Annotated in this window: 71 protein-coding genes and 2 other annotated features (1 of these 73 running past the window's edge); of the genes, 68 read left to right on the top strand and 3 right to left on the bottom strand. The window is 44.0% G+C overall.

Annotated elements, in window-relative coordinates; all coding sequences use genetic code 11:
• From clpC to secE, 15 genes are all read left to right on the top strand, one after another.
• On the top strand, positions 1-2,054 hold the 3' portion of the coding sequence (gene clpC, locus ACQCT8_RS18105) for an ATP-dependent protease ATP-binding subunit ClpC (RefSeq protein ID WP_426873445.1). The gene continues 391 nt to the left of window position 1, outside the view; the window shows 2,054 of its 2,445 coding nt (coding positions 392-2,445); its start codon lies off the left edge, out of view; the stop codon is at positions 2,052-2,054.
• A gap of 103 nt (positions 2,055-2,157) precedes the next feature.
• Positions 2,158-3,534 carry a DNA repair protein RadA gene (radA, locus tag ACQCT8_RS18100; RefSeq protein WP_426873443.1) on the top strand — a complete coding sequence of 459 codons (1,377 nt, stop codon included), beginning with the start codon at positions 2,158-2,160 and terminating at the stop codon, positions 3,532-3,534.
• A gap of 4 nt (positions 3,535-3,538) precedes the next feature.
• Positions 3,539-4,609: a DNA integrity scanning diadenylate cyclase DisA gene (disA, locus tag ACQCT8_RS18095; protein WP_426873441.1), complete on the top strand. Its 1,071-nt coding sequence runs from the start codon at positions 3,539-3,541 to the stop codon at positions 4,607-4,609.
• Between the two features lie 201 nt (positions 4,610-4,810).
• Entirely contained in the window at positions 4,811-5,911 is a 1,101-nt protein-coding gene (locus tag ACQCT8_RS18090; RefSeq protein WP_426873439.1) for a PIN/TRAM domain-containing protein, read from the top strand.
• Between the two features lie 24 nt (positions 5,912-5,935).
• Positions 5,936-6,622, top strand: a complete 687-nt coding sequence (ispD, locus tag ACQCT8_RS18085; protein ID WP_426873437.1) for a 2-C-methyl-D-erythritol 4-phosphate cytidylyltransferase — start codon at positions 5,936-5,938, stop codon at positions 6,620-6,622.
• A 59-nt stretch (positions 6,623-6,681) separates the two neighbouring features.
• Positions 6,682-7,158 carry a 2-C-methyl-D-erythritol 2,4-cyclodiphosphate synthase gene (ispF, locus tag ACQCT8_RS18080; protein WP_426873435.1) on the top strand — a complete coding sequence of 159 codons (477 nt, stop codon included), beginning with the start codon at positions 6,682-6,684 and terminating at the stop codon, positions 7,156-7,158.
• Positions 7,159-7,183: 25 nt separating this feature from the next.
• Positions 7,184-8,641, top strand: coding sequence for a glutamate--tRNA ligase (gltX, locus tag ACQCT8_RS18075; RefSeq protein WP_426873433.1), 1,458 nt, complete (start codon positions 7,184-7,186; stop codon positions 8,639-8,641).
• A 66-nt stretch (positions 8,642-8,707) separates the two neighbouring features.
• Positions 8,708-8,930: a binding site (T-box leader), on the top strand.
• Between the two features lie 105 nt (positions 8,931-9,035).
• Positions 9,036-9,701, top strand: coding sequence for a serine O-acetyltransferase (gene cysE / locus ACQCT8_RS18070; protein WP_426873432.1), 666 nt, complete (start codon positions 9,036-9,038; stop codon positions 9,699-9,701).
• Entirely contained in the window at positions 9,682-11,082 is a 1,401-nt protein-coding gene (gene cysS / locus ACQCT8_RS18065) for a cysteine--tRNA ligase (RefSeq protein WP_426873431.1), read from the top strand. Before cysE ends, cysS begins: the two co-directional genes overlap by 20 nt.
• A gap of 3 nt (positions 11,083-11,085) precedes the next feature.
• Positions 11,086-11,514 carry a Mini-ribonuclease 3 gene (locus tag ACQCT8_RS18060; RefSeq protein ID WP_426873429.1) on the top strand — a complete coding sequence of 143 codons (429 nt, stop codon included), beginning with the start codon at positions 11,086-11,088 and terminating at the stop codon, positions 11,512-11,514.
• Positions 11,511-12,254 (top strand): 23S rRNA (guanosine(2251)-2'-O)-methyltransferase RlmB, encoded by a 744-nt coding sequence (gene rlmB / locus ACQCT8_RS18055; protein WP_278242429.1) that lies wholly within the window; start codon positions 11,511-11,513, stop codon positions 12,252-12,254. Before ACQCT8_RS18060 ends, rlmB begins: the two co-directional genes overlap by 4 nt.
• Before the next feature lie 6 nt (positions 12,255-12,260).
• The gene (locus ACQCT8_RS18050; RefSeq protein WP_426873426.1) at positions 12,261-12,773 is read left to right on the top strand and encodes an NYN domain-containing protein; all 513 of its coding nucleotides are present in this window, start codon (positions 12,261-12,263) and stop codon (positions 12,771-12,773) included.
• 106 nt (positions 12,774-12,879) lie between these two features.
• Complete coding sequence (gene sigH / locus ACQCT8_RS18045) at positions 12,880-13,500, top strand: RNA polymerase sporulation sigma factor SigH (protein WP_278242467.1); 621 nt, start codon at positions 12,880-12,882, stop codon at positions 13,498-13,500.
• A 199-nt stretch (positions 13,501-13,699) separates the two neighbouring features.
• Positions 13,700-13,858, top strand: coding sequence for a 50S ribosomal protein L33 (rpmG, locus tag ACQCT8_RS18040; protein WP_426873424.1), 159 nt, complete (start codon positions 13,700-13,702; stop codon positions 13,856-13,858).
• A 70-nt stretch (positions 13,859-13,928) separates the two neighbouring features.
• Complete coding sequence (gene secE, locus ACQCT8_RS18035) at positions 13,929-14,108, top strand: preprotein translocase subunit SecE (RefSeq protein WP_426873423.1); 180 nt, start codon at positions 13,929-13,931, stop codon at positions 14,106-14,108.
• A gap of 72 nt (positions 14,109-14,180) precedes the next feature.
• On the opposite strand, the gene ACQCT8_RS18030 is transcribed toward secE, so the two are convergent.
• Entirely contained in the window at positions 14,181-14,312 is a 132-nt protein-coding gene (locus ACQCT8_RS18030) for a hypothetical protein (RefSeq protein ID WP_426873421.1), read from the bottom strand.
• Positions 14,313-14,416: 104 nt separating this feature from the next.
• Here ACQCT8_RS18030 and nusG point away from each other — a divergent pair, with 104 nt between their 5' ends.
• From nusG to ACQCT8_RS17770, 52 genes are all read left to right on the top strand, one after another.
• Entirely contained in the window at positions 14,417-14,950 is a 534-nt protein-coding gene (nusG, locus tag ACQCT8_RS18025) for a transcription termination/antitermination protein NusG (RefSeq protein ID WP_278242432.1), read from the top strand.
• Between the two features lie 170 nt (positions 14,951-15,120).
• Positions 15,121-15,546: a 50S ribosomal protein L11 gene (rplK, locus tag ACQCT8_RS18020; RefSeq protein WP_041054642.1), complete on the top strand. Its 426-nt coding sequence runs from the start codon at positions 15,121-15,123 to the stop codon at positions 15,544-15,546.
• A gap of 109 nt (positions 15,547-15,655) precedes the next feature.
• Entirely contained in the window at positions 15,656-16,354 is a 699-nt protein-coding gene (gene rplA, locus ACQCT8_RS18015) for a 50S ribosomal protein L1 (protein ID WP_278242433.1), read from the top strand.
• Positions 16,355-16,416: 62 nt separating this feature from the next.
• Positions 16,417-16,561 (top strand) — a sequence feature (ribosomal protein L10 leader region).
• A gap of 45 nt (positions 16,562-16,606) precedes the next feature.
• Entirely contained in the window at positions 16,607-17,107 is a 501-nt protein-coding gene (rplJ, locus tag ACQCT8_RS18010; protein ID WP_278242434.1) for a 50S ribosomal protein L10, read from the top strand.
• Between the two features lie 73 nt (positions 17,108-17,180).
• On the top strand, positions 17,181-17,543 hold the full coding sequence (gene rplL, locus ACQCT8_RS18005) for a 50S ribosomal protein L7/L12 (RefSeq protein WP_133378474.1): 363 nt from the start codon (positions 17,181-17,183) through the stop codon (positions 17,541-17,543).
• A 105-nt stretch (positions 17,544-17,648) separates the two neighbouring features.
• Entirely contained in the window at positions 17,649-18,260 is a 612-nt protein-coding gene (locus ACQCT8_RS18000) for a class I SAM-dependent methyltransferase (RefSeq protein WP_426873417.1), read from the top strand.
• 221 nt (positions 18,261-18,481) lie between these two features.
• Positions 18,482-22,042: a DNA-directed RNA polymerase subunit beta gene (gene rpoB, locus ACQCT8_RS17995; RefSeq protein WP_426873415.1), complete on the top strand. Its 3,561-nt coding sequence runs from the start codon at positions 18,482-18,484 to the stop codon at positions 22,040-22,042.
• Positions 22,043-22,108: 66 nt separating this feature from the next.
• On the top strand, positions 22,109-25,708 hold the full coding sequence (rpoC, locus tag ACQCT8_RS17990; RefSeq protein WP_426873413.1) for a DNA-directed RNA polymerase subunit beta': 3,600 nt from the start codon (positions 22,109-22,111) through the stop codon (positions 25,706-25,708).
• A 190-nt stretch (positions 25,709-25,898) separates the two neighbouring features.
• Entirely contained in the window at positions 25,899-26,147 is a 249-nt protein-coding gene (locus ACQCT8_RS17985) for a 50S ribosomal protein L7ae-like protein (protein ID WP_426873453.1), read from the top strand.
• Between the two features lie 102 nt (positions 26,148-26,249).
• Positions 26,250-26,672, top strand: a complete 423-nt coding sequence (gene rpsL / locus ACQCT8_RS17980; RefSeq protein ID WP_041054655.1) for a 30S ribosomal protein S12 — start codon at positions 26,250-26,252, stop codon at positions 26,670-26,672.
• Between the two features lie 40 nt (positions 26,673-26,712).
• Positions 26,713-27,183, top strand: coding sequence for a 30S ribosomal protein S7 (gene rpsG, locus ACQCT8_RS17975; protein WP_041054656.1), 471 nt, complete (start codon positions 26,713-26,715; stop codon positions 27,181-27,183).
• 50 nt (positions 27,184-27,233) lie between these two features.
• Positions 27,234-29,312 carry an elongation factor G gene (fusA, locus tag ACQCT8_RS17970; protein WP_278242438.1) on the top strand — a complete coding sequence of 693 codons (2,079 nt, stop codon included), beginning with the start codon at positions 27,234-27,236 and terminating at the stop codon, positions 29,310-29,312.
• 125 nt (positions 29,313-29,437) lie between these two features.
• A complete protein-coding gene (gene tuf / locus ACQCT8_RS17965) occupies positions 29,438-30,628 on the top strand; it encodes an elongation factor Tu (protein WP_278242439.1) in 1,191 nt (396 codons plus the stop codon).
• Positions 30,629-31,236: 608 nt separating this feature from the next.
• On the top strand, positions 31,237-31,545 hold the full coding sequence (gene rpsJ / locus ACQCT8_RS17960; RefSeq protein ID WP_104059792.1) for a 30S ribosomal protein S10: 309 nt from the start codon (positions 31,237-31,239) through the stop codon (positions 31,543-31,545).
• A 42-nt stretch (positions 31,546-31,587) separates the two neighbouring features.
• Positions 31,588-32,217 (top strand): 50S ribosomal protein L3, encoded by a 630-nt coding sequence (gene rplC, locus ACQCT8_RS17955; RefSeq protein WP_278242440.1) that lies wholly within the window; start codon positions 31,588-31,590, stop codon positions 32,215-32,217.
• Positions 32,218-32,246: 29 nt separating this feature from the next.
• A complete protein-coding gene (gene rplD / locus ACQCT8_RS17950) occupies positions 32,247-32,870 on the top strand; it encodes a 50S ribosomal protein L4 (RefSeq protein ID WP_426873408.1) in 624 nt (207 codons plus the stop codon).
• Complete coding sequence (gene rplW / locus ACQCT8_RS17945; RefSeq protein WP_426873406.1) at positions 32,870-33,154, top strand: 50S ribosomal protein L23; 285 nt, start codon at positions 32,870-32,872, stop codon at positions 33,152-33,154. Before rplD ends, rplW begins: the two co-directional genes overlap by 1 nt.
• 33 nt (positions 33,155-33,187) lie before the next feature.
• Positions 33,188-34,018, top strand: coding sequence for a 50S ribosomal protein L2 (gene rplB, locus ACQCT8_RS17940; protein ID WP_278242442.1), 831 nt, complete (start codon positions 33,188-33,190; stop codon positions 34,016-34,018).
• Positions 34,019-34,078: 60 nt separating this feature from the next.
• Complete coding sequence (rpsS, locus tag ACQCT8_RS17935) at positions 34,079-34,357, top strand: 30S ribosomal protein S19 (protein WP_278242443.1); 279 nt, start codon at positions 34,079-34,081, stop codon at positions 34,355-34,357.
• 19 nt (positions 34,358-34,376) lie between these two features.
• On the top strand, positions 34,377-34,718 hold the full coding sequence (gene rplV / locus ACQCT8_RS17930; protein WP_041054677.1) for a 50S ribosomal protein L22: 342 nt from the start codon (positions 34,377-34,379) through the stop codon (positions 34,716-34,718).
• Positions 34,719-34,721: 3 nt separating this feature from the next.
• Positions 34,722-35,384: a 30S ribosomal protein S3 gene (gene rpsC, locus ACQCT8_RS17925; protein WP_278242444.1), complete on the top strand. Its 663-nt coding sequence runs from the start codon at positions 34,722-34,724 to the stop codon at positions 35,382-35,384.
• Between the two features lie 2 nt (positions 35,385-35,386).
• Positions 35,387-35,821: a 50S ribosomal protein L16 gene (gene rplP / locus ACQCT8_RS17920; protein WP_133378460.1), complete on the top strand. Its 435-nt coding sequence runs from the start codon at positions 35,387-35,389 to the stop codon at positions 35,819-35,821.
• On the top strand, positions 35,811-36,011 hold the full coding sequence (gene rpmC, locus ACQCT8_RS17915; RefSeq protein ID WP_041054688.1) for a 50S ribosomal protein L29: 201 nt from the start codon (positions 35,811-35,813) through the stop codon (positions 36,009-36,011). Before rplP ends, rpmC begins: the two co-directional genes overlap by 11 nt.
• Before the next feature lie 22 nt (positions 36,012-36,033).
• Entirely contained in the window at positions 36,034-36,297 is a 264-nt protein-coding gene (gene rpsQ, locus ACQCT8_RS17910) for a 30S ribosomal protein S17 (RefSeq protein WP_278242445.1), read from the top strand.
• A 42-nt stretch (positions 36,298-36,339) separates the two neighbouring features.
• Positions 36,340-36,708, top strand: coding sequence for a 50S ribosomal protein L14 (gene rplN / locus ACQCT8_RS17905; protein WP_041054699.1), 369 nt, complete (start codon positions 36,340-36,342; stop codon positions 36,706-36,708).
• Positions 36,709-36,745: 37 nt separating this feature from the next.
• Positions 36,746-37,057: a 50S ribosomal protein L24 gene (rplX, locus tag ACQCT8_RS17900; protein ID WP_278242446.1), complete on the top strand. Its 312-nt coding sequence runs from the start codon at positions 36,746-36,748 to the stop codon at positions 37,055-37,057.
• A gap of 26 nt (positions 37,058-37,083) precedes the next feature.
• The gene (gene rplE, locus ACQCT8_RS17895; protein ID WP_041054706.1) at positions 37,084-37,623 is read left to right on the top strand and encodes a 50S ribosomal protein L5; all 540 of its coding nucleotides are present in this window, start codon (positions 37,084-37,086) and stop codon (positions 37,621-37,623) included.
• Between the two features lie 24 nt (positions 37,624-37,647).
• Positions 37,648-37,833 carry a 30S ribosomal protein S14 gene (gene rpsN / locus ACQCT8_RS17890; protein WP_010285078.1) on the top strand — a complete coding sequence of 62 codons (186 nt, stop codon included), beginning with the start codon at positions 37,648-37,650 and terminating at the stop codon, positions 37,831-37,833.
• Between the two features lie 30 nt (positions 37,834-37,863).
• Positions 37,864-38,262, top strand: a complete 399-nt coding sequence (gene rpsH / locus ACQCT8_RS17885) for a 30S ribosomal protein S8 (protein WP_041054714.1) — start codon at positions 37,864-37,866, stop codon at positions 38,260-38,262.
• Between the two features lie 31 nt (positions 38,263-38,293).
• The gene (gene rplF / locus ACQCT8_RS17880) at positions 38,294-38,830 is read left to right on the top strand and encodes a 50S ribosomal protein L6 (RefSeq protein WP_426873400.1); all 537 of its coding nucleotides are present in this window, start codon (positions 38,294-38,296) and stop codon (positions 38,828-38,830) included.
• 33 nt (positions 38,831-38,863) lie between these two features.
• A complete protein-coding gene (gene rplR / locus ACQCT8_RS17875) occupies positions 38,864-39,226 on the top strand; it encodes a 50S ribosomal protein L18 (RefSeq protein ID WP_278242449.1) in 363 nt (120 codons plus the stop codon).
• A gap of 23 nt (positions 39,227-39,249) precedes the next feature.
• Positions 39,250-39,750 (top strand): 30S ribosomal protein S5, encoded by a 501-nt coding sequence (rpsE, locus tag ACQCT8_RS17870; RefSeq protein ID WP_104059753.1) that lies wholly within the window; start codon positions 39,250-39,252, stop codon positions 39,748-39,750.
• A gap of 13 nt (positions 39,751-39,763) precedes the next feature.
• Positions 39,764-39,946, top strand: a complete 183-nt coding sequence (gene rpmD, locus ACQCT8_RS17865; protein WP_041054725.1) for a 50S ribosomal protein L30 — start codon at positions 39,764-39,766, stop codon at positions 39,944-39,946.
• Positions 39,947-39,976: 30 nt separating this feature from the next.
• Positions 39,977-40,417 carry a 50S ribosomal protein L15 gene (gene rplO, locus ACQCT8_RS17860; protein WP_278242450.1) on the top strand — a complete coding sequence of 147 codons (441 nt, stop codon included), beginning with the start codon at positions 39,977-39,979 and terminating at the stop codon, positions 40,415-40,417.
• On the top strand, positions 40,417-41,715 hold the full coding sequence (gene secY / locus ACQCT8_RS17855) for a preprotein translocase subunit SecY (protein WP_426873396.1): 1,299 nt from the start codon (positions 40,417-40,419) through the stop codon (positions 41,713-41,715). Before rplO ends, secY begins: the two co-directional genes overlap by 1 nt.
• Positions 41,716-41,770: 55 nt before the next feature.
• Entirely contained in the window at positions 41,771-42,421 is a 651-nt protein-coding gene (locus tag ACQCT8_RS17850; protein WP_426873394.1) for an adenylate kinase, read from the top strand.
• Positions 42,421-43,167, top strand: a complete 747-nt coding sequence (map, locus tag ACQCT8_RS17845) for a type I methionyl aminopeptidase (RefSeq protein WP_426873392.1) — start codon at positions 42,421-42,423, stop codon at positions 43,165-43,167. Before ACQCT8_RS17850 ends, map begins: the two co-directional genes overlap by 1 nt.
• A 16-nt stretch (positions 43,168-43,183) precedes the next feature.
• Positions 43,184-43,477 carry a KOW domain-containing RNA-binding protein gene (locus tag ACQCT8_RS17840; protein ID WP_426873390.1) on the top strand — a complete coding sequence of 98 codons (294 nt, stop codon included), beginning with the start codon at positions 43,184-43,186 and terminating at the stop codon, positions 43,475-43,477.
• Positions 43,478-43,498: 21 nt separating this feature from the next.
• Positions 43,499-43,717: a translation initiation factor IF-1 gene (gene infA / locus ACQCT8_RS17835; protein ID WP_041054740.1), complete on the top strand. Its 219-nt coding sequence runs from the start codon at positions 43,499-43,501 to the stop codon at positions 43,715-43,717.
• Between the two features lie 38 nt (positions 43,718-43,755).
• Positions 43,756-43,869, top strand: a complete 114-nt coding sequence (gene rpmJ, locus ACQCT8_RS17830) for a 50S ribosomal protein L36 (protein ID WP_000868344.1) — start codon at positions 43,756-43,758, stop codon at positions 43,867-43,869.
• Between the two features lie 22 nt (positions 43,870-43,891).
• Positions 43,892-44,257 (top strand): 30S ribosomal protein S13, encoded by a 366-nt coding sequence (gene rpsM / locus ACQCT8_RS17825; RefSeq protein ID WP_278242454.1) that lies wholly within the window; start codon positions 43,892-43,894, stop codon positions 44,255-44,257.
• Between the two features lie 25 nt (positions 44,258-44,282).
• On the top strand, positions 44,283-44,672 hold the full coding sequence (gene rpsK, locus ACQCT8_RS17820; protein ID WP_041054868.1) for a 30S ribosomal protein S11: 390 nt from the start codon (positions 44,283-44,285) through the stop codon (positions 44,670-44,672).
• Positions 44,673-44,843: 171 nt separating this feature from the next.
• Entirely contained in the window at positions 44,844-45,788 is a 945-nt protein-coding gene (locus ACQCT8_RS17815; protein ID WP_278242455.1) for a DNA-directed RNA polymerase subunit alpha, read from the top strand.
• 59 nt (positions 45,789-45,847) lie between these two features.
• Complete coding sequence (rplQ, locus tag ACQCT8_RS17810; RefSeq protein WP_278242456.1) at positions 45,848-46,240, top strand: 50S ribosomal protein L17; 393 nt, start codon at positions 45,848-45,850, stop codon at positions 46,238-46,240.
• A 355-nt stretch (positions 46,241-46,595) separates the two neighbouring features.
• A complete protein-coding gene (locus tag ACQCT8_RS17805) occupies positions 46,596-47,435 on the top strand; it encodes an energy-coupling factor ABC transporter ATP-binding protein (RefSeq protein WP_426873385.1) in 840 nt (279 codons plus the stop codon).
• The gene (locus tag ACQCT8_RS17800) at positions 47,411-48,277 is read left to right on the top strand and encodes an energy-coupling factor ABC transporter ATP-binding protein (RefSeq protein ID WP_426873383.1); all 867 of its coding nucleotides are present in this window, start codon (positions 47,411-47,413) and stop codon (positions 48,275-48,277) included. The genes ACQCT8_RS17805 and ACQCT8_RS17800 overlap by 25 nt, the downstream gene beginning before the upstream one ends.
• Complete coding sequence (locus tag ACQCT8_RS17795; RefSeq protein ID WP_426873381.1) at positions 48,274-49,077, top strand: energy-coupling factor transporter transmembrane component T family protein; 804 nt, start codon at positions 48,274-48,276, stop codon at positions 49,075-49,077. The genes ACQCT8_RS17800 and ACQCT8_RS17795 overlap by 4 nt, the downstream gene beginning before the upstream one ends.
• A 12-nt stretch (positions 49,078-49,089) precedes the next feature.
• Positions 49,090-49,842 carry a tRNA pseudouridine(38-40) synthase TruA gene (gene truA / locus ACQCT8_RS17790; RefSeq protein ID WP_426873379.1) on the top strand — a complete coding sequence of 251 codons (753 nt, stop codon included), beginning with the start codon at positions 49,090-49,092 and terminating at the stop codon, positions 49,840-49,842.
• A gap of 206 nt (positions 49,843-50,048) precedes the next feature.
• Positions 50,049-50,486 (top strand): 50S ribosomal protein L13, encoded by a 438-nt coding sequence (rplM, locus tag ACQCT8_RS17785; RefSeq protein ID WP_278242461.1) that lies wholly within the window; start codon positions 50,049-50,051, stop codon positions 50,484-50,486.
• Between the two features lie 25 nt (positions 50,487-50,511).
• Positions 50,512-50,904 carry a 30S ribosomal protein S9 gene (rpsI, locus tag ACQCT8_RS17780; protein WP_104059767.1) on the top strand — a complete coding sequence of 131 codons (393 nt, stop codon included), beginning with the start codon at positions 50,512-50,514 and terminating at the stop codon, positions 50,902-50,904.
• A gap of 142 nt (positions 50,905-51,046) precedes the next feature.
• Entirely contained in the window at positions 51,047-51,766 is a 720-nt protein-coding gene (cwlD, locus tag ACQCT8_RS17775) for an N-acetylmuramoyl-L-alanine amidase CwlD (RefSeq protein ID WP_426873376.1), read from the top strand.
• 97 nt (positions 51,767-51,863) lie between these two features.
• Positions 51,864-52,916 carry a P-loop NTPase gene (locus ACQCT8_RS17770; protein ID WP_426873374.1) on the top strand — a complete coding sequence of 351 codons (1,053 nt, stop codon included), beginning with the start codon at positions 51,864-51,866 and terminating at the stop codon, positions 52,914-52,916.
• 41 nt (positions 52,917-52,957) lie between these two features.
• Here ACQCT8_RS17770 and gerD read toward each other — a convergent pair whose 3' ends face one another.
• Entirely contained in the window at positions 52,958-53,623 is a 666-nt protein-coding gene (gene gerD / locus ACQCT8_RS17765; RefSeq protein WP_426873372.1) for a spore germination lipoprotein GerD, read from the bottom strand.
• Between the two features lie 152 nt (positions 53,624-53,775).
• Between gerD and ACQCT8_RS17760 the strand changes: the two genes are divergently transcribed.
• On the top strand, positions 53,776-54,444 hold the full coding sequence (locus ACQCT8_RS17760; RefSeq protein ID WP_426873370.1) for a KinB-signaling pathway activation protein: 669 nt from the start codon (positions 53,776-53,778) through the stop codon (positions 54,442-54,444).
• A 48-nt stretch (positions 54,445-54,492) separates the two neighbouring features.
• Here the strand turns inward: ACQCT8_RS17760 and ACQCT8_RS17755 are convergent, their stop codons facing one another.
• Positions 54,493-55,212, bottom strand: coding sequence for a polysaccharide deacetylase family protein (locus ACQCT8_RS17755; protein WP_426873368.1), 720 nt, complete (start codon positions 55,210-55,212; stop codon positions 54,493-54,495).
• Positions 55,213-55,568: the final 356 nt, after the last annotated feature.

Below are 55,568 nucleotides of genomic sequence, written 5' to 3'. Positions count from 1 at the left end.
TAAATAAAGCAAGACAGCAAGTGCTTCAGCTGCTCGGCAGCAATGAAGCAAGCGGTCATCAAGGCAGCTCCAATGCCAATGCGAGTACACCTACACTTGACGGACTTGCACGGGATCTTACCGTTATTGCACGTGAAGGCAGTCTCGATCCGGTAATCGGGAGAAGTAAAGAAATTCAACGCGTAATTGAAGTACTGAGCCGCCGGACTAAAAACAATCCTGTGTTGATTGGAGAACCGGGAGTTGGTAAAACGGCGATCGCAGAAGGGCTTGCCCAGCAGATTGTGCAAAATGAAGTGCCGGAAATTCTGCGCGACAAGCGGGTTATGACGCTTGATATGGGTACGGTAGTTGCAGGAACAAAATACCGCGGAGAATTTGAGGACCGTTTGAAAAAAGTAATGGATGAGATCCGCCAGGCAGGAAATATCATTCTGTTCATTGATGAGCTTCATACGCTGATTGGAGCAGGAGGAGCAGAAGGTGCAATTGATGCTTCAAACATTTTGAAACCATCTCTCGCACGTGGTGAATTGCAATGTATCGGTGCTACAACGCTTGATGAATACCGAAAGTACATTGAAAAAGATGCAGCATTAGAGCGCCGATTCCAGCCCATCCAGGTAGATGAGCCGACTGCTGAAGAATCTGTTCAGATCTTAAAAGGGCTGCGCGACCGTTATGAAGCACATCACCGCGTATCAATTACAGATGCAGCGATTGATGCGGCTGTAAAACTGTCAGACCGTTACATTTCAGATCGTTTTCTCCCTGATAAAGCGATTGACTTAATCGATGAAGCAGGCTCAAAAGTGCGTCTGCGTTCTTATACAACACCTCCTAATTTAAAGGAGCTTGAAGCAAAATTAGAAGGAATCCGCAACGAAAAGGATGCAGCTGTTCAAAGTCAGGAATTTGAAAAGGCCGCTTCTTTACGGGATTCTGAACAAAAGACAAAAGAAAAACTGGATGAAACGAAAAAGATCTGGAAAGAAAAACAGGGTCAGGAAAATACAGAAGTAACGGTTGAAGATATCGCTCATGTAGTATCAACCTGGACTGGAGTACCGGTTTCCCGTCTGGCAGAAACTGAAACCCAAAAGCTGCTGAATCTTGAGGAAACACTCCACAATCGTGTTATTGGCCAGGGAGATGCAGTAACAGCCATTTCCAAAGCCGTTAGACGTGCGAGAGCCGGCTTAAAAGATCCGAAACGCCCAATCGGTTCATTTATTTTCTTAGGACCTACAGGTGTTGGTAAAACGGAACTTGCACGAGCTCTTGCCGAATCCATGTTTGGCGATGAAGACGCCATGATCCGAATCGACATGTCTGAGTATATGGAAAAACATTCTACATCTCGGCTTGTCGGATCTCCTCCAGGGTATGTCGGGTATGAAGAAGGCGGTCAATTAACAGAGAAAGTCCGCCGCAAGCCTTATTCAGTCGTTCTGCTTGATGAGATTGAGAAAGCGCATCCTGACGTATTTAATATTCTGCTCCAAGTGCTTGAGGATGGCCGTTTAACGGATTCCAAAGGACGGACGGTAGATTTTCGCAATGTCGTATTAATTATGACGTCCAATGTTGGAGCAAGTGCATTGAAATTCAATAAAAATGTCGGGTTTAATGTTCAGGACTCCAAACAGGATTATAAAGACATGAAGGGACAGGTGCTTGAAGAATTGAAGCGCGCTTTCCGTCCGGAGTTTTTAAACAGAATCGACGAAATGATTGTGTTCCATTCACTTGAAAAAGACCACCTCAAAGAAATCGTGACGCTGATGGCGAATGAGCTGGTTAAACGCCTAAAAGAGCAGGATATAGAACTCTCCATAACAGAAGCTGCAAAAGAAAAAATTGCAGATGAAGGATTCGATCCTGAATACGGGGCAAGACCGCTGCGCCGTGCGATTCAAAAGCATGTGGAAGACCGTCTATCCGAAGAGCTGTTAAAAGGAAACGTGCTTGCAGGCTACACGGTTGAAATTGATGTAGAAGGCAAAGAGTTCGTTGTAAACCGCAAAGAAGAAGCAGGTTCTACTGCGACTTAACGGCTGATACAGAAGATCTTTAAATCAATCAATTAGTGCACGTGTGTCAGCCTCCAACACGTGCACTATTTTTTTATAAACCTTGCAAGGAGATGGAAATAGAGTGGCAAAAAAGAAAACAAAATTCATGTGCCAGTCATGCGGCTATGAATCTGCAAAATGGATGGGCAAATGCCCAGGCTGTGGAGAATGGAACACGATGGTTGAAGATGTATCCATTACAGGGAAGCAGCCAAGAAAAACTTTTACGCATACACCTGAAGGAAGTTCAGTTAAAGCAACCCCTCTTGTATCAGTTGAATCCATTCAGGAGCCGCGAGTGGAGACAAAAAGCGGAGAATTAAACCGTGTTCTTGGCGGAGGTGTGGTTCCGGGCTCGCTGATTTTAATAGGGGGAGATCCGGGCATTGGGAAGTCCACCTTGCTTTTACAGGTATCCTCTCAGCTTGCAGAAACAAAAAATAAAGTCCTTTATATTTCAGGCGAGGAATCTGTTAAGCAAACGAAACTTCGTTCTGATCGTTTAAACGTTACCTCTGAAAACTTATATGTTTATGCAGAAACAAACTTAGAATCGATCCACCACTCCATCGAACAATTGTCCCCGGATTTTGTAGTCATTGATTCGATTCAAACCGTCTATCATCCTGAAGTCACTTCCGCCCCGGGGAGTGTCACTCAAGTAAGGGAATGTACAGCTGAGCTGATGCGGATTGCCAAAATGAAAAACATCGCCATTTTTATCGTGGGCCATGTGACAAAAGAAGGCTCCATTGCAGGCCCTCGAATTTTAGAGCATATGGTTGATACCGTGCTTTACTTTGAAGGAGAACGCCATCATACGTACCGGATTTTACGGGCTGTGAAAAACCGGTTTGGCTCTACCAACGAGATGGGTATTTTTGAAATGAAGGAATCCGGATTAGAAGAAGTGTTAAATCCTTCGGAAATTTTCCTTGAAGAAAGATCACAGGGAGCAGCGGGCTCCACTGTAGTAGCCTCGATGGAAGGGACGCGTCCGGTGCTGGTTGAAATCCAGGCGCTTGTGACCCCTACAAGTTTTAATAATCCGCGGCGAATGGCCACAGGCGTGGACCAAAGCAGAGTTTCTCTTTTAATGGCTGTTCTTGAAAAAAGAGTGGGACTGCTTTTACAGCAGCAGGATGCCTACTTAAAAGTAGCCGGCGGCGTACGCCTGGATGAACCGGCAATTGATCTGGCAGTTGCGATAAGTATTGCTTCAAGCTTTAAAGATAAGCCTTCGAGTGGAACTGACTGCATTATAGGAGAGGTAGGGCTTACTGGAGAAATACGAAGAGTATCCCGGATCGAACAGCGGGTGCAGGAAGCTGCAAAGCTGGGATTTAAAAGGGTCTTTATTCCAGCCAATAATATTGGAGGATGGAAGTTCCCAGAAGACATACAAGTCGTTGGTGTTTCAGATGTAAATGAAGCGTTGAAGAAAGTATTGGGGGATTAAAAAAATGGAAGAAAAAAGAAAGCAGGAGCGGGCCATTGACATCGTGCAGCTCGTAGCCCCGGGCACTCCGTTCAGAGAAGGGCTCGATAATGTTTTGCGTGCAGGAACGGGTGGTCTGATAGTAGTAGGATACAATGAGAAAATGAAATCGATTGTAGATGGGGGCTTTCAAATCCATTGCCCATTTTCTCCAACATTTTTATATGAACTGGCTAAGATGGACGGAGCCATTATTTTAAATGAAACAGGAAACAAAATTTTAATTGCCAATGCTCAGCTTGCCCCCAGTCCAATGGTTCCCTCTTCAGAAACCGGCATGAGGCACAGAACAGCAGAACGTGTAGCAAGAGAAACGGATGCATTGGTTATCGCTATTTCTCAGAGAAGAAACGTTATAACTTTATACAAGGGGACTTTTCGTTACGCGCTGAAGGAGATCGCCGTCATTTTGGCAAAAGCCAACCAAGCGGTTCAAACATTGGAAAAATACAGGGTGGTGCTCGATCAAAGTATTTCCCATTTAACCCTTTTGGAATTCGAGGAAATGGTGACGTTTGGTGACGTTCTTCAGGTGCTGCACCGTTTTGAGATGGTTCTGCGTATTAAAAATGAACTGCTGGTTTATTTAAACGAATTAGGAACAGAAGGCAGATTAGTCCGTTTGCAGATGAACGAATTAATTGCCGACATGGAAGAAGAAGCTATGATGATTATGCGGGATTATGCGAAGGACAGACATATTAAATCCTTTGAACTCCTCAATCGTTTTCAGGATATGGTCACGTCTGAGGTACTTGAAGACGGCGCACTCCTCAAGCTGCTTGGGTTCAGCGTCTATACACCGGCGGAGGATACGACAGAGCCAAGAGGGTATCGTGTGCTGAGTAAAATTCCCCGCCTGCCCATTATGATCATTGAAAATTTGATAAATGAGTTTTCCCACCTCAACCAAATGGTCAAAGCGTCTGTTCAGATGCTCGACGATGTAGAAGGGATTGGAGAAGTCAGAGCCAAAAAAATCAAAGAGGGGCTGCGGCTGATTAAAGATCAATCGATTGCCGATAATCAGCTGTGAAATAATGGATTGCCAGCTTTGTAGATATATGATATGATATGTCGTTTTGTATAAATTGACTTTCTGATGAACATCGTGCTACGCTTTTTAAAATAAGAAAGCAGATTATCAGGAGAGATGTGCTGAAATATTCATTTTTATTGCTTTTAGTAAGGTTTGAAATAAAGAAATTGGTAAATAATGAAACAAGGAGGTGAAGGAATGTTAAGACGAATCGTACAAGTGTGTTTTTTGATTTTAGGTGGAACTCTGGGCGTGTTTTTAATTCCTGATTTGTTGTTTGGGCCTTTAGGTGTAGATAACGCACTTATTAATAATCCCTATGTTACTGCTATTTTAGGAGCTATTATTTTTTATATTATCTTATTTTGGCTGATTGATCACGTAGTGGAATTCCTTAAGTGGTGCGAGGATCGACTGGTGGAGGCGCCGGTGACAGATCTGCTTTTTGGTACACTCGGACTGATTATCGGCTTGATTGTAGCGTTCCTGCTTGGTGTAGCGATTAATGATATTCAAATTTTGATTGTAAATACAGTAGCGCCTATTTTACTTACCCTGATATTGGGCTATTTAGGCTTCCGGGTTGGGTTTACCAAACGGGATGAGATGGTTCAGCTGTTCACGAAGAACCCCGCCAAAAAAACACTGGATATTAATGGACAGCAGCAAATGGTGGAACCCCCTGCCTCTAAACGTCATAAAATCTTGGATACCAGTGTCATTATAGACGGGCGGATCGCCGACATTTGCCAGACAGGCTTTTTAGATGGAGAAATTGTCATTCCTCAATTTGTTTTGGGAGAGCTACAGCATATCGCTGATTCTTCTGATGCATTAAAACGGAATCGTGGACGGCGCGGACTTGATATCCTCAAGCGGATTCAGCGGGATATACCAATCCAGGTGACGATCTATGAAGGGGACTTTGAAGAAATCCACGAGGTGGACAGCAAGCTGGTGAAGCTGGCTAAAGTACTGAACGGGATTGTGGTAACCAATGACTTTAATTTAAATAAAGTTTGTGATTTGCAGGACGTTCAAGTGCTAAATATCAACGATTTGGCCAATGCTGTTAAACCCGTTGTATTGCCTGGTGAGGAGCTTCATGTTCAAATGATTAAAGACGGCAAGGAACAAAACCAGGGAATTGCCTACCTCGATGACGGGACCATGATTGTCGTAGAAGACGGTAAAAATTTTATTGGCAAACATATAGATGTGATCGTAACGAGTGTTCTTCAGACATCAGCCGGAAGAATGATTTTTGCGAAACCGAAAGCATACGAAAAAGCGCTTTAATCGCATAGAACAGGAGTTAGTCAAATGGAGTATGAAGTGATTATCCCAGCTGCCGGAAAAGGAAAACGGATGGGGGCAGACCGAAATAAACTGCTGCTTACTATAGACGGCAAACCGGTTATTATTCATACACTTCAGGTATTTGAAGAGGATCCGCTGTGCAAGGGAATTATTCTTGCTGTGAGCCCGGATGACCGTAACGTGCTTGAAGAGCTGCTTGCGGAATATTCCATTCATAAAGTGGTCGCGATGGCAGAGGGCGGAAAAGAAAGACAGCAGAGCGTCTATCACGCCCTGCTCCACGCAACAGCTTCTATCGTGATGGTGCATGACGGGGCAAGACCCTTTATCCAGCAGGCTGCGATTCATGAATTGGCCGAACAGGCATTTCAAACAGGAGCGGCTATAGCGGGAGTGCCAGTTAAAGATACAATGAAAGTGATCCGGGAAGGAACAGTTGAGAACACAATAGATCGTTCAAGCTTGTGGTCGATTCAGACACCGCAGGCTTTTCGTCTTTCTTTGCTGCTTAAGGCAAATCAGGAAGCAGTAAAAAACGGTTTTAATGGAACCGATGATGCTTCCCTCGTTGAACAAATTGGTGAAAAAGTTCAAGTTGTAGAGGCAGATTATGATAATATAAAGCTGACGACAAAAGAAGACCTTTTTTTTGCTGAAGCCATTCTTAAAAAAAGAAAAAGCGGTTATTAAAATACAAATAATTTAGCTATGTTTGAACAAGTGAAACAGAGTTAAAATGAGGTGAAAATATGTTCCGGATCGGACAAGGCTATGATGTTCATCAATTAACGGAAGGCAGACCGCTGATCCTTGGGGGGGTTACGATTCCTCATGAAAAAGGACTGCTTGGCCATTCAGATGCGGATGTGCTGCTTCATGTAGTAGCAGATGCAGCGCTCGGGGCAATCGGTGCAGGAGATATAGGCAAGCACTTCCCTGATACGGATCCCGCTTTTAAAGGAGCGGATTCCGCTAAGCTGCTGAAGCATGTATGGGATCTTGTGAAAAAAGAAGGCTACCATTTGGCTAATATTGATTGTACGATTATCGCACAGCGCCCTAAAATGGCTCCGCATATAGAAGAGATGAGGGAGCGGATTGCCGGGCTCCTTGAAGCGTCAAAAGAACAAGTGAATGTTAAAGCCACCACGACAGAAAAGCTTGGCTTTGCAGGCCGTGAAGAAGGCATTGCCGCTCAGGCCACTATTTTAATTCAGGCAAAATAAGAAGTACAAAATAGGAGGATTACTTATGTCTACAGAAGTTCGTGTACGTTATGCACCAAGTCCAACCGGTCACTTACATATAGGGAATGCGCGTACCGCCCTATTTAATTATTTATTTGCTAAAAATCTGGGCGGAAAGCTTATCATCCGCATTGAAGATACTGATTCAAAACGCAATATTGAAACGGGTGAAGAGTCACAGCTGCGCTATTTAAAGTGGCTTGGCATCGAGTGGGATGAAAGCATTGATGTGGGGGGAGAGTACGGACCCTACCGTCAGTCAGAGCGAAATGATCTTTATGAAAAGCATTATAATGAACTGCTTCAAAAAGGTCTTGCCTATAAATGCTACTGTACTTCAGAGGAGCTTGAAGCAGAACGGGAAGCACAAATTGCAAGGGGAGAAATGCCAAGATACAGCGGGAAATGCCGCAATTTAACAGATGAAGAACGTGCCGCTTTGGAAGCAGAGGGACGAGAGCCGAGCATACGTTTTGCAGTGCCTGCCGGTAAGACCTATACGTTTAACGACATGGTGAAAGATGATGTATCCTTTGAAAGTGATGGCATCGGGGATTTTGTTATCGTTAAAAAGGACGGCATTCCTACGTATAACTTTGCAGTAGCAGTAGATGACCATTTCATGAAGATTTCTCACGTGCTGCGCGGGGATGACCATATTTCTAACACACCGAAGCAGCTGATGATCTTTGAAGCATTCGGATGGGAAGCACCCGTATTTGGTCATATGACGCTTATTGTGAATGAAAACCGTAAAAAATTAAGTAAGCGTGATGAATCGATAATTCAATTCATCGAGCAGTATAAAGATCTTGGCTATCAACCGGATGCCTTATTCAACTTTATTGCGCTTCTTGGCTGGTCTCCTAAAGGGGAAGATGAACTTTTCTCTAAAGAACAATTCATTGAAATCTTCGATGCGAACCGATTATCTAAATCACCAGCAGTGTTTGATTCACAAAAGCTGGTTTGGATGAATAATCAGTACTTGAAAAACCTTGATTTGGATGAAGTCGTACAGCTTGCTGTTCCTCACCTGGAAGAAGCGGGACGAATTTCAAAGGACCGTTCAGCTGAAGAAGAAGAATGGGTGCGAAGCCTGGTCGCACTTTATCAGGAGCAAATGAGTTTCGGAGCTGAAATTGTTGATCTATCAGAATTGTTCTTCAAAGAGGAGATTACGTACGATGAAGAGGCAAGTGCAGTCCTGGCAGAAGAACAGGTTCCGGAAGTAATGGGAGAGCTCGCCAGTCAGCTTGAGGCTTTGGAGAACTTTGAATCCGCAGAAATTAAAAAAGCCATAAAAGCCGTTCAAAAACAAACGGGTCATAAAGGAAAAAAATTATTTATGCCGATTCGTGTCGCAGTTATCGGTCAAACACACGGACCTGAGCTTCCAAATGCGATTGAAGTGTTGGGCAAAGAAAGAGTTCTCGCCCGTATAAGCAAGCTTTCGAATTAACATTTTTATTTAAATGGTATATGATATATTTATAAGCATACATTAACTACGTTTATATGAAATTTGAGTAAAGCTGAGACGAGGAAAAGTAAGAAAAGGAACCCGATAAGAGAGAACCACCACCCGGCTGAAAGTGGTTCAGGCGACTCCTTTTCCCAACATGCACCTCTGAGCCTTTTGCTGAAACATTAGTAGGCATAAGCGGTACGGACCGTTATTTCCGATTAAGTGGGGAGTCTGTTTCTTTGGGCTTCAAACAGAGTGGAACCGCGTGTAAGGCGTCTCTGTCAATTGACAGAGGCGTTTTTTTTGTTTTTATAAGGCTATATTTCCAATAAGATTAGTCAGTTTATCCATTATATGTACTGATTGTGCAGCAAAAGGGGGGAAAGCGATGTTTAAGCGAGTCAAGGAAGATATTGAAACCGTTTTTGATCAGGATCCTGCAGCAAGATCCGCCATTGAGATAATTTTAACGTATTCCGGACTGCATGCGATTTGGGGATATCGGGTTGCTCATGTCTTTTATCGTCGGAAATTGTATTTTATTGCCCGGGTAATATCTCAGCTCGCGCGATTTTTTACGGGCATCGAAATCCATCCCGCAGCCAAAATTGGCAGGCGCTTTTTTATTGATCATGGCATGGGAGTCGTGATCGGAGAGACCTGTGAAATCGGAAATAATGTAACGGTATTTCAGGGGGTCACCCTCGGGGGCACGGGAAAAGAAAAAGGAAAACGTCATCCCACCCTCGAAGACAATGTGCTGGTCGCAACAGGAGCAAAAGTGCTGGGTTCCATCACCATTGGGGAAAACTCTAAAGTAGGAGCAGGCTCTGTTGTCCTGCATGATGTGCCAGCCAACTCTACCGTTGTCGGTATTCCGGGAAGAGTGGTTGTGCGCAATGGGGTGAAATGTCCCCGGGACCTAAACCATCAGGATATGCCGGATCCGATCTGGGACCGTATGCGCCATTTGGAAACGGAACTTGCATTTATGAAAGATCAGCTGAAGAAAGAAAGAGAGAGGAGCTCGAACAATGAGCATTCAACTTTATAATACAGTCACACGAAAAAAAGAACGATTTACCCCGCAGGAAGAAGGCAAGGTCTCCATGTACGTATGCGGACCTACTGTCTACAATTATATTCACATTGGAAATGCACGCCCTGCGATTGTATTCGACGCGGTTCGCCGTCATCTGGAATACAGAGGCTACGATGTTAACTTCGTGTCGAATTTTACGGACGTGGATGATAAATTGATCCGTGCAGCCAATGAACTGGGGGAAGATGTGCCGGCAGTAGCTGAACGATTTATCAATGCTTATTTTGATGATGTGGAGGCGCTCGGCTGCAAAAGGGGTACAGCCCACCCGAGGGTGACTGAAAATATTGACCTGATTATCGAGTTTATTCAAACATTGATCGACAAGGGATATGCGTATGAATCAGCAGGGGATGTATATTACCGAACACGCAAATTCAAAGAATACGGAAAACTATCCCACCAATCGATCGATGAACTCCGGATTGGTGCCAGAATCGAATCAGACGAGCGAAAAGACGATGCGCTGGATTTTGTATTATGGAAAGCCGCAAAGGAAAGCGAAATTTCCTGGGAAAGTCCATGGGGAGCGGGACGTCCCGGCTGGCATATTGAATGCTCCGCAATGGCACGCAAATATCTTGGAGACACGATTGACATTCATGCAGGAGGCCAGGACCTTGCTTTCCCTCACCATGAAAATGAAATTGCCCAGTCTGAAGCGTTAACAGGGAAGTCATTTGCAAATTACTGGATGCATAACGGCTACATCAATATCGATAATGAAAAAATGTCCAAATCTCTCGGCAACTTTGTCCTGGTGAATGACATTCTGAAAGAGCATGATCCTCAGGTGCTTCGTTTCTTTATGCTGTCTGTGCATTACCGTCACCCGATCAATTACAACCTGGAACTGTTGAATGCAGCAAAAGCAGGTCTTGACAGAATCCGCACCTCGTATGAAAATCTGCTTCACCGCAAAGGACTAAGTGCAAACCTGGCTGAACATAATGAGCAATGGCTGAAAGAAATTAACGAAACCAAACAAACGTTCGGTAAGGCGATGGATGATGACTTTAACACAGCTAATGCCATTTCAGTTCTGTTTGATTTATCCCGCCAAGCGAACCATTATTTAAGAGAAAAAAATACGTCAGTGGAAGTCATCGATGCATTTACAGCAGCGTTTGACGAGCTTGCAGGAGTGCTTGGATTTTCGATGACACAGGAAAAGGAATTGCTTGATCAGGACATAGAAGACTTAATCAAAAAACGCGAACAGGCGCGAAAAGACCGTGACTTCAAAACAGCAGATGAAATACGGGATCAGCTAAAAGAACTGAACATCATTCTTGAGGATACAGCGCAGGGCATCCGTTGGAGAAGGGGCTAAGGTATGGGCGCTGACAATCGCACTGCACTTGACCCCAAACAGTTAAACGCCCTTGCGCTTGCCTACATGGGAGATGCTGTCTATGAGCAATATGTGAGACATCATCTTCTCCTGCAAGGGACGGTAAGACCTAATTTTCTGCAGAAAGCGTCGATTCAATATGTTTCTGCTAAAGGACAATGCTTTGTGCTGCGGGCACTCACGCAAGACTCGTTTTTTTCAGAAGCGGAAGAAGCGGTCATCCGGAGAGGCAGAAATGCAAAATCAGGAACGGTGCCGAAAAATGTCGATGTTCAGACGTATCGTTACAGCACAGCTTTTGAAGCATTAATCGGGTACTTATATTTAACGGAACAGCAGGCACGCTTAGATGAGGTGGTTTCGAAATCCATTGCCATCATGATGGACAAGCTGAAAGGAGAATCAAAATGAGCGAAGAATTTATAGGGGGCAAAAACCCGGTTATTGAAGCCTTAAAATCGGGGCGCGATATTAATAAAGTATGGATTGCTGAGGGTTCTCAGAAAGGACAGATGCAGCAGGTCATCCACTTAGCTAAAGAAGCGGGAGTCCTCGTTCAGTTTGTGCCGAAGAAAAAAGTGGATCAGCTTTTAGAAGGACAGCACCAGGGTGTCGTCGCATCTGTGGCTGCGTATCAATATGCAGAAGTGGACGATATGATTGCGCTCGCCAAAAGCCGGAATGAGGATCCCTTTATCCTGATTCTCGATGAGCTCGAAGACCCTCACAATCTTGGCTCCATAATGCGTACAGCAGATGCAACGGGAGCACACGGCATCATTATACCGAAACGCCGTGCTGTGGGGCTGACTGCTGCAGTGGCAAAAGCTTCAACAGGCGCGATTGAACATATCCCGGTTGCCCGTGTCACGAATCTTGCCCGGACAATCGATGATTTAAAAGAGCAGGGACTGTGGATTACTGGAACAGACGCAAAAGAAAGTCAGGACTACCGCCGCTTCGATGCCACCATGCCGCTTGGATTAGTGATTGGAAGTGAGGGGAAGGGAATGGGCAGATTAATCAGGGAAAAATGTGATTTTCTTGTTCATTTACCTATGTCGGGTCATGTCACATCATTGAATGCTTCCGTTGCAGCAAGTATTCTGATGTACGAAATTTATCGAAAACGGCATCCCCTGGAAAGCTGAACGGCGATGAACAATGTTCTTCTCGTCGATGGATACAATATGATCGGCGCATGGCCGGAACTAAATGAATTAAAATCCCATAATCTCGCTGCAGCTCGAGACCGGTTAATTGAAACCATGGCCGAATATCAAGGCTATACAGGATACCGGGTCATTATTGTATTTGACGCCCAATTTGTGCAGGGCATTGCAAAAAAACATCGGCATTACAATCTCGACGTGTTCTTTACAAAAGAGAATGAAACAGCGGATGAACGGATCGAGAAGCTGGCGATTGAATTAAATGACATAAAAACGCAAGTGATTGTTGCGACGAGTGATTTCACTGAGCAATGGGTCATATTTGCACAAGGTGCATTGAGAAAATCTGCCAGGGAATTATTAATTGAAACAAAACAAATCGAAAAGAAAATCGAAAAAAGGGTCCGCAAAATACAGGAACAGCGGCCTTCCTCCAATATTCCGCTGTCAGAAGAAGTAGCTCAAATATTCGAAAAATGGCGCAGAGGAGATAAATGAGCAGTTGACGCTCTGAAAAAGTGTGCTGTATAATATTTCTATCTATTGTTTTTGAGCGGTCGGGGGGATCCATTTGAACGATTACAAACGGGTAGCAGATGATCGAATGAATTTTCAAATGCTGGAAGATGATCAGATTATTGAACTTGTTCATAAGGGAAATACAGAAGCATTAGACTATTTAATCACAAAGTACCGCAATTTTGTCAGAGCAAAAGCAAGATCGTATTTTTTGATTGGCGCCGATAAGGAAGATATTATCCAGGAAGGCATGATCGGCTTATACAAAGCGATACGAGATTACAAGGAAGAAAAGCTTACCTCTTTTAAAGCATTTGCGGAGCTTTGCATCACCCGTCAAATCATCACGGCCATAAAAACGGCAACTCGTCAAAAGCATATTCCTCTTAATTCTTATATCTCGCTGGATAAACCTATTTACGATGAAGAATCAGACAGGACGCTTATGGATGTGATCTCTGGGGCGAAGCCTACTGATCCGGAAGCACTAATCATTCATAGAGAAGAATTTAGTAAAATAGAAGATAAAATGGCAGAGCTGCTTAGCGACCTGGAAAGGCAGGTCCTGTCTTTATACCTTGATGGTCAGTCGTATCAGGAAATATCTGCATTGCTTGACCGCCACGTTAAGTCGATTGACAATGCATTGCAGCGTGTAAAACGCAAACTGGAGCGCTATTTGGAAGCGCATGAGCTGATGTTTTAATTGTCAGCTACTGTTGACAGCGGGGAATCAAGGTGGTATTTTTTAAGATGTTAGGTGAAGAGATGATGGAAAAATTATGTCTTTAAGACGCTGTGCCATCCGGCATATCGTTCTAGCAAAAATGGCACATCCTTCTTTTTATGAGAGAAGGCTGTTCATAATAGCAACCGCTTCCTAACCAGTATTGCTCCTAAAAGGAATGACCATTGTGGGTAAAAAGACAGCTCTTGCTTGTACTGTCTGCGGCACACGAAACTATTCGGTGCCGGAGGGAAAAGACAAGCAGTCCGATAGATTAGAATTGAAAAAGTTTTGTCGCCATTGCAACGCTCATACGTCTCATAAGCAGACGATTTAAAGAGAGCGGTCCTTTCGCTGAAAACAGGGAACGGACAATTGAAATAAGATTGGTTGGAGGGTACATCAGCATGGGTAAAATCAGCAGCTTTTTTCGTAACGTTTCCTCTGAAATGCGGAAGGTCAGCTGGCCGAAGCGTAAGGAATTAACACGTTACACAATTACAGTTCTTTCAACTGTAGTTTTTGTCGCTCTGTTTTTTTTGGTTATTGATATGGGTATTACGGCTGTTATTGACTGGGTATTATAAGGAGAGATGGGAAATCTCTTCGTATACGCAAGAGATTTCGTGTACAATAGAATGAGAAATGCAGAAGCCCGTTTAACGGGTTTTTTCATTGGGCAAAAATAAGACAAACCAAAATTGTATAAGAGATTCGTTTATATAGCTGCTTACTGCTGCAGCTGCATATTTTGTTGGTATCTTGTTTCGGTGAGCGGCTTCCCGGCTCATAAGCTCCTTCCTCCGCCAGGTAAAAAACGCCTGTACGGAGAATTCGCATATGTCTGCCGGAGCTAACCGCTCATCTGCACAATACATTTAAGGAGGGAAAATTTTTGGAGAAGAATTGGTATGTTGTTCATACGTATTCAGGCTATGAAAATAAAGTGAAAATGAATTTAGAAAAGCGTGTCGAGTCCATGGGAATGTCTGATAAGATTTTCCGCGTGGTCATCCCTGAAGAGGAAGAGACCGAGATCAAGGATGGCAAAGCGAAAACTGTGAAGAGAAAAACCTTTCCAGGATATGTGCTTGTCGAAATCGTCATGACAGATGACTCATGGTACGTAGTCCGCAATACGCCTGGTGTAACAGGCTTTGTCGGCTCTTCAGGCGGCGGTTCGAAGCCTACTCCGCTGCTTCCGGAAGAGGTTACTCAGCTTCTGAAAAGCATGGGAATGCAGGAACGTACGGTTGAAGTGGACTTTGAAGTTGGAGAAAGTGTCACTGTAAATGAAGGACCATTTGCTAATTTTGCCGGAGTGATAGAAGGTATAGATACAGCGAAAGGCAAAGTGAAAGTGCTGGTTAATATGTTCGGCAGGGAAACACCGGTTGAGCTTGACTTTATGCAAATTAACAAAATATAATTAGAAACATCTTGAATTCTGATTCCAAAGGTGGTAACATCTTTTAAGTCAGTATGTCTCAATAGAGAGACTGAACTAACATTTACATTCTTTATATAAAAGAATTGGATTATTGAGTGGGAGGGTATCAAGCCCTATTACCACATCACGGACTTAAGGAGGTGTGTCTCGTGGCTAAAAAAGTTATTAAATTGGTAAAGCTTCAAATCCCAGCTGGGAAAGCTAATCCAGCTCCGCCGGTAGGTCCTGCATTGGGTCAGGCTGGTGTCAACATCATGGGATTCTGTAAAGAGTTCAACGCTCGTACAGCTGATCAAGCTGGTCTTATTATCCCTGTTGAAATTACGGTTTTTGAAGACCGTTCATTTACATTCATCACTAAAACTCCCCCTGCTGCCGTTCTTCTTAAGAAAGCAGCTGGTATCGAGTCAGGTTCTGGTGAACCTAACCGCAACAAAGTAGCGACTGTCAAACGTGACAAGGTGCGTGAAATCGCGGAAACAAAAATGCCTGATCTAAACGCAGCGGATGTCGAATCAGCTATGCGTATGGTTGAAGGTACGGCTCGCAGCATGGGTATTACGATTGAAGATTAATTGATGCATGTCTTGGACGAGGTTGCGAAGTTGAAAAGTTTTTTCACTCGCAACCTTTATTCGTGGGAGGTTATTCCGCTAAAACCACAATCGAGGAGGAAACAAAGAAATGGCTAAAAAAGGTAAAAAATACGTAGAAGCTGCAAAGCTTGTAGACCGTACAACTAATTATGGCGTCGTTGAAGCAATCGAACTTGCGAAAAAAACAAGCGTTGTTAAATTTGATGCAACAGTAGAGGTAGCGTTCCGTCTTGGAATCGATACACGTAAAAATGATCAGCAGATCCGTGGAGCAGTCGTTCTTCCGAATGGTACTGGTAAAACGCAAAGTGTTCTTGTATTCGCTAAAGGCGAGAAAGCAAAAGAAGCTGAAGCTGCTGGTGCTGACTTCGTAGGAGAAGGCGACCTTGTTCAAAAGATTCAAGGCGGCTGGTTCGAATTTGACGTAATCGTAGCTACACCTGACATGATGGGTGAAGTTGGTAAACTTGGACGTGTCCTTGGACCAAAAGGCTTAATGCCAAACCCTAAAACAGGTACTGTAACATTTGATGTTGAAAAAGCTGTTAAAGAAATCAAGGCTGGTAAAGTAGAATACCGCGCTGAAAAAGCTGGTATCATCCACGTGCCAATCGGAAAAGTTTCTTTCGAGACAGACAAGCTTGTTGAAAACTTCAATACGATTTTTGATACAGTGCAAAAAGCTAAGCCTGCTTCATCTAAGGGAACTTACATGAAGTCAGTTGCTGTAACAACAACGATGGGTCCTGGAATTAAGATCGACTCTTCTTCTGTTTCAGCAAAGTAATTATCACCCAAAATAATATTGACAGTGCTCTAACCATCTGATATGATGAATTGCGTTGTGCAAGTATATAACCATTTGTACCGTAGACAGCAGGCGTCCATTGGACTTAATTTCCTGCCGAGGTCATGACGATAAAAGAACTTTTCTTTTTATTGAAATGATACGCCTCGATGTCTGCAGCAGACATCGAGGTTTTTTGTCCGTTCGAACGGTATAAATGAAGCTCCAGACAAACCAACAGGAGGTGTTAAGATGAGCAGCATTATCGAGCAAAAGAAACAGCTTGTAACAGAAATTCAAGATAAGCTACAAGGAAGTGTATCCACGATCATTGTAGATTATCGCGGACTATCTGTTGCAGAAGTAACTGAGCTGCGTAAATCACTTCGCGAAGCGGGTGTTGAGTTCAAAGTTTACAAGAACTCTATGACACGCCGAGCGGCTGAAGCGGCTGGTCTTGAAGGATTGAATGAAAATCTTACAGGACCAAACGCAATTGCTTTCTCAAACGAGGATGTAGTTGCACCTGCGAAGATCATTAACGAATTCGCTAAAAAACACGAAGCGCTTGAAATCAAAGCGGGTGTCATGGACGGGAATATCATCTCTGTTGATGAAGTGAAAGCACTTGCTGAACTTCCATCACGCGACGGACTTCTTTCTATGCTTCTTAGCGTACTTCAAGCACCATTACGCGGATTTGCCGTTGCAACGAAAGCAGTTGCAGATCAAAAAGAAGAGCAAGGCGCTTAATTTTAAGCCCCTGCACGCCGGATGACGATCATCCAAACAAAAATTAAAACATCCACTAAGGAGGAACTATATCATGACTAAAGAACAAATGATCGAAGCTATCAAAGAAATGACAGTTCTTGAACTAAACGACCTTGTTAAAGCAATCGAAGAAGAATTCGGTGTATCTGCTGCTGCTCCTGTAGCTGCTGCTGGTGCTGGCGGCGGAGAAGCTGCTGCTGAGCAAACTGAATTTGACGTAATCCTTACAAGCGCTGGATCTCAAAAAATCAAAGTTATCAAAGCAGTTCGTGAAATCACTGGTCTTGGCTTGAAAGAAGCGAAAGAAATGGTTGATAACACTCCTAAAGCTGTTAAAGAAGGCGCTTCTAAAGAGGAAGCTGAAGAACTTAAAGCTAAGCTTGAAGAAGTTGGAGCTGGCGTAGAAGTTAAGTAATATCGGATTGAAAGGAAAGCTCGCTTGAATAGGCGGGCTTTTTTTTACCTCTTTTCCTATAAGGTACTTAGCATGAATATGAATAACATGGGAGGGTGATCTGAAATGTCAGATCATTATTATTCCAAAACTCCAGGAACTGAAAGTAACCCATTGTGGTGGGATTATACACTGCGGGGCCATACGCTTCGCTTTAAAACAGATCAGGGAGTTTTTTCGAAGAAAGAAGTGGATTTCGGCTCCAGGTTTTTGATAGAAACATTTTCAGAGCCTGAAATAGAAGGTCCGCTGCTGGATGTTGGTTGCGGCTATGGTCCAATTGGACTGACGCTGGCGAAAAGCACAAATAACAGGGAAATTCATCTTGTAGATGTCAACAATCGTGCGCTAGACCTAGCGCGTGAAAATGCTGTGCGAAATGACGTTTCTTTCGTAAAAGTATATGAGAGTGATTGCCTTGACCAAGTGACAACCCGTAACTTTGCTGCGATTCTCACAAATCCGCCGATCCGGGCAGGAAAAAAAGTTGTGCACCAAATCTTTGAGCAGAGTGCTGAGAAACTGGCTCCTGGAGGAGAACTTTGGGTAGTGATTCAAAAAAAACAGGGGGCTCCCTCCGCAAAGGACAAACTTGAAGCGCTTTTTGGAACTGTTGAAGTTGCCGAAAAAAACAAAGGCTACTTCATTTTGAGAGCGAAAAAGAGTTTGACCCTCTAGTTTTCTTGTGATATTATTGTAAGATGCAAAATTATTAAAGTCAGAAAGTATGTCCATTTGCATAAATGGATCAGTTTATGGCAATAATGGTTTAAATAATTGTTCTTTACGTAGAAAATGTGGTTAATAAAAGCCTCGTTTTCTATTTGTCTTATGTCCATTTTGTGATGACATTGAGCAGAATGGATCTATCAAAACGCTTGATTTGAGGGGTGAATCAGTTGACAGGTCAACTAGTTCAGTATGGACGACACCGCCAGCGCAGAAGCTTTGCGCGTATCAGTGAAGTATTGGAACTTCCGAATCTGATTGAGATTCAGACAGCTTCCTATGAATGGTTTTTAGAAGAAGGATTGAGAGAGATGTTTCGCGACATTTCCCCAATCGAAGACTTCACTGGAAATCTTTCATTAGAATTTATTGATTACAGCCTTGGTGAACCAAAGTATTCAGTAGATGAATCAAAAGAACGCGATGTTACGTATTCCGCGCCGCTTCGTGTGAAGGTTCGACTGTTGAATAAAGATACCGGAGAAGTAAAAGATCAGGATGTGTTCATGGGAGATTTCCCTCTTATGACAGACACTGGGACGTTCATCATTAATGGAGCTGAACGTGTTATTGTATCACAGCTTGTTCGATCGCCAAGTGTGTATTTTCACGGCAAAATGGATAAGAACGGAAAAAGAGGCTTCGGCGCTACGGTAATTCCTAACCGCGGGGCTTGGCTTGAGTATGAAACAGATGCAAAAGATGTCGTTCACGTTCGTATTGATCGTACACGGAAGCTTCCTGTAACTGTTTTATTACGTGCGCTCGGCTTTGGTACAGATCAGGAAATTATTGATCTGATCGGTGACAACGAATATATCCGTAATACGCTTGAAAAAGATAATACGGAAACCGTTGATAAGGCATTGCTCGAAATCTATGAGAGACTTCGCCCTGGCGAACCGCCAACTGTAGATAACGCAAAGAGTCTTCTAGAATCACGTTTCTTTGATCCAAAGCGCTACGACCTGGCTAATGTAGGTCGATATAAAATGAATAAAAAGCTTCACATTAAGAATCGTTTGTTCGGACAAGTGCTTGCAGAAACGCTGGCAGATCCAGAAACAGGCGAGATTCTTGCAGAAAAGGGAACGACTCTTGATCGCCGAAACCTAGATAAGCTGATTCCTTATCTTGAAAATGGCGTTGGTTTTAAAACCATTAATCATGCTGGCGGCGTGATCGAAGAAGATCTAACGCTTCAGTCGATTAAAATTCAGGTTCCTAACGCAGATAGTGACAAAGAAATTTTAGTAACTGGTAATGCTTATGTAGATGATAGTGTTAAAAACATTACCGCTGCTGATATTATTTCTTCTATCAGTTATTTCTTCAATCTATTACATGGTGTCGGTTTAACAGATGATATTGATCATCTTGGAAATCGTCGTCTGCGTTCTGTTGGTGAGCTTTTGCAAAACCAGTTCCGCATCGGGCTTTCCCGTATGGAGCGAGTGGTGCGTGAAAGAATGTCCATCCAGGACACAAACACCATTACACCACAGCAGTTAATTAATATTCGCCCTGTTATTGCGTCTATTAAAGAGTTTTTTGGAAGCTCTCAATTATCTCAATTCATGGACCAAACAAATCCATTAGCTGAATTGACGCATAAACGTCGTCTGTCAGCACTTGGACCTGGTGGTTTAACACGTGAGCGTGCGGGCTTTGAAGTGCGTGACGTTCATTACTCCCACTACGGCCGTATGTGTCCAATTGAGACGCCTGAGGGACCGAATATCGGACTGATTAACTCCCTGTCAAGCTTTGCGAAGGTAAACCGTTTTGGATTCATTGAAACGCCTTACCGTCGTGTAGACCCTGATACAGGAAAAGTGACAGACCGGATTGACTATTTAACTGCTGATGAAGAAGATAATTACGTTGTGGCACAGGCTAATGCCCGTTTGGGGGATGACGGATCATTCCTTGATGATGAAGTAGTGTCGCGTTTCCGCGGTGAGAACACCGTAATCAGACGCGATCGACTTGATTACATGGACGTATCACCAAAACAGGTTGTATCTGCTGCAACCGCATGTATTCCTTTCTTGGAAAACGATGACTCCAACCGTGCACTTATGGGAGCGAACATGCAGCGTCAGGCAGTTCCTTTGCTGAACCCTGAAGCCCCATTCGTTGGTACAGGAATGGAGCACGTTTCTGCTAAAGATTCAGGTGCTGCTGTCATCAATAAGCATGAAGGTATTGTTGAGCGTGTTCAGGCGAGCCAGGTATGGGTCCGCAGACTCGTTGAGATTGACGGAAAAGAAACAGAAGGCGATCTTGATAAATACAAAATGCAAAAATTCATTCGTTCCAACCAGGGAACTTGCTATAACCAGCGTCCGATCGTTTCTGTAGGAGACCGCGTAGTAAAAGGCGAAATTCTTGCAGATGGTCCTTCGATGGAATTAGGGGAGCTTGCTCTTGGGCGTAACGTTCTTGTCGGATTTATGACATGGGACGGTTACAACTATGAGGATGCTGTTATCATGAGTGAGCGTCTGGTAAAAGACGATGTATACACGTCGATCCATATTGAAGAATATGAATCAGAATCACGTGATACAAAGCTTGGACCTGAAGAAATCACGCGTGATATTCCAAACGTCGGGGAAGATGCACTCCGCAATCTTGATGAGCGCGGAATCATCCGAATTGGTGCGGAAGTTAAAGACGGGGATATCCTTGTTGGGAAAGTAACGCCAAAAGGTGTGACGGAACTAACAGCGGAAGAACGTCTGCTTCATGCCATTTTCGGTGAAAAAGCCCGTGAAGTAAGAGATACTTCGCTTCGCGTACCGCATGGTGCAGGAGGAATTATTCTTGATGTGAAGATCTTCAACCGTGAAGACGGAGACGAGCTTCCACCGGGAGTAAACCAATTGGTTCGTGCTTATATCGTTCAAAAGAGAAAAATCTCTGTTGGGGATAAAATGGCCGGACGCCACGGAAATAAAGGTGTTATTTCACGGATACTTCCAGAAGAGGATATGCCATATCTGCCTGACGGAACGCCGATTGATATCATGTTAAACCCGCTTGGTGTACCATCCCGTATGAATATCGGTCAGGTGCTTGAAATGCATATGGGAATGGCCGCTCGCTCAATGGGCATCCATATTGCCACTCCGGTATTTGATGGTGCTAACGAGGAAGATGTGTGGGCTACAATTGAAGAAGCCGGCATGTCGCGTGACGGAAAAACCGTTTTATATGACGGAAGATCCGGAGATCCATTCGATAACCGTGTGTCAGTTGGTGTGATGTACATGATCAAACTTGCTCACATGGTTGATGATAAACTTCACGCTCGTTCAACTGGTCCTTACTCACTTGTTACTCAGCAGCCGCTGGGTGGTAAAGCGCAGTTTGGCGGACAGCGTTTTGGTGAGATGGAAGTTTGGGCCCTTGAAGCATATGGGGCTGCTTACACGCTGCAGGAGATTTTGACTGTTAAGTCGGATGATGTTGTAGGTCGTGTTAAAACTTACGAAGCCATTGTAAAAGGCGACAGCGTACCTGAACCGGGCGTACCTGAATCATTCAAAGTATTGATTAAAGAGCTTCAAAGCTTAGGTATGGACGTTAAGATGCTGTCTAGCAATGATGAAGAAATTGAAATGCGCGACATGGATGATGAAGAAGATATTCATCAGGCAGACGCATTGAATATTGCACCGGAAACCGATGTATTAACATCAGAAACCGTTGCGGCAAAAGAATGAGCAATACAACTGTGCAGATAACCGACAAAAGGGCAAAACCTGTAAACGAAAAGGGAGGTAGGCTCCTTGATAGATGTTAATAATTTTGAGTATATGAAAATCGGCCTGGCTGCTCCTGATAAAATCCGCTCGTGGTCTTTCGGAGAAGTTAAAAAGCCAGAAACCATTAACTATCGTACGTTGAAGCCTGAAAAAGATGGTCTATTCTGTGAGCGTATTTTCGGTCCTCAAAAAGACTGGGAATGCCACTGCGGTAAATACAAACGCGTCCGTTACAAGGGCGTCGTTTGTGACCGCTGCGGAGTAGAAGTTACACGTGCCAAAGTGCGCCGCGAACGTATGGGGCATATTGAATTGGCAGCGCCTGTATCACACATCTGGTACTTCAAAGGTATTCCAAGCCGTATGGGCCTTGTTCTTGACATGTCTCCGCGTGCTTTGGAAGAAGTAATTTACTTTGCTTCTTACGTTGTAACAGAATCAGGAGATACAGCGCTTGAGAAAAAGCAGCTGCTGTCTGAAAAAGAATATCGTGCATATCGGGATAAATACAGCAACAAATTCCAGGCCGCTATGGGTGCAGAAGCCATCAAAAAGCTTCTTCAGGACCTTGACCTGGACAAAGAGGCAGAGATGCTGAAGGAAGAACTAAAAACTGCACAAGGCCAGCGCCGTACGCGTGCCATTAAACGCCTTGAAGTAGTGGAATCTTTCCGTAACTCGGGTAACTATCCTGATTGGATGATCCTTGATGTACTGCCTGTCATCCCGCCTGAGCTTCGTCCGATGGTTCAGCTTGACGGCGGACGTTTCGCTACATCAGATTTAAATGATCTTTATCGTCGCGTAATTAACCGGAATAACAGGCTGAAGCGCCTTCTTGACCTTGGTGCGCCAAGCATCATCGTTCAGAATGAAAAGCGTATGCTCCAGGAAGCTGTAGATGCACTGATTGACAATGGCCGGCGCGGACGTCCTGTAACGGGACCTGGTAACCGTCCATTAAAATCACTTTCTCACATGCTGAAAGGGAAGCAGGGCCGTTTCCGTCAAAATCTTCTTGGTAAACGAGTGGACTATTCAGGCCGTTCCGTTATCGTAGTAGGTCCAAACCTGAAAATGTATCAATGCGGACTTCCGAAAGAAATGGCGCTTGAACTGTTTAAACCGTTTGTAATGAAAGAATTGGTTGAACGCGGACTCGCTCATAATATCAAGAGTGCAAAGCGTAAAATCGAGCGTGTTCACAGTGAAGTCTGGGATGTGCTTGAAGATGTTATTAAAGAGCACCCGGTACTGCTGAACCGAGCACCAACCCTTCACCGTCTCGGAATTCAAGCGTTTGAGCCCACACTGGTAGAAGGACGCGCAATCCGTCTCCATCCGCTTGTATGTACTGCATACAACGCCGACTTTGATGGTGACCAAATGGCGGTCCACGTACCGCTTTCATCTGAAGCTCAAGCTGAAGCGCGCCTGCTAATGCTGGCTGCACAAAACATCTTGAATCCTAAAGATGGAAAACCTGTTGTAACACCTTCTCAGGATATGGTTTTAGGAAACTATTACCTGACTCTTGAGCGTAAGGATGCTGTCGGAGAAGGTAAAATATTCAGAGACGCTGATGAAGTGCTTCTGGCGTATCAAAATGGATATGTACATCTTCACAGCCGTATTGCAATCCATGCGAGCGCAGTGAAAAAAGAAAACTTTACAGAAGAGCAAAACAAACAGCTTCTGTTAACTACACCAGGGAAGATTATCTTTAATGAAATTCTTCCGAAGTCGTTCCCTTACATCAATGAGCCGACAATGGAAAACTTGGAAGTGGCAACACCTGATAAGTTCTTCGTTGATCCGACTACAGATGTGAAAGAACATATTAAATCGAATGAGCTTGTCTCACCATTTAAAAAGAAATATCTCGGAAATGTCATTGCTGAAGTGTTCAAGCGATTTCACATTACCGATACGTCAAGAATGCTTGACAGCATGAAAAACCTGGGCTTTAAACACTCTACCCGCGCCGGTATTACAATCGGTATAGCTGACATCGTGGTATTGCCTGAGAAGCAGGTAATCCTGAAAGAAGCACAGGAAAGAGTGGATAAAGTTACGAAGCAGTTCCGACGCGGATTAATTACCGAAGAAGAACGCTACGATCGTGTCATTTCAATATGGAGTGCGGCAAAAGATGTAATTCAAGACAAGCTTATGCTTACGCTTGACAGTCTGAACCCGATCTACATGATGAGTGACTCCGGTGCCCGTGGTAACGCATCTAACTTTACGCAGCTTGCTGGTATGCGTGGTCTGATGGCCAACCCGGCTGGACGGATCATTGAGCTTCCAATCAAATCAAGTTTCCGTGAAGGACTTACTGTTCTTGAGTACTTTATTTCAACTCACGGTGCCCGTAAAGGTCTTGCCGATACAGCCCTTAAGACAGCTGACTCAGGTTACCTTACTCGTCGTCTTGTTGATGTGGCTCAGGATGTAATCGTTCGTGAAGAAGATTGCGGAACAGATAGAGGACTTCGAGTACGTTCATTAAAAGACGGTACTGAAACAATTGAACCGCTTGAAGAACGTTTAGAAGGCCGTTATTCAAATCAAACGGTAAAACACCCTGGAAATGGCAAAGTGTTTGTTAGACGCAACGAACTGATTACAGAAGATATCGCGCGTCAAATTATTGAAGCAGGTATTGAAGAAGTATCTATCCGCTCTGCGTTTACTTGTAACACGCGTCATGGCGTATGTGAAAAATGCTATGGTAAGAACCTTGCAACTGGTGAAAAGGTTGAAGTCGGAGAAGCAGTTGGTATTATTGCGGCTCAGTCAATCGGTGAACCAGGAACACAGCTTACGATGCGTACCTTCCATACAGGCGGGGTAGCAGGAGACGATATTACACAAGGTCTTCCACGTATCCAGGAGATCTTTGAAGCCCGTAATCCGAAAGGTCAAGCGGTCATCTCAGAGATCGATGGTGTCGTAACAGCCATTAGTGAAGGCAAAGACCGTCAACAGGAAATCACAGTTAAAGGTGATGTTGAAACAAGAAGCTATACAGCTCCTTATACAGCGCGCCTGAAAGTGGGAATTGACGACGTCATTGCTCGAGGCCAGGAATTGACTGAAGGTTCTATTGATCCGAAAGAGTTAATCAAGATTCGCGACGTTGCTGCTGTTCAGGAATACTTGCTGAAAGAAGTTCAAAAAGTATACCGTATGCAGGGCGTTGAAATCGGCGACAAGCACGTAGAAGTAATGGTACGTCAAATGCTTCGTAAAGTTCGTGTTATTGAAGCCGGTGAAACAGAATTGCTTCCGGGATCTTTACTCGATGTCCACCAGTTTATGGAGGCCAACGAAAAGGTTCTATTATCAGGCAAGAAGCCGGCAACAGGGCGTCCATTGATTCTTGGAATCACAAAAGCGTCTCTTGAAACCGAGTCCTTCCTGTCTGCAGCATCCTTCCAGGAAACAACACGTGTTCTTACGGATGCAGCAATCAAAGGCAAGCGCGATGAACTTCTTGGACTTAAAGAAAATGTCATCATCGGTAAACTTGTTCCAGCAGGAACAGGAATGCAGCGCTATCGCCAGGCTGAAATCGAATCAGAAGACAGAGCTGTTGAAGAAGCAGTCACAGTCGACTAATTGCGGTGGAAGTTCACAGGCAGCTTCGCCAGACAGTAAACTGGCGGGCTGACTAAAGAAAAGAGAATGCGCACCAGATAAGGTGTCGCATTCTCAATTTCTTTTATATAATGTTGACATCAACTAGATGAGATGATAATATATTCAAGGTTGCTCCTATTCGTAACCTGTTACTTTGGAGGATATGAAGATGTCTTATGAAAAAGTATCACAGGCTGAACACATCATTGTAGGATCCAAACAAGTTGTAAAGGCCCTCAAGGCAGGTTCAATCCGAGAGGTGATCGTCGCTGATGATGCGGATGTCCATGTGATTGATAAAATCATATACACCGCTAAAGATATGAACGTGTCAATTTCCCATGTAGACTCTATGAAGAAGCTGGGGAAAGCATGTGGGATCGAAGTCGGTGCTGCTGCGGTAGCCATTACTGTTTAAAGATGTTTTTGTAGTGTAGTGCTACAAAGGCTTTGTTTTTGCCCAAAAATGAACCACCTGGATGTGTGGGCTTACAACAAATTTGAAGGGAGGAAAAAACTCATGCCAACTATTAACCAATTAGTGCGCAAGCCGCGTCAATCTAAAGGCACGAAATCAACTTCACCAGCACTAAACAAGGGATACAACAGCTTCAAAAAGAAAGCAACTGATGTATCTTCTCCACAAAAGCGTGGTGTATGTACTCGTGTTGGTACAATGACACCGAAGAAACCGAACTCGGCTCTTCGTAAATATGCCCGTGTACGTTTGACAAACATGATCGAAGTAACGGCTTATATCCCAGGTATCGGACACAATCTGCAAGAGCACAGTGTTGTTCTTATCCGCGGAGGACGTGTAAAAGATTTACCAGGGGTACGTTACCACATCGTTCGTGGTGCTCTTGATACTGCTGGAGTAGACGGACGCCGTCAAGGACGTTCTCTATACGGTACTAAGAGACCAAAAGAAAAGAAATCCTAATTTGATTTAAATAGATTTTCTCGTGAAAGGAGGAACACACATGCCTCGTAAAGGTGCAGTAGCAAAACGTGACGTGTTGCCAGATCCGATTTACAATTCGAAGCTTGTAACACGCTTAATTAACAAAATCATGGTAGACGGTAAGAGAGGTACAGCTCAAAAAATTCTTTATTCAGCGTTTAATGTCATTCAGGAACGCAGCGGTAAAGATGCTCTTGAGGTGTTCGATCAAGCTCTTAAAAACATCATGCCAGTTCTTGAAGTTCGCGCACGCCGTGTAGGTGGAGCTAACTATCAAGTGCCGGTTGAAGTACGTCCAGAGCGTCGTACAACTCTTGGTCTTCGCTGGTTGGTTGATCACTCACGCAAACGCGGAGAAAAAACAATGCAAGAGCGTTTAGCAAACGAAATTCTTGATGCAGCGAACAACACTGGAGCTGCAGTTAAGAAACGTGAAGACACTCATAAAATGGCTGAAGCTAACAAAGCATTTGCTCATTATCGCTGGTAAGATTAAACGCAGTTTTAACCATATTACCATTTTAGGAAGGAGAAAGACCCATGCCTAGAGAGTTCTCCTTATTTAACACTCGTAATATCGGTATCATGGCTCACATTGATGCCGGTAAGACGACTGCGACGGAGCGTATCCTTTATTATACAGGCCGTATCCACAAGATCGGCGAAACGCATGAAGGTGCGTCACAAATGGACTGGATGGAGCAGGAGCAAGAGCGTGGAATCACGATCACATCTGCTGCAACTACCGCTTCATGGAAAGACCACCGTGTTAACATCATCGATACACCTGGACACGTAGACTTCACTGTAGAAGTTGAACGTTCACTTCGTGTACTTGATGGTGCAGTAGGTGTTCTCGATGCCCAATCGGGTGTTGAGCCGCAAACTGAAACTGTATGGCGTCAAGCAACAACTTACGGAGTGCCTCGTATTGTGTTCGTTAATAAAATGGACAAAATCGGTGCAGATTTCCTTTACTCTGTAGGTACACTGCATGACCGTCTTCAAGCTAACGCTCATCCAATTCAGCTTCCAATTGGCGCTGAAGATGAGTTTGAAGGAATCATTGATCTGGTTGAAATGGTAGCTTACTACTATGAAGACGACCTGGGAACTCGTACTGAACAGCGTGAAATTCCTGATGAGTACAAAGAACAGGCAGAGGAGTACCGCGGCAAATTAGTTGAAGCGGTTGCTGACCTTGATGAAGATCTAATGATGAAATACCTTGAAGGTGAAGAATTCACTACAGAGGAACTTAAAGCTGCAATCCGTAAGGGAACTGTCAACGTTGAGTTCTATCCTGTAATTTGTGGTTCTGCTTTCAAAAACAAAGGGGTTCAGCTTCTGCTGGATGCTGTTATTGACTACCTTCCATCACCTTTAGATGTTGAGTCTATCAAAGGGCACATTCCGGACACAGAAGAGGAAGTTTCACGTCCTCCAAGTGACGAAGAGCCTTTCGCTGCTCTAGCATTTAAAGTAATGACGGATCCGTACGTTGGTAAATTAACATTCTTCCGCGTGTACTCAGGAGTACTTCAATCCGGATCATATGTTCAGAATGCTTCAAAAGGGAAGCGTGAGCGCGTAGGACGTATCCTGCAAATGCATGCAAACTCCCGTGAAGAAATTTCTGAAGTTTATGCCGGTGATATCGCGGCTGCTGTTGGTCTTAAAGATACAACAACAGGGGATACTCTATGTGACGAAAAGAGTCTTGTTATTCTTGAGTCTATGGAATTCCCGGAACCGGTTATCTCTGTTGCGATCGAGCCTAAGTCGAAAGCTGACCAGGATAAAATGGGTCAAGCTCTTCAAAAGCTTCAGGAAGAAGATCCGACATTCCACGCGCACACTGACACTGAAACAGGTCAAACGATCATTGCAGGTATGGGTGAGCTTCACCTTGATATCCTCGTTGACCGTATGCGCCGTGAGTTTAAAGTAGAAGCTAACGTTGGTGCTCCTCAGGTATCTTACCGTGAGACATTCCGCGGCTCTGCTCAAGTTGAAGGGAAATTCGTACGCCAGTCTGGTGGACGTGGACAATTCGGACACGTTAAAATCGAATTCTCTCCAAACGAAGAGGGTAAAGGCTTTGAATTTGAAAATGGTATCGTAGGTGGTACTGTTCCTCGTGAATACATTCCTGCTGTTCAAGCTGGATTGGAAGATTCACTAGATAACGGTGTTCTTGCCGGATATCCATTAATCGATATTAAAGCTCGTCTATATGATGGTTCATACCATGATGTTGACTCCTCTGAAATGGCCTTTAAGATTGCTGCTTCAATGGCATTGAAAAACGCAGTATCCAAGTGTAATCCAGTACTTCTTGAGCCGCTTATGCGTGTAGAAGTTATGATTCCTGAAGAGTACATGGGAGATATCATGGGAGATATCACATCTCGCCGTGGACGGGTAGAAGGTATGGCAGCCCGCGGTAACACGCAGATTGTTAAAGCATTCGTTCCATTATCTGAAATGTTCGGATATGCAACGTCACTTCGCTCGAATACACAAGGACGTGGAACATTCTCTATGTTCTTCGATCATTACGAAGAAGTACCTAAATCAATCTCCGAAGAAATCATCAAGAAAAATAAAGGGGAATAATTGATTTAGCTCTACCAATAAAGTATAACTACTATGTAAGGGATGAGAGAAAGAGGTTCCTGAGAGCTTCTTTCCTTCATAACAATAAAAAATACATCTTTAACTATCTAAAGGAGGATTTCCAAATGGCTAAGGAAAAATTCGACCGTTCGAAAACCCATGCTAACATTGGTACAATCGGACACGTTGACCATGGTAAAACAACTTTAACTGCTGCAATCACAACTGTACTTCACAAGAAATATGGTCGTGGAACAGCTATGGCATATGATCAAATTGATGGTGCTCCAGAAGAGCGCGAGCGCGGAATCACAATCTCAACTGCACACGTTGAGTATGAAACTGACACTCGTCACTATGCACACGTTGATTGCCCAGGACACGCTGACTATGTTAAAAACATGATCACTGGTGCCGCACAAATGGACGGAGGAATCCTAGTAGTATCTGCTGCTGACGGTCCAATGCCACAGACTCGTGAGCACATCCTTCTTTCTCGTCAAGTAGGTGTTCCTTACCTAGTTGTATTCATGAACAAATGCGACATGGTAGACGATGAAGAGCTTCTTGAACTAGTTGAAATGGAAATTCGTGATCTTCTTTCTGACTACGACTTCCCTGGCGACGATGTTCCAGTAATCAAAGGTTCTGCTCTTAAAGCTCTTGAAGGAGATGCTGAGTGGGAAGAAAAAATCTATGAGCTTATGGAAGCAGTAGATAGCTACATCCCAACTCCAGAGCGTGACACTGACAAGCCATTCATGATGCCAGTTGAGGATGTATTCTCAATCACTGGCCGTGGTACAGTTGCTACAGGACGTGTTGAGCGTGGACAAGTTAAAGTCGGTGACGAAGTTGAAATCATCGGTCTTACTGAAGAGCCAAAGAAAACAACTGTAACGGGTGTTGAAATGTTCCGTAAGCTTCTTGACTATGCAGAAGCTGGTGACAACATCGGTGCACTACTTCGTGGTGTATCCCGTGACGACATCAACCGTGGACAAGTTCTTGCTAAGCCAGGAACAATCACTCCGCACACAAACTTCAAAGCTGAAGTTTATGTTCTATCAAAAGAAGAAGGTGGACGTCACACTCCATTCTTCACTAACTACCGCCCTCAGTTCTACTTCCGTACAACTGACGTAACTGGCGTTTGTAACCTTCCTGAAGGAGTAGAAATGGTTATGCCTGGCGACAACATCGAAATGACTGTTGAGCTTATCTCTCCTATCGCAATCGAAGAAGGAACTAAGTTCTCTATTCGTGAAGGTGGACGTACAGTAGGCGCTGGCGTAGTTGCTTCTATCCAGAAGTAATTTCTGCTATTCCAACATTACCCCTGCAGCCTTATTTGGCTTCAGGGGTTTTTGTTTGCAAAACGCCAAGCACAGATTAGAACACCCCTTTACTATCAAATACAAACTTATAAGTTGAATACAGATTTTACTGGCAGATGTTTTGTGAATGCAAGATTAGTGAGTTGCTCATTCCTTATCTTTTAATTCCACTAATCAAACAACTATAAAAGAAGTGATCCTGTATCCCGGCCGCAAGGGTGCAAAAAAAGGTGCAGTGGGTAAGGATCATTTTTTTTATTCTATATAGAAGAAACTCATTCCATAACCAGGTTATCGGCAATAAAAAGCAGAAAGAAGACCAGCTAAAGCCTGTGAATTTTCTGCCTATTTTCATATCCCTTGAAACCTGAAGAGATCCCTCGTATAATAAAGAAAGTGTGTTAGAAAGTAATTTCGGAAAAAGACTTGCGTTATTCTAATATTATCTGTATAATATCTAATGTTGGTCTTTGACTGCGATGAAGCGGGAGGTTGCCGACACACCCGGCCGCTTTGCCATGGCTGGTGTGTGGGAAATTTTCGCGGAGAATGTCTATTCCTAAATAGGCGAAAAAGGAGGGAAAATAATGGCAAAACAAAAAATTCGTATCCGTTTGAAGGCGTATGATCACAGAATCCTTGATCAGTCCGCAGAGAAAATCGTTGAAACTGCAAAACGTTCAGGTGCTAGTGTATCGGGTCCAATCCCGTTGCCAACTGAAAAGTCGATTTACACGATTCTTCGTGCGGTCCACAAATACAAGGATGCTCGTGAGCAGTTTGAAATGCGCACACACAAACGTCTTGTTGATATTGTGAACCCAACACCACAAACGGTAGATGCTCTAATGCGTCTTGACTTACCGTCTGGCGTTGACATCGAAATCAAACTTTAATACAAAAAATAAATTATAAAAACAAATTAGGAGGTGTGACTAATGACCAAAGGAATCTTAGGTAGAAAGATTGGAATGACTCAGGTTTTTGCTGAAAATGGTGACTTGATCCCTGTAACTGTAATTCAGGCAACGCCAAACGTTGTGCTTCAAAAGAAATCAGTTGATACAGACGGATACGAGGCTATCCAAATTGGTTTTGAAGACAAGCGCGCTAAGCTTGCTAACAAACCAGAAGGCGGCCATGCTGCTAAAGCAGAAACTGCTCCTAAGCGCTTCGTCCGTGAAGTACGCGGTGTAGAACTTGGAGAGTATGAGGTTGGTCAGGAAGTCAAGGTTGATATTTTCGCAGAAGGCGATGTAATAGATGTGACAGGAATTTCGAAGGGTAAAGGTTTCCAGGGCGCGATCAAGCGTCACAACCAATCCCGCGGACCAATGTCCCATGGTTCTCGTTATCACCGTCGTCCCGGTTCAATGGGTCCTGTAGATCCAAACCGTGTATTTAAAGGTAAACTATTACCTGGACGTATGGGCGGAGAAAGAGTAACAGTTCAAAACTTATCAATCGTGAAGGTTGATGTTGAGCGTAACTTACTTCTTGTTAAGGGCAACGTTCCTGGTCCTAACAAGACATTGATTCAAGTAAATAGTGCGGTTAAAGCTAACTAATAGACGCTATCGGAAAGGAGGAAACAGGAATGCCTAAAGTATCTCTTTACAAACAGGATGGTTCAACAGCTGGTGAATTCGAGCTTAATGAATCAATCTTCGGTATCGAGCCAAACAATGCAGTGATGTTTGAGGCAGTAGTAATGCAGCGCGCATCACTTCGCCAAGGATCACACAAAGTAAAAAACCGTTCTGCAGTACGCGGCGGTGGACGTAAACCATGGCGTCAAAAAGGTACGGGTCGTGCTCGTCAAGGGTCAATCCGCTCACCACAATGGCGTGGAGGTGGCGTAGTCTTCGGACCGACACCACGCAGCTACAGCTACAAGCTTCCTAAAAAAGTTCGTCGCTTAGCAATTAAATCTGCTCTTTCTTCCAAAGTGGTTGAAGAGAATTTCCTAGTGCTAGAGGCGTTGTCATTTGATACGCCAAAAACAAAGGAATTTGCATCAGTTCTTAAAAACCTTTCAGTAGACAAAAAAGTCCTAGTAGTGACTGACGGTCTTGATGAAAATGTTTCATTAGCTGGTCGTAATATTCCTGGAGTAACAATCGTATCTGCAAATGGAATCAGTGTTCTTGACGTGCTTGGTCACGACAAGCTAATCATGACGAAAGATGCAGTTCAAAAAGTAGAGGAGGTGCTTGTATAATGGAAGCTCGTGATATCATTAAGCGCCCCGTAATTACTGAACGTTCTTCAGACCTTATGGGTGAGAAGAAATATACGTTTGAAGTAAACACTCGTGCAAATAAAACACAAGTAAAACATGCAATTGAAGAAGTTTTCGGTGTGGATGTTGCAAAAGTTAACATTATGAACTACAAAGGGAAATACAAGCGCATGGGACGTTATGCTGGTTACACGAACAAGCGTCGCAAAGCAATTGTAACTCTTACTGAATCAAGCAAGGAAATCGAATTTTTCGAAGCTTAATACTAACTGAAATATAGAAGAGGAGGGAACAGAATGGCGATTAAAAAGTACAAACCTACCTCCAACGGTCGTCGCGGCATGACAAGTTCTGATTTTGCTGAGATTACAACAAGCACTCCAGAAAAATCGCTTCTTGCGCCAGTTAAGCGCAAAGGTGGTCGTAACAACCAAGGTAAGTTAACCGTTCGTCATCAAGGTGGCGGTCACAAGCGCCAGTATCGCATCATCGACTTTAAACGTAACAAAGATGGCATTCCTGGTCGCGTTGCCACAATCGAATATGATCCAAACCGTTCAGCTAACATTGCATTAATCAATTACGCTGATGGAGAAAAACGTTACATCCTGGCTCCTAAGGGACTAGTAGTAGGTATGGAAGTTATGGCTGGTCCGGAAGCGGATATCAAAACAGGCAATGCACTTCCACTTATCAACATTCCTGTTGGTACAGTCATTCACAATATCGAGATGAAACCTGGTAAAGGCGGACAATTGGTACGTTCAGCTGGAACATCAGCTCAGGTTCTTGGTAAAGAAGGTAAGTACGTACTTGTGCGTCTTAACTCTGGTGAAACTCGTATGATCCTTGCTACTTGCCGCGCTACAGTTGGTCAAGTAGGAAATGAGCAGCACGAACTTATTAACATTGGTAAAGCAGGACGTTCTCGTTGGTTAGGCAAACGCCCAACTGTACGTGGTTCTGTAATGAACCCTAACGATCACCCACACGGTGGTGGTGAAGGTAAAGCACCAATCGGACGTAAATCACCTATGTCACCATGGGGCAAACCGACTCTTGGTTACAAGACACGTAAGAAATCAAACAAATCCGATAAATTTATCGTACGTCGCCGTAAAAAATAACGGGATTGAGCTACGGTTCATAAGACGAGCCGTAGGGCAATCACGAAGGGAGGTTCCAATATGGGTCGCAGCTTGAAAAAAGGACCTTTTGTGGACGATCATTTAATGGTTAAAGTTGAGAAGCTTAATGAAGCAGACAAGAAACAAGTTGTTAAAACTTGGTCTCGTCGTTCAACAATCTTCCCAGCATTCATCGGTCACACAATCGCAGTATATGACGGACGCAAACATGTACCGGTATACGTCACAGAAGACATGGTAGGACACAAGCTTGGTGAATTTGCACCTAGCCGTTTGTACAAAGGCCATGGCAACGATGACAAGAAAACAAGACGCTAATTGAGAGGAGGCTATCCTAATGCAAGCTAAAGCTGTTGCGAGAACAGTTCGTATTGCTCCTCGTAAAGTACGCCTAGTAGCAGATTTGATCCGAGGCAAGCAGGTTGGCGAGGCGGTTGCAATTTTAAACCACACTCCACGTTCTGCTTCACCCGTTGTTGAAAAGGTATTGAAATCTGCTGTAGCGAACGCTGAGCATAACTACGATATGGACATCAATAATCTAGTGATTACAGAGGCCTATGTAAATGAAGGTCCAACACTTAAACGTTTCCGTCCACGTGCGATGGGCCGTGCAAGTGCAATCAACAAACGTACTAGCCACATTACAATCGTGGTATCTGAAAAAAAGGAGGGGTAACGCGTGGGTCAAAAAATTCATCCAATAGGACTTAGAATTGGTATTATTCGTGACTGGGATTCTAAATGGTTCGCAGGTAAGGACTATGCAGATCTATTGCACGAAGACCTAAGAGTCCGTGATTATATCGAAGGACGCCTTAAAGAAGCTTCTGTTTCTAAGGTTGAAATCGAACGTGCGGCTAACCGCATCAACATTACAATTCACACTGCTAAGCCTGGTATGGTAATTGGTAAAGGCGGTACGGAAGTGGAAGCACTTCGTAAAGACCTTAACAAAATTACAAACAAGCGTGTTCACATCAACATCGTTGAAATCAAACGAGCAGATCTTGATGCGAAACTAGTAGGTGAAAACATTGCACGTCAACTGGAAAACCGCGTGTCTTTCCGCCGTGCACAAAAACAATCAATCCAACGCACAATGCGTGCTGGTGCTAAAGGGATCAAAACACAAGTTTCTGGTCGTCTTGGCGGAGCAGATATCGCACGTGCTGAACATTATAGCGAAGGTACTGTTCCACTTCATACTCTTCGTGCTGACATCGATTACGCTCATGTTGAAGCGGATACTACGTATGGTAAGCTCGGAGTTAAAGTATGGATCTATCGTGGAGAAGTTCTTCCTACTAAGAACAAGAAGAATGCCGAGGAAGGAGGAAACTAATCATGTTATTGCCTAAACGCGTTAAATATCGTCGTGTACACCGCGGAAAAATGCGCGGTCAAGCGAAAGGCGGTACAGAAGTAAGTTTCGGTGAATACGGTCTTCAGGCAGTTGATGCCAGCTGGATCACAAACCGTCAAATCGAATCTGCTCGTATTGCGATGACTCGTTACATGAAACGTGGAGGTAAAGTTTGGATTAAGATTTTCCCACACAAACCTTACACGAAAAAACCTCTTGAAGTCCGAATGGGTTCTGGTAAAGGTGCTCCTGAAGGATGGGTAGCGGTTGTAAAACCTGGCAAGATTATGTTTGAAATTGCAGGAGTATCTGAAGAGGTTGCACGAGAAGCTCTTCGCCTTGCAGCGCACAAACTTCCAATCAAATGTAAGTTTGTAAAACGTGAAGAAATTGGTGGTGAATCAAATGAAAGCTAATGAAATTCGTGACCTTACCACTGCTGAAATAGAACAAAAGGTTAAATCACTGAAAGAAGAGCTTTTCAATCTGCGTTTCCAACTTGCAACAGGGCAACTGGAAAACACTGCTCGTATTCGTGAAGTACGCAAAGCCATTGCTCGCATGAAAACCGTGATTCGTGCAAGAGAAATCGGCGCTAACAACTGATAACTGAGAGGAGGTTTGCAGCATGAGTGAACGCAACCAGCGTAAAGTCTACACCGGCCGTGTAGTGTCTGATAAAATGGACAAAACAATCACAGTTTTGGTTGAGACACAAAAGAAACATTCACTTTATGGCAAACGAGTAAAATACTCTAAAAAGTACAAAGCTCACGACGAACAAAATGAAGCCAAAATTGGCGACGTAGTTCGTGTAATGGAAACTCGCCCGCTTTCAGCAACTAAACGTTTCCGTCTAGTGGAAGTCGTAGAAAAAGCGGTTATTATCTAATATATTGTTCGGATATGTTTATTCCGAAGGGAGGTAACCTACATGATTCAACAAGAATCCCGTTTAAAAGTAGCTGACAATTCTGGCGCACGTGAAGTATTAACCATTAAAGTACTAGGTGGCTCCGGCCGTAAAACTGCTAATATTGGTGATGTGATCGTCTGCACAGTGAAACAAGCAACACCAGGAGGCGTTGTTAAAAAAGGTGAAGTTGTGAGAGCCGTAGTAGTTCGCACAAAGAGTGGAGTACGCCGCGTTGATGGAACTTACATCAAATTCGACGAAAACGCTTGTGTCATCATTAAAGACGACAAGAGCCCTCGTGGAACACGTATCTTTGGACCGGTTGCTCGTGAACTTCGTGACAACAGCTTCATGAAGATCGTTTCTCTTGCACCAGAAGTTCTTTAATTGATCAACAACCACCGTATCAAGGAGGTGCGATAGGATGCACGTTAAAAAAGGCGATAATGTAATGGTTATTTCGGGCAAAGACAAAGGCAAGACTGGTACAATTCTTGCTGCTTTCCCTAAAAAAGACCGCGTGCTTGTTGAGGGTGTAAACATCGTCAAGAAGCACTCTAAACCTTCACAAATGAATCCACAAGGTGGAATCACAAACATGGAGGCAGCAATTCACGTATCAAACGTGATGCTAATCGATCCAAAAACAAATGAACCAACACGCGTTGGCTACAAAGTTGAGGACGGCAAAAAAGTACGTATTTCAAAAAAATCAGGTGAATCTTTAGATAAATAGTTCAAGAAGAAGGGAGGTACTCAAGAATGAACCGCCTAAAAGAAAAGTTCAATAACGAAATCACGCCTGCTCTAGTTAGCAAATTTAACTACACATCAGTGATGCAGGTACCAAAAATCGATAAAATCGTAATCAACATGGGTGTTGGTGACGCAGTTCAAAACACTAAATCTCTTGATACAGCAGTTGAGGAATTAGCTACAATCACTGGTCAAAAACCACTAGTGACAAAAGCTAAAAAATCAATCGCTGGATTCCGCCTGCGTGAAGGTATGCCAATCGGAGCGAAAGTAACGCTTCGCGGTGAGCGCATGTACGAATTCCTAGACAAGTTAATCTCTGTATCTCTTCCTCGTGTACGTGACTTCAGAGGTATTTCTAAGAAGTCATTTGATGGTCGTGGAAATTACACTCTTGGTGTTAAAGAGCAGCTTATCTTCCCAGAGATCGATTATGATAAAGTATCCAAGGTTCGTGGCATGGACATCGTAATTGTAACAACAGCGGGTTCTGATGAAGAATCTCGTGAATTGCTTACACAATTCGGTATGCCATTCCAAAAGTAATCTCTATAAAAGGGAGGCGTAAACGTGGCTAAAAAATCAATGATTGCGAAGCAAAAACGCACACAAAAATTCAAAGTACAAGAGTACACTCGCTGCGAACGTTGCGGACGACCACACTCAGTACTACGCAAATTCAAGCTTTGCCGTATTTGTTTCCGTGAACTAGCATACAAGGGTCAAATTCCTGGCGTTAAAAAAGCCAGCTGGTAACACCCGATTTTGGGAAGGAGGTAAAATAATATGACAATGACAGATCCAATCGCAGATTTGTTGACTCGCATTCGTAATGCGAATCAAGTTCGTCACGAGAAGCTAGAGGTTCCTGCTTCCAACATTAAAAAGGAAATTGCAGAAATTCTTAAGCGTGAAGGTTTTATCCGTGATGTAGAATACATCGAGGACAGCAAGCAGGGGATTATTCGTATCTTCTTGAAGTATGGTTCGAATAACGAACGTGTTATCACTGGCCTTAAACGCATCTCTAAGCCTGGTCTTCGTGTTTATGCAAAAGCTGACGAAGTTCCACGTGTATTGAATGGTTTAGGTATCGCATTAGTGTCAACTTCCAACGGTGTATTTACGGACAAGGAAGCTCGCTCTAAACAAGTAGGCGGAGAAGTTCTAGCATACGTTTGGTAATATTTTCGATTAGAAATGGAGGTGCAACAGAATGTCTCGCGTAGGTAAAAAACCAATTGAGGTACCTTCTGATGTAACGCTTACTTTCAACGGTTCAACCGTTACAGCTAAAGGACCAAAAGGTGAATTAAATTTCACTTTCAATTCAGAAATGAAGTTTGAGCAGGAAGGCACTACACTTACAGTAGTCCGTCCTTCTGAATCAAAAGAACACCGTACAATCCACGGTACAACCCGTGCGATCCTGAACAATATGGTTCAAGGTGTTTCTAAAGGATTCGAACGCGGCCTTGAACTAGTTGGGGTTGGGTATCGTGCTCAAAAACAAGGAAACAAACTGATCCTTAACGTTGGATACTCTCACCCAGTTGAGATGACTCCAGAAGACGGAATCGAAGTTGAAGTTCCTTCTAACACTAAAATCATCATTAAGGGTGCGAGCAAAGAGCGTGTAGGCGCACTTGCTGCAAACATCCGTGCTGTACGTCCTCCAGAGCCTTATAAAGGTAAAGGAATCCGATATGAAGGCGAACAAGTTCGTCGCAAAGAAGGTAAAACAGGTAAATAATGCCGCCTAGGCGCATGAAAGGAGTGACCTTGATTGATTACAAAAGCTAACAAGAATGCGGTACGTAAAAAACGTCATGCTCGTGTACGTTCCAGAATCACTGGAACAGAGTCACGTCCACGTTTGAACATCTTCCGCTCAAACAAGCATATCTATGCTCAGCTAATCGATGATGTGAATGGCGTAACGCTTGCCAGCGCTGCAACATCTGACAAGGAGCTTGGTATTGAAGCTGGCGGAAACGCTGAAGCTGCAGGTAAAGTAGGCGAACTAATCGCTAAGCGTGCAGTAGAAAAAGGTTTGAAATCAGTCGTATTTGACCGTGGAGGATATCTATACCACGGACGTGTAAAAGCTCTTGCAGATGCTGCACGTGAAAACGGACTTGAATTTTAATAGAAAAAGGAGGGACAATCCAGATGCGTCGCATTGATCCAAACAAACTCGAACTTGAAGAACGCGTAGTTACGATTAACCGTGTCGCTAAGGTTGTTAAAGGTGGACGCCGCTTCCGTTTCTCTGCTCTTGTAGTAGTAGGCGACAAGAACGGCCACGTAGGATTCGGTACAGGTAAAGCCCAAGAGGTGCCTGATGCGATCCGTAAAGCAATCGAAGACGCGAAGAAAAATCTTGTAGAAGTACCAATGGTAGGAGGAACAACTCCTCACCTTGTAACAGGCCGCTTTGGAGCAGGTTCAATCCTGATCAAACCAGCATCTCCTGGTACAGGAATCATCGCCGGCGGACCGGTTCGTGCGGTACTTGAGCTTGCAGGTGTCGCTGACATTCTGTCTAAATCTCTAGGATCTAACACACCAATCAACATGGTTCGTGCCACTATCAACGGTCTTACGCAGCTTAAGCGTGCTGAAGACGTCGCGAAGCTTCGTGGCAAATCAGTGGAAGAACTGTTAGGATAAGGAGGGAAATTTGATGGCGAATAAACTAGCAATTACCCTCACTCGCAGCTTGATCGGCCGTAATAAAGATCAACGCAAAACAGTTGAAGCACTAGGTTTGCGCAAAACAAACCAAACGGTTGAGCAACAAGATAATGCTGCGATCCGTGGTATGATTAACAAAGTTTCTCATTTGGTATCAGTAAAAGAACTTTAATATAATGTCTATCAACAAGGAGGTGCCACTATGAAACTTCATGAGTTAAAACCTGCAGAAGGATCTCGTAAAGAACGCAACCGTGTAGGACGCGGTATCGGTTCTGGTAACGGTAAAACTTCTGGTAAAGGTCATAAAGGTCAAAACGCCCGTTCAGGCGGCGGAGTACGTCCTGGCTTCGAGGGTGGTCAAAATCCACTAGCTCGTCGTCTTCCTAAGCGCGGATTTACAAACATCCACCGCAAGGAATATGCAGTTGTGAACCTTGACGCACTTAACCGTTTTGACGAAGGTGCTGAAGTAACACCAGAACTTCTAATCGAGTCAGGTGTTGTAAGCAATGAAAGAGCAGGTATCAAGATTCTTGCAAAAGGGAACATCGAGAAGAAACTAACTGTTAAAGCTCACAAATTCTCTTCTGCTGCAAAAGATGCGATCGAAGCTGCTGGCGGAACAACTGAGGTGCTATAATGTTTCGGACACTCTCCAATTTTATGCGCGTGGGTGATATAAGAAATAAAATTATTTTCACCCTTTTAATGTTGGTGGTATTTCGAATTGGAACATTCATTCCGGTTCCAGGTGTAGATGCTCAGGTTCTTCAGGCACAGGATGAAATGTCCGGCCTGATTGGCTTTATGAATACATTTGGCGGCGGAGCACTGATCAACTTCTCGATTCTTGCGATGGGGATCATGCCGTACATTACGGCATCCATCATCGTTCAGCTTCTGCAAATGGACGTAGTACCGAAGTTTGCGGAATGGGCGAAGCAGGGAGATGTTGGCCGGAAAAAGCTGGCTCAATTTACGAGGTATTTCACAATCGTACTTGGTTTCATCCAGGCGATAGGAATGTCTTACGGGTTTAACCGTATGTATGGAGGAACTTTGATTCCTGATACATCAGTAGGGACATATTTGCTCATTGCAATCGTTCTTACGGCGGGTACAGCCTTCTTAATGTGGTTAGGAGAGCAAATCACGGCAAAGGGAGTTGGAAATGGGATTTCCATCATCATCTTTGCAGGTATCGTGGCAGCTATTCCTAACGCCGTTAATCAGATTTATGTACAGCAGATTCAAGGCGCTGGAGAACAGCTATTCTTGAATATTGTGATCATGCTTTTACTTTTACTGGCAGTCGTTGCCATTACAGTCGGGGTAATCTTTGTTCAGCAGGCGCTGCGTAAAATCCCTGTACAGTATGCCAAGCGTGTAGGCGGCAAAAATGCTCCTGCAGGCGGTCAATCGACCCATCTACCATTAAAAGTGAATGCTGCGGGTGTTATTCCGGTTATCTTTGCGATTTCCTTTATCATCACTCCGCAAACTTTAGTAACATTCTTTGGATCAAACAACATCACTACAACGATCCAGGAAGTATTTGACCATACTCAGCCAATCGGTATGACAATCTATGTTGGTTTAATTATTGCGTTCACGTATTTTTATGCCTTCATACAAGTGAATCCCGAAAACATGGCTGAAAATCTAAAAAAGCAAGGCGGCTATATCCCAGGTATTCGCCCGGGCAAAGCGACTCAGGATTACCTGACGAGCGTCCTTTACCGATTAACGTTTGTGGGAGCAATTTTCTTATCAATTGTTTCGATTCTCCCAATTTTCTTTATTAATTTAGCTGGACTTCCTCAGTCTGTTCAAATAGGAGGAACAAGCCTATTGATCATCGTAGGGGTTGCGCTGGAGACGATGAAGCAATTGGAAGCGCAGCTTGTGAAACGTAATTACAAAGGATTTATGAGATAATCACTGGTTTTGGGGTTACAGCCCCGGAGCCCATCAAGACTGAGGGGGCTTACTTGTGAATATTGTTTTAATGGGTTTACCTGGTGCCGGAAAAGGTACACAGGCAGAACAAATCGTTGAAAAGTATAAGATTCCTCATATCTCCACAGGGGATATGTTCCGTGCCGCAATTAAAAATGGCACAGAATTAGGCTTAGAAGCTAAATCGTTCATGGACCAGGGAGACCTGGTGCCTGATGAAGTAACCATCGGGATCGTACGTGAACGCCTTAGCCAGAATGACTGCCAAAATGGATTTTTACTCGATGGATTTCCAAGAACAGTTGCTCAGGCAGATGCGCTTGATGCGTTACTGACTGATCTTGGCAAAAAATTAGACTATGTTCTAAACATTAAGGTGGAAAAAGAAGAGTTGATTAAGCGTCTTACAGGCCGCTGGATTTGCACAGTCTGTGGGGCAACCTATCACACCATCTTTAATCCTCCTGCAGTAGAAGGTATTTGTGATAAAGACGGCGGGGAATTGTACCAGCGTGAAGATGACAAACCTGAAACTGTCAAAAATCGTTTAGATGTTAATATGAAGCAAACGCAGCCACTTCTTGATTTCTATGGTCAAAAGGGCGTGTTAAAGGACATTGATGGCCAACAGGATATTAAGAAAGTATTCGTTGACATTGATGAACTGCTCGGGGGCCTTCGCTAATGATCATTTGCAAGACGCCTCGGGAGCTCGAGATCATGCGCGAAGCAGGCAAGATTGTTGCGTTAACCCATCAGGAGTTGCAAAAGCATATTGCGCCTGGGATCACGACGAAGGAACTGGATGACATAGCTGACCGGTATATCCGCCAGCATGGCGCTGTTCCATCCTTTAAAGGATACAATGGTTTTAGCGGAAGTATCTGTGCATCAGTGAATGAAGAGCTTGTTCATGGTATACCGGGCAGCCGGAAATTGAAGGACGGAGACATTATCAGCATTGATATTGGCGCGTACTACAAAGGCTATCATGGCGATTCAGCTTGGACCTATCCGGTCGGAAGCATATCGGCCGACGCACAGAAACTGCTTGATATCACGGAAGAGTCGCTTTTCCTTGGTCTTCAGGAAGCAAAACCGGGTGTTCGTCTTTCGAACATTTCTCATGCTATTCAAACGTACGTAGAGGGCAATGGTCTTTCTGTCGTACGCGAGTATGTAGGGCACGGAGTTGGGCAAGACTTGCATGAGGCACCACAAATCCCTCATTTCGGTCCGCCTGACAAAGGGCCACGCTTAAAGCCCGGCATGGTACTAGCCATTGAACCGATGGTGAACGCAGGAAGTCGTTATGTTAAAACTCTTTCTGATAACTGGACAGTAGTAACTGTAGATGGTAAAATGTGTGCTCATTTTGAACACACAATTGCGATCACTGAGGACGGTTATGAAATCCTGACAAAAGCCTAATTGAAGGTGATCCTATTTGTTTAAATCCGATTCGCCCCCCGGGATAGGGCAGATTGTGCAGGTGAACAAGGGCCGTGATACAGGAGTATACGCGGTTGTCATTCATCGGTTGGATGATACGTTTGTTTTGATTGCGGATGGAGAACGCCGGAAGTTCGACCGTCCCAAGAAGAAAAACATTCAGCATTTGACTTCATGTGATTATATATCCCCGGCGGTTCAAAGCAGTATATCCGAAACTGGGCGTGTGACAAATGGGAAGCTGCGACACGCAGTCCGCTCATATGTCCATGAGACCCTGAAAGTTTGATAAAGAAGGGAGACATGTTCGATGGCGAAAGACGATGTTATCGAGATTGAAGGAACCGTAGTTGAGACTTTGCCTAACGCAATGTTTAAGGTAGAATTAGAGAATGGTCACAATGTGCTTGCACATGTATCCGGTAAAATTCGTATGCATTTTATTCGAATCCTACCAGGCGACAGAGTAACAGTGGAGCTATCTCCATATGACTTGACGCGTGGCCGTATCACTTACCGTTACAAATAATCTTTTGCACTCCGACCCACTAAGGAGGTTTAGATAAGATGAAAGTCCGACCATCTGTTAAGCCGATCTGCGAAAAGTGTAAAGTCATCCGCAGACGCGGCAAAGTAATGGTGATTTGCGAAAATCCAAAGCATAAACAAAAACAAGGCTAATAAAGAAGGAGGTGCTCTTTGAATGGCACGTATTGCTGGTGTAGACATTCCGCGTGACAAGCGCGTAGTGATCTCTCTAACGTATATTTTTGGTATTGGAAAATCAACAGCACAACAAATTCTTACTGATGCAGGCGTATCTCAGGAAACTCGCGTTCGCGACCTTACTGAAGATGAGCTTAACAAAATCCGTGAGATCGTGGACAATTTGAAAGTTGAAGGTGACCTTCGCCGTGAAGTATCCCTAAACATCAAACGTCTAATGGAAATCGGTTCATACCGTGGCCTTCGTCACCGTCGTGGACTTCCTGTTCGCGGACAGCACACGAAGAACAATGCACGTACTCGTAAAGGTCCTCGTAAGACCGTAGCTAACAAGAAAAAATAATTAGTAAAGGAGGTTTCTTCTTAACATGGCACGTAAACAACAAACTCGTAAGCGTCGTGTGAAAAAGAATATCGAAGCTGGTATTGCTCACATTCGCTCAACTTTTAATAATACAATCGTGATGATCACAGACACTCATGGTAATGCAATTGCATGGTCAAGTGCTGGATCACTTGGTTTCAGAGGATCTCGTAAATCAACTCCGTTCGCGGCTCAAATGGCAGCTGAAACAGCAGCTAAAGCTTCAATGGAACATGGCTTGAGAACTCTTGAAGTAACAGTAAAAGGTCCTGGTGCAGGTCGTGAAGCCGCGATCCGTGCACTTCAAGCAGCTGGTCTTGATGTAACGGCAATTAAAGACGTTACTCCAGTACCTCACAATGGCTGCCGCCCGCCGAAACGTCGTCGTGTTTAATTTTTCTGTATAAAATCTGGATCCTTGTCGATAATGGATCATAGATTCCTTCGTGCAGAAATGAAAGATCCGGTTGTAAAGCACAATGGGTATGATAGACATGGGGAATTTCGGAATGATTCATAGAATTAATATCCGGAGTTTCGACGTTTTGAAGGAGGGTAAATTTGAATGATCGAAATTGAAAAGCCAAAAATCGAGACGGTTGAGATCAGCGATGATGCCAAATACGGAAAATTCGTTGTAGAGCCACTTGAGCGTGGATATGGTACAACATTGGGTAACTCCTTGCGTCGTATCCTGTTATCCTCACTTCCTGGTGCTGCGATCACTTCTATTCAAATTGATAGTGTTCTTCACGAATTTTCAACTATTGAAGGTGTCGTAGAAGATGTCACAACAATCATTTTGAATATCAAGAAGCTTGCATTAAAGATCTATTCAGATGAAGAAAAAACACTTGAAATCGATGTACAGGGTGATGGTGTCATCACAGCTGCTGATATTACACATGACAGTGATGTTGAGATTCTCAATCCTGATCTGTACATTGCAACAATCGGCAAAAATGGACATCTTCGCATGCGTTTAAGTGCGTCCCGCGGTCGTGGATACACGCCGGCAGACCAAAATAAACGTGAAGATCTTCCAATTGGTGTGATTCCAATCGATTCAATTTATACACCTGTTTCACGTGTAAACTATCAAGTTGAAAACACTCGTGTTGGTCAAATGACGAATTTCGATAAGCTTTCACTTGATGTCTGGACAGATGGAAGCATTGGTCCTAAAGAAGCAGTAGCTTTAGGTTCTAAGATTCTGACTGAACACCTTAATATTTTTGTAGGATTAACGAATGAAGCACAAAATGCAGAAATCATGGTAGAAAAAGAAGAAGATCAGAAAGAGAAAGTTCTTGAAATGACGATTGAGGAACTTGATCTGTCCGTTCGTTCTTACAACTGCCTGAAGCGTGCAGGAATCAACACAGTCCAGGAGCTGGCGAATAAGTCAGAAGAGGACATGATGAAGGTGCGTAACCTCGGACGTAAATCTCTGGAAGAAGTTAAGGCGAAATTAGATGATCTTGGATTAGGTCTACGAAGAGAAGACTGATCCATTTTACGAATACAACATTAAGATAGACACAATTTCAACAAAGGAGGGAACCCTTCATGGCTTACAGAAAGTTAGGACGTACAAGTTCTCAGCGTAAAGCACTTCTACGTGACCTTACAACGGACTTGATCATGAACGAACGCATTGAGACTACTGAAACACGCGCGAAAGAACTTCGCTCTGTTGCAGAAAAAATGATCACACTTGGAAAGAAAGGTGACTTGCACGCTCGCCGTCAAGCTGCTGCTTATATCCGTCGTGATCATGAAGTAAGAACGAAAACAAATGATAAAGGCGAAGAGAAAGAAGTTAACTTCTACGCTCTGCAAAAACTATTTGACGAAGTAGCACCACGCTACGCAGAACGTCAAGGTGGTTACACACGCATCATGAAAGTTGGTCCTCGTCGCGGAGACGGCGCACCAATGGTAATCATTGAATTAGTTTAATTCGCACACCACAGAGGGCGGAACAGTTAGAGCCTAACTGCTCTCGCCCTCTTTCTTTAAAGCTATCAGATTTATACGACGACAAAGCAAAAAGCAGAGTGTTATGATGAGCAGACTATACGCCTGACTCGTCTAGCTCTTAGCACCTCATTCATCCATCGTCACAATGGATAGGAACGTTATACGATTTTAAATGAAGCGGGCGCATTTCCTTGAATGAGGTGCGCGCTTTTTTTGTATTAAAAAGGTTTTTTAAACAGTTGAGAAGAGTAAAGACAGGTAGAGAGAAACTAGCAGAAAATTAATTCCTTCATTCAGGAGGACGCTGATGCTGGTTAGGCAGGAGGCTTTAACTATGACGCGAGAAATTATCTCACTGGACTCGATCACGTTCCGCTATCCGGGCGGGGACCAGAATGTATTAAAGGATGTTTCTTTTTCAATAGATGAGGGAGAATGGGTAGCGATTGTCGGTCATAATGGATCGGGAAAATCCACTCTTGCAAAATTAATGAACGGACTTTACTTTCCTGAACAGGGGAGCGTAAAAATAGTTGGTATTTCCCTTGAAAAGGATACGGTTTGGGAGACGAGAAAGCATATAGGTATGGTATTTCAGAATCCGGATAATCAGTTTGTCGGCACAACTGTTCAAGATGATGTGGCTTTTGGCTTGGAGAACCATGGCGTGCCTCATGAAGAAATGGTTGAGCGTGTGAACCGTGCCCTCAAACAGGTGAAAATGGACGATTTTCTAAATCAAGAGCCACATCATCTTTCAGGCGGACAGAAACAGCGAGTCGCTATGGCAAGTGTGCTCGCTCTCAGACCAGACATTATCATCCTGGATGAAGCTACCTCCATGCTGGATCCTACCGGCCGGCAAGAGGTGATCGAGCTGGTCCGTTCACTAAAGGAAGAGCAGGAAATGACCGTCCTCTCCATCACTCATGACTTAGAAGAAGCGGCAAAGGCTGACCGGATGATCGTGATGAATCAGGGAGAGGTTTACCGGACAGGAACACCGAAAGAAATTTTTGAACTGGGTGAAGAACTTGTAAGTCTTGGGCTGGATCTTCCCTTTTCCATTAAAATGGGCAATGCGCTAAAAGACCAGGGGTTTCAGCTTTCAGGACAGCATTTAACAGATGAAGAGTTGGTGAATGAGCTATGGACATCTCACTTCAAAAAGTAGAATATCGCTACGCAGCAGGATCGCCTTTTGAAAAAAAAGCGATTGAGGATATATCCTTTACAATCCCAAGCGGTCAGTGTGTGGCGATTATCGGTCACACGGGATCAGGGAAATCCACCCTTTTACTGCATCTGAACGCGCTCTTAAAACCAACATCAGGGTCTGTGATGATTGGAGATCGTACGGTAAAAGCAGGGCGAAAAGAAAAGGATTTGAAGCAGATTCGTCAAAAAGTCGGCATTGTGTTTCAGTTTCCTGAACAGCAATTGTTCGAAGAAAACGTAATGAAAGACATTTGCTATGGTCCAATGAATTTTGGCGTCTCTGAGAAAGAAGCGCAGAAGCGGGCAAGGTACTGGATTGAACAGGTGGGACTTTCGCAAGAGATTTTAGAGGAATCCCCTTTTGATTTATCGGGAGGCCAGATGAGGCGTGTTGCGATTGCAGGTGTGCTGGCAATGGAGCCGGAGGTTTTAGTGCTTGATGAGCCGACTGCCGGACTGGATCCACGGGGACGAAAAGAAATTATGGATATGTTTTATCAGCTGCACAAAGAACGAAATCTGACCTTGATCCTCGTTACCCACAGTATGGAGGATGCGGCTTCATACGCTGACAAAATCGTCGTGTTAAATAAAGGACGTAAAGTGCATGAGGGGTCACCGAGGGAACTGTTTGATGATGCAGACAGGCTGGCTGAGTGGGGACTCGGCGTTCCGGAAGTTGTTCGTTTCCAGCGTCTTCTCGAGAAAAAAACCGGTCAGACACTTCCTGATGTTTGCTTATCAATCGATGAGCTTGCAGAAGCCTGGAAGAAGCAGTCAGGAGGTCCTGTAGCATGATGGAAAAAATGATTTTCGGCCGTTACATTCCGACAGACTCATTCGTTCATAAAATGGACCCCCGGGCGAAGCTGGTTTTTGTATTTGCTTTTATCGCCATCATCTTTTTAGCGAATAATATCTGGGCCTACGGACTGGCTGCGATTTTTACACTTTCATCTATTTGGCTGTCAGGCATTACAGTCCGATTTCTGATCAGCGGCCTAAAACCTGTTATGATTCTAATCGTTTTTACTTTTATTCTTCAGCTTTTCTTTGCAAGAGAAGGACAGGTAATCCTGGACCTGGGAATTTTCACTATTTATGAAGAGGGTGTGCGGCAGGCGCTAATGATCTCCACGCGGTTTTTACTGCTTGTTTTCATGACATCACTGCTGACCTTAACCACCACGCCAATTTCAATTACAGATGGACTGGAGAGCCTGCTGAATCCATTAAAAAAAATCCGTTTTCCAGCACATGAGCTTGCTTTAATGATGTCAATTGCTCTCCGGTTTATTCCCACTTTAATGGATGAAACGGACAAGATCATGAAAGCGCAAATGGCGAGAGGCTCAGATATGTCAAGCGGCCCTGTCAAAGACCGGATTAAAGCTGTGGTGCCGCTCATGATCCCATTATTCGTCAACGCATTTAAGCGCGCCGAAGATTTAGCTACTGCGATGGAGGTCAGAGGGTACAGAGGAGGAGAAGGGCGCACAAAGTACAGGCTGCTGCAATGGCAGTTCCGTGACACGTTTGCGCTGCTTTCTCTGGTTCTGCTGGCCGGAGTGCTTGGCGGCTTAAGATATTGGCTGTAAGGAGGATTCAATGTGCCTAGATTCAAATGTATTATTTCGTATGATGGGGCAGCATTCTTTGGCTACCAGGTGCAGCCAGGCATGCGCACCGTCCAGGGAGAGCTTGAAAGAGCGCTGACAGAGGTGCATAAGGGGAAGAAGACCCGGGTATCCGCCAGCGGCCGTACAGACGCTCGTGTGCACGCTGTGGGCCAGGTCATTCATTTTGACACAGAGAGCCGAATTCCGGCTGATCGCTGGCCTGCTGTTTTAAATCAAAAGCTGCCCAATGATGTGGTGGTGAAAAATGCAGAGCAGGTAGAAGATGATTTTCACGCCCGCTTTTGGACTGAAAGCAAGGAATACCGCTACATTATTGAAAGGGGGCCGCACCCAACCCCTTTCAGGAGGCACTATGCGGTTCACCATCCCCTTACTATTGATATTCACCAGATGAGAGCAGCTGCAGCACACTTCTTAGGTGAGCATGATTTTACGAGCTTCTCCGTGGCGAAATCGGCTGTTGTTGATCGGGTCCGGACGATTGAACGGTTTGACATTATCGAGCAGGGCAGTGAATGGATCTTTATTGTGAAGGGCAATGGCTTTTTATACAATATGGTGCGCATCATGGTGGGCACTCTTCTTGAAGTAGGAAGCGGCAAATACAGACCTGAGGATATACCTGTAATGCTTGAAGCGAAAGACCGGAGCGCAGCAGGAAAAACAGCCCCTCCCCATGGCCTGTATTTGTGGGACGTAGCCTACAGAAATCAGCTGGACTGACCCTTTTCAAAAGAAAATAAAAAAAGTTCCTAAAACAACTCGACCTGGTGTAACATTCTCTTGACATACGGGTTGAAACGTTATATTATAGCCTATGGTATGTATTTCACCCTTTGATGAGACCCGGACCTTATCAATGTGACGTGTACAAATACGGCTCAAAAGAATAGATGAAACATTTTAAACTTTATTTAGGAGGTAAACTCATGCGTACAACATTTATGGCTAAAGGTCACGAAGTAGAGCGCAAGTGGCTCGTAGTAGATGCTGAGGGGAAAACTCTTGGACGTCTTGCTAGTGAAGTTGCTGCAATCCTGCGTGGTAAAAATAAACCGACATTCACTCCACACGTTGACACTGGTGATCATGTAATCATCATCAATGCTGAAAAAATTCACCTTACAGGTAAAAAGCTTTCTGACAAGATCTACTACCGTCACAGCTTGCACCCAGGTGGTTTGAAACAGCGTACTGCATTAGAAATGCGTACAAACTACCCTACAAAAATGCTTGAATTAGCGATCAAAGGAATGCTTCCAAAGAATTCTCTTGGACGTCAAATTTTCAAGAAGCTTCACGTTTATGCTGGAGCTGAACACCCGCACGCAGCACAACAGCCAACAGCTTACGAGCTGCGCGGTTAATTTAAATTAAGAGGAGGGAATTATCTTGGCACAAGTTCAATATATCGGAACAGGTCGTCGTAAAAGTTCTGTAGCACGTGTACGTCTAGTACCAGGTGACGGACAAATCGTGATTAACGGACGCGAAGTTGAAAACTACATTCCATTCGCAGCATTGCGTGAAGTAATCAAACAACCACTTAACATTACAGAAACTCTTGGTAACTACAATATTTTCGTAAATGTTAACGGTGGTGGTTATACTGGTCAAGCTGGAGCAATCCGTCACGGAATTTCACGTGCATTGCTTCATGTGGATCCTGAATACCGTGGAGCACTAAAAAGCGCGGGTCTATTAACTCGTGACTCACGTATGAAAGAGCGTAAGAAGCCAGGTCTTAAAGGCGCTCGTCGTGCACCTCAGTTCTCAAAACGTTAATCTGTCTTTTCCAAAGCTCTCAGCCCCTGCGGCCGGGAGCTTTTTTGTATATAAAAAAGCGTCTCCCAGCCCGCTTTTTCTTCTATAGATGCCGAGACAAGCATATAGTAACTCATCATTCCATATGACAGGTGGGCGTTGAATGAAGAAAAAGGTCATTTTCCTGAGTGTGTTAGTACTCCTAGCTGCAGCCGTTCTCGGGTGGCGGGTAGACCGGATGGTAATCAGTGCAATTGAGGAATGGCGGATGCCTTTGGCTGGAAAGGTGATCGTTCTTGATCCGGGGCACGGAGGGGCAGATGGAGGCGCAAACTACGAAACCATTTTAGAGAAAAATTTAACGCTTAAAATTGCAAAGCAGCTGCGGGCTTATCTGGAAGAACAAGGTGCGATTGTGCGTATGACACGTGAAGAAGATATGGATTTGGCGAGCGAGGCAACAAAGGGATACCGGGATCGTAAAAGGGAGGATTTAAAGAACCGGTTGGATCTTGTGAACGATAAGGATAATGATTTGTTTATCAGCATTCATTTAAATGCGATTCCACAAACGCAATGGAGCGGTGCGCAGACATTTTATACAACGTATCATGATGACAATGAAAGGATTGCGCGTTTTGTGCAGCATGAGCTTGTTCGTCATTTGCCTAAAAATACCCGTAAAGCTAAAACAATTGATGGTATTTATGTGCTGAGTCATGCAGAAACGCCTGGTATTTTAGTAGAGGCCGGATTTTTATCGAATCCTGAAGAGCGGTATTGGCTGCTGCAGGATGAATATCAGCAGCGGATTGCGGCATCCATTTATTTTGGAATTCTGCGCCACTACTCAGAAGAAGACAGCCTTGAAGAAGAATTGTAAGCTCATGAATCTGTAAGTTCCCGCCACAGACTTTCGTTTTTTCCTATGTTATACTGACATAGGATGAAAACGAATACAAGTGAAGGGGTGTCTGCAGTTGATGACAGAACAGCAAGTACATGAACTCATCGGCTCAATGAATGATCCGATCCTACATACAACACTCGCAGAAACAGGCGGAATCGTTGAAGTTTCAATTAAGGAAGAGAAAAAGCATGTCAGTGTAAAAATTGCCTTGGCAAAAACCGGAACGGCGGAGCAGATGCAGCTGCAAATGGCGGTTGTCGAAGCGTTAAAGGGTGCAGGAGCAGAGTCGGTTGGCATTCGTTTCACCGAATTGCCGCCTGAAGCGCTTGAGCAATTTAGAGGACAGGCGGGAGAAGCAGTAGAGGATAACCTGCTTTCTCCGGGCAACAAGGTTCAGTTTATCGCAATCGCAAGCGGCAAAGGCGGCGTAGGAAAATCAACGGTATCCGTTAATCTCGCTGTAGCGCTCGCCCGTGCAGGCAAAAAAGTGGGCCTGATCGATGCGGATATTTACGGATTCAGTGTGCCGGATATGATGGGAATTAATAAGCGGCCAGTGGTAAGAGGGGAACGCATTATTCCAGTGGACCGATTTGGTGTGAGAGTTATTTCGATGGCTTTCTTTGTAGAAGATAATGCACCGGTTATCTGGCGCGGGCCGATGCTTGGGAAAATGCTGAACAGCTTTTTTACCGAAGTGGAGTGGGGAGAACTGGATTACTTATTGCTCGATCTTCCACCAGGAACAGGAGATGTGGCGCTTGATGTGCATGCGCTTCTTCCATCAAGCAAGGAAATTATCGTCACCACCCCTCATCCGACTGCTGCGTTTGTTGCAGCAAGAGCGGGAGCAATGGCGCTTCAGACCGATCACTCCATTTTAGGTGTAGTCGAAAATATGTCCTTTTATGAAAGCAAAAAAACAGGTGAACGTGAGTATGTCTTTGGACAGGGTGGAGGAGAGAAGCTGGCGGATGAACTTCGTACTGAACTGCTCGGCAAGCTGCCTCTTCAGCAGCCGGACTGGGACGAAAATGATTTCGCACCGTCTGTGTACGGGGAAGACCACCGTTTAGGAAAAATCTATGCGGATATTGCGCAGCAAGTAATCGACCGCACATAATAAAGGCAGCCTCCTGACTAGTAAGGAGGCTGTTGTTTTTATTATGATCCACTTCCGCTTTCTGTATCGCCGCCCTCTTCTTCGCCGCCTGAGCCGCCACCTGAGCCGCCGCTTCCGCCGCCGCCTTCCGAGCTTTCAGGGGATTCACTTTCAGAAGAGCCGCCTTCACCTTGTTCTCCCATTTTTTTCGCCGCCTCTAATAAAATGTCCTGCAGCTCCTTTTGAACAAGCGGGCTTTCCATCACTTCAATCAATTGCTTTTTTGTTTCTTCCCTATAAGCCTGGCTGTTCATCAGCGTCAGTGTTTGCTCCTGTATGGACGGGTCTTTTAATAAATCAAGCATCATTTTCTGATACTCCGGGTCCTGCATCAAGCCTTTAATTAATTCTTCATGCTCCTTATGCATGCTTTTTGCTAATACCTCAGCAAAGGCAGGATCTTTAAACGTTTTCTCCCAAAATTTACGCCCATCTTCTGACAGCAATTTTTCATCAATCGATTTCTGCACTACTTCCTGGTCTAAAACGAGTTCTTTCTTTATTTCTTCATCTGCCAGCAGCTCCTGGACAGCCGTTTTTCCTTCGTTGGTTTTTAACAAGTCAATGACCATTTGTTTGGTCTCTTCATAGCTGGATGCTTTTTCCCCACCACAAGCCGATAGTAAACATACGAATGCTAAGACAAAAATGATTCCTTTTTTTCTCACTGTTGTTCACCCCCAAACTCTTATTTCTCTAGTTCTTATCTTTTGCATTCAGGGGTAAAATATGCACGTTCACAACGTAGTCATGGATTTTTCAAATGGTGATTGGTACAATCGGAGGAGAGTTTGTAAATTAATTGCTGGGGGATCTTACCGTGACTATCCGAAGCTGGATTAGATTTTTTACCATGACATTACTTGTTGGCGGCATTACGACAGGAATTGTTGGGATTGCTGTGCGCTGGAATGAATTGGTTGACTTATTAAATGGGCAGGATGCAGTTGAAGTGATTTCGGTTATTGTATGGATGATCGGCGTGGGCATGACGTTCAGTGTCATCAGTCAAATGGGGTATTTTGCTTACCTAACCATTCATCAATTCGGCCTTGGAATATTCAGGTCTTTAAAATTATGGAACGCAGTGCAGCTTGTACTCGTCGCGTTTGTTCTTTTTGATTTAGTGTATTTTCGTTTTCAGGCATTTGCGGGAGAAGGTGACTCACTGCTGCCGTACATTGGCTTGGCCGTGTTTTTATTAGCTGCGGGATTACTTGTAGCATCCTTAAAGTCCAAACAGGCAACAGCCTCCGTTTTTCCTTCCACTTTGTTTTTTATGGTGGTTGTAACCACACTTGAGTGGCTTCCGGTGCTTCGCAGCAACGAAGGATACTGGCTTGTTACCATTATGTTCACCCTGATTGCAACCAATGCCTATCAAATTCTGGCATTGCCGCGATACAATAAGCGGTCGGTTAAAGAGCGGGAGGAAAGACTGGCCCGCAAAGAAGCCCGTCAAAAGGAACAAAAAGCAGTAAAAAACTAATTGAATATTAAATTAAAGAGGCCGTGCATACTTTCTGCACGGCTTGTTTTAATCCAGTAATTTTATCTTGCTGTCAGAAGAAGCCAGCAATTCAAGCAGAGAGACAAAAGGAACCTCTTTCTCCTGACTCTGTATGGCATCATGCCATTTCGTCCAGTTTTTTTTCATATCCTCAAGCTTGTTGTCTGCATTAAGTTCAACAACCGCGCCTTCAAGTGGAATTCTTTTTGAAGAAACCAAATCCTTTTCTTCAAGCTGGTGGCTGACGACAATAAAATCATATTTGGCCATGACCTTTACAACTGAAGGAGGTAAAAGCTCGTCCTTCGTTCTGTAATAAGCAGGATCAAGATTATGTTCTTTAAATAGAGCCCTTAGATCTTCTAGGTGTTCTGCGATTTCTTTTTCTTCCAGGGACTCATAGCGGGAAGGATGTAGATCATAAATCCCAATGTCAAATCCGGCAAGTTGGATGTCCTCTACAACTTCTTTTTGTCTGTCCACCCAGGCGGGATCTAAAAAGAATGTTGCTTTGTTTATCCCTTTTTCCTCTAGATCTTTTACAAGCCAAACAATTGATTCGTTTCCAAGCTCAACATTAAAAGTCAAAGAAACGCCTGTGTCACCCTTATACAAAATACCGGGAGACGGCCATACCCCATTTACATTCATTACACTAGGTGAAGGTGGAATGAGCAGAACAATCAGGGTGATGATGATCAAAATGATGCCTGTCTCATATCCTTTTCTAAAAAAGTGTTTCCCCATTTTTCTATACGCATCCTTCCCGCACAGCCATTTTTAAAAGCATATGAGCGAAAGACGGAAAATATCTTTTTTCCTTAAAAGTATTGACCAACTTTAAATCCGGTGATATATTAATAAGCGTCGCTTTTAGACGTACTCAAAGCAGGCCGCTAAAAACATTTTAAAAAAAGTGTTGACATATTATTTTCAAAAATGGTATGATGATTTGGTCGCTTGAGAGAGCAACACACAAACGAAACACCTTGAACCTTGAAAACTAAACAACCAAAAACGTCAACGTTAGTACAAGATTTACAAGAAACACTATGAGCTTTATCAAACACTTTACGGAGAGTTTGATCCTGGCTCAGGACGAA

It is taken from the genome of Jeotgalibacillus proteolyticus (assembly GCF_050107735.1).
Classification (GTDB): Bacteria; Bacillota; Bacilli; order Bacillales; family Jeotgalibacillaceae; genus Jeotgalibacillus; species Jeotgalibacillus proteolyticus_A.
The sequence above is the reverse complement of the archived record's forward strand: the minus strand, read 5'-3'. Positions and strand labels throughout refer to the sequence as shown.

Excerpts from the sequence above, each read along its gene's own strand:
- cwlD (WP_426873376.1), top strand. The coding sequence starts at position 51,047 with ATGAAGAAAAAGGTCATTTTCCTGAGTGTGTTAGTACTCCTAGCTGCA.
- rpsH (WP_041054714.1), top strand. The coding sequence starts at position 37,864 with ATGACAATGACAGATCCAATCGCAGATTTGTTGACTCGCATTCGTAAT.
- rplF (WP_426873400.1), top strand. The coding sequence starts at position 38,294 with ATGTCTCGCGTAGGTAAAAAACCAATTGAGGTACCTTCTGATGTAACG.
- rplJ (WP_278242434.1), top strand. The coding sequence starts at position 16,607 with ATGAGCAGCATTATCGAGCAAAAGAAACAGCTTGTAACAGAAATTCAA.
- rplO (WP_278242450.1), top strand. The coding sequence starts at position 39,977 with ATGAAACTTCATGAGTTAAAACCTGCAGAAGGATCTCGTAAAGAACGC.
- rplD (WP_426873408.1), top strand. The coding sequence starts at position 32,247 with ATGCCTAAAGTATCTCTTTACAAACAGGATGGTTCAACAGCTGGTGAA.
- ACQCT8_RS17800 (WP_426873383.1), top strand. The coding sequence starts at position 47,411 with ATGGACATCTCACTTCAAAAAGTAGAATATCGCTACGCAGCAGGATCG.
- rplC (WP_278242440.1), top strand. The coding sequence starts at position 31,588 with ATGACCAAAGGAATCTTAGGTAGAAAGATTGGAATGACTCAGGTTTTT.
- rpmG (WP_426873424.1), top strand. The coding sequence starts at position 13,700 with ATGACCATTGTGGGTAAAAAGACAGCTCTTGCTTGTACTGTCTGCGGC.
- ACQCT8_RS17795 (WP_426873381.1), top strand. The coding sequence starts at position 48,274 with ATGATGGAAAAAATGATTTTCGGCCGTTACATTCCGACAGACTCATTC.
- ACQCT8_RS18050 (WP_426873426.1), top strand. The coding sequence starts at position 12,261 with ATGAACAATGTTCTTCTCGTCGATGGATACAATATGATCGGCGCATGG.
- rplB (WP_278242442.1), top strand. The coding sequence starts at position 33,188 with ATGGCGATTAAAAAGTACAAACCTACCTCCAACGGTCGTCGCGGCATG.
- rplV (WP_041054677.1), top strand. The coding sequence starts at position 34,377 with ATGCAAGCTAAAGCTGTTGCGAGAACAGTTCGTATTGCTCCTCGTAAA.
- rplL (WP_133378474.1), top strand. The coding sequence starts at position 17,181 with ATGACTAAAGAACAAATGATCGAAGCTATCAAAGAAATGACAGTTCTT.
- infA (WP_041054740.1), top strand. The coding sequence starts at position 43,499 with ATGGCGAAAGACGATGTTATCGAGATTGAAGGAACCGTAGTTGAGACT.
- rpsJ (WP_104059792.1), top strand. The coding sequence starts at position 31,237 with ATGGCAAAACAAAAAATTCGTATCCGTTTGAAGGCGTATGATCACAGA.
- rplN (WP_041054699.1), top strand. The coding sequence starts at position 36,340 with ATGATTCAACAAGAATCCCGTTTAAAAGTAGCTGACAATTCTGGCGCA.
- disA (WP_426873441.1), top strand. The coding sequence starts at position 3,539 with ATGGAAGAAAAAAGAAAGCAGGAGCGGGCCATTGACATCGTGCAGCTC.
- rplQ (WP_278242456.1), top strand. The coding sequence starts at position 45,848 with ATGGCTTACAGAAAGTTAGGACGTACAAGTTCTCAGCGTAAAGCACTT.
- cysE (WP_426873432.1), top strand. The coding sequence starts at position 9,036 with ATGTTTAAGCGAGTCAAGGAAGATATTGAAACCGTTTTTGATCAGGAT.
- secE (WP_426873423.1), top strand. The coding sequence starts at position 13,929 with ATGGGTAAAATCAGCAGCTTTTTTCGTAACGTTTCCTCTGAAATGCGG.
- ACQCT8_RS18060 (WP_426873429.1), top strand. The coding sequence starts at position 11,086 with ATGGGCGCTGACAATCGCACTGCACTTGACCCCAAACAGTTAAACGCC.
- rpmD (WP_041054725.1), top strand. The coding sequence starts at position 39,764 with ATGGCGAATAAACTAGCAATTACCCTCACTCGCAGCTTGATCGGCCGT.
- ACQCT8_RS17805 (WP_426873385.1), top strand. The coding sequence starts at position 46,596 with ATGACGCGAGAAATTATCTCACTGGACTCGATCACGTTCCGCTATCCG.
- rplM (WP_278242461.1), top strand. The coding sequence starts at position 50,049 with ATGCGTACAACATTTATGGCTAAAGGTCACGAAGTAGAGCGCAAGTGG.
- fusA (WP_278242438.1), top strand. The coding sequence starts at position 27,234 with ATGCCTAGAGAGTTCTCCTTATTTAACACTCGTAATATCGGTATCATG.
- ispF (WP_426873435.1), top strand. The coding sequence starts at position 6,682 with ATGTTCCGGATCGGACAAGGCTATGATGTTCATCAATTAACGGAAGGC.
- rpsM (WP_278242454.1), top strand. The coding sequence starts at position 43,892 with ATGGCACGTATTGCTGGTGTAGACATTCCGCGTGACAAGCGCGTAGTG.
- rplA (WP_278242433.1), top strand. The coding sequence starts at position 15,656 with ATGGCTAAAAAAGGTAAAAAATACGTAGAAGCTGCAAAGCTTGTAGAC.
- gltX (WP_426873433.1), top strand. The coding sequence starts at position 7,184 with ATGTCTACAGAAGTTCGTGTACGTTATGCACCAAGTCCAACCGGTCAC.
- ACQCT8_RS17985 (WP_426873453.1), top strand. The coding sequence starts at position 25,899 with ATGTCTTATGAAAAAGTATCACAGGCTGAACACATCATTGTAGGATCC.
- rplP (WP_133378460.1), top strand. The coding sequence starts at position 35,387 with ATGTTATTGCCTAAACGCGTTAAATATCGTCGTGTACACCGCGGAAAA.
- rpsS (WP_278242443.1), top strand. The coding sequence starts at position 34,079 with ATGGGTCGCAGCTTGAAAAAAGGACCTTTTGTGGACGATCATTTAATG.
- cysS (WP_426873431.1), top strand. The coding sequence starts at position 9,682 with ATGAGCATTCAACTTTATAATACAGTCACACGAAAAAAAGAACGATTT.
- tuf (WP_278242439.1), top strand. The coding sequence starts at position 29,438 with ATGGCTAAGGAAAAATTCGACCGTTCGAAAACCCATGCTAACATTGGT.
- ispD (WP_426873437.1), top strand. The coding sequence starts at position 5,936 with ATGGAGTATGAAGTGATTATCCCAGCTGCCGGAAAAGGAAAACGGATG.
- rpsE (WP_104059753.1), top strand. The coding sequence starts at position 39,250 with ATGCGTCGCATTGATCCAAACAAACTCGAACTTGAAGAACGCGTAGTT.
- map (WP_426873392.1), top strand. The coding sequence starts at position 42,421 with ATGATCATTTGCAAGACGCCTCGGGAGCTCGAGATCATGCGCGAAGCA.
- rpsL (WP_041054655.1), top strand. The coding sequence starts at position 26,250 with ATGCCAACTATTAACCAATTAGTGCGCAAGCCGCGTCAATCTAAAGGC.
- rpmJ (WP_000868344.1), top strand. The coding sequence starts at position 43,756 with ATGAAAGTCCGACCATCTGTTAAGCCGATCTGCGAAAAGTGTAAAGTC.
- ACQCT8_RS18000 (WP_426873417.1), top strand. The coding sequence starts at position 17,649 with ATGTCAGATCATTATTATTCCAAAACTCCAGGAACTGAAAGTAACCCA.
- secY (WP_426873396.1), top strand. The coding sequence starts at position 40,417 with ATGTTTCGGACACTCTCCAATTTTATGCGCGTGGGTGATATAAGAAAT.
- rplE (WP_041054706.1), top strand. The coding sequence starts at position 37,084 with ATGAACCGCCTAAAAGAAAAGTTCAATAACGAAATCACGCCTGCTCTA.
- ACQCT8_RS18090 (WP_426873439.1), top strand. The coding sequence starts at position 4,811 with ATGTTAAGACGAATCGTACAAGTGTGTTTTTTGATTTTAGGTGGAACT.
- rpmC (WP_041054688.1), top strand. The coding sequence starts at position 35,811 with ATGAAAGCTAATGAAATTCGTGACCTTACCACTGCTGAAATAGAACAA.
- sigH (WP_278242467.1), top strand. The coding sequence starts at position 12,880 with ATGAATTTTCAAATGCTGGAAGATGATCAGATTATTGAACTTGTTCAT.
- ACQCT8_RS18030 (WP_426873421.1), bottom strand. The coding sequence starts at position 14,312 with ATGAGCCGGGAAGCCGCTCACCGAAACAAGATACCAACAAAATATGCA.
- ACQCT8_RS17755 (WP_426873368.1), bottom strand. The coding sequence starts at position 55,212 with ATGGGGAAACACTTTTTTAGAAAAGGATATGAGACAGGCATCATTTTG.
- rpsK (WP_041054868.1), top strand. The coding sequence starts at position 44,283 with ATGGCACGTAAACAACAAACTCGTAAGCGTCGTGTGAAAAAGAATATC.
- rlmB (WP_278242429.1), top strand. The coding sequence starts at position 11,511 with ATGAGCGAAGAATTTATAGGGGGCAAAAACCCGGTTATTGAAGCCTTA.
- rplW (WP_426873406.1), top strand. The coding sequence starts at position 32,870 with ATGGAAGCTCGTGATATCATTAAGCGCCCCGTAATTACTGAACGTTCT.
- rplX (WP_278242446.1), top strand. The coding sequence starts at position 36,746 with ATGCACGTTAAAAAAGGCGATAATGTAATGGTTATTTCGGGCAAAGAC.
- rpsG (WP_041054656.1), top strand. The coding sequence starts at position 26,713 with ATGCCTCGTAAAGGTGCAGTAGCAAAACGTGACGTGTTGCCAGATCCG.
- ACQCT8_RS17815 (WP_278242455.1), top strand. The coding sequence starts at position 44,844 with ATGATCGAAATTGAAAAGCCAAAAATCGAGACGGTTGAGATCAGCGAT.
- rpsQ (WP_278242445.1), top strand. The coding sequence starts at position 36,034 with ATGAGTGAACGCAACCAGCGTAAAGTCTACACCGGCCGTGTAGTGTCT.